This window comes from Anabaena sp. CCY 9613 (assembly GCF_963920895.1).
GTDB lineage: Bacteria > Cyanobacteriota > Cyanobacteriia > Cyanobacteriales > Nostocaceae > Cyanocohniella.
Window position 1 is genome coordinate 1 of sequence record NZ_CAWUDE010000016.1, and the last position, 57,671, is coordinate 57,671.

Consider the following 57,671-nt stretch of genomic DNA (forward strand, 5'->3'; position numbering starts at 1 on the left):
ACTGTCCATCCCCACCTTGCTTCGCTGAAAGTGGGGACTTCCGTGATTCCGTTAAGAATCTGTACCTCTTGTGAGTCAACGAAGGGATATCCAGTTGAACAGGTGAAGATATTCCCAGATATCTAGGATAATTTGCCACCACACCACAAATGTACACAGGTAAGCACCGATAACTTATCTGTATACATCTGTTAGTGTTTTTTTTAAATCGACTCATGACAATAGAATCAAGGAAATTCATTACACTGAAGTTAGTTGCCATGCTGGGATTGATTGTCCTGTAAAACCGATGACTGAACAAACTACGAGAATTTGTATCCTTGGGGGAGGCTTTGGTGGTCTCTACACTGCCTTGCGCTTAAGCCAATTACCGTGGGAGAATAACCAAAAACCCGAAATTGTCCTGGTTGATCAAAGCGATCGCTTTGTATTTTCTCCTTTACTCTACGAATTACTTACCGGAGAACTGCAAACCTGGGAAATTGCCCCACCCTTTGAAGAACTGCTACAAAACACAGGTGTGCGCTTTTATCAAGCCGTTGTCTCGGGAATTGATACCGACCAGAAACGAGTACATTTACAAGATGGCCCAGAAATCCCCTATGACCGCTTAGTACTAGCTTTAGGTGGGGAAACACCACTAGATATGGTACCTGGGGCGACCTCCTATGCCTACCCATTTCGCAACATTGCTGATGCTTATCGCTTGGAAGAACGTCTGCGAGTATTGGCAGAATCTGATGCTGATAAAATTCGCGTAGCCATTGTGGGTGCTGGTTATAGTGGCGTGGAATTAGCCTGTAAGCTAGCAGACAGACTCGGCGATAGAGGACGTTTCCGACTCATTGAAATCGCCGACCAAATTTTACGCACTTCCCCAGAATTTAACCGAGAAGCTGCCAAAAAAGCTTTAGAAGCAAGAGGTGTATTTCTGGACTTAGAAACCAAAGTCGAATCAATTAGTCAAGATGCCATCTCTTTAGATTATAAAAATCAGGTAGATACAATTCCCGTAGATTTAGTAATTTGGACTGTAGGCACAAGAGTTGCACCTGTAGTCCGTACCCTAGCTTTGAAGCAAAATCAACGTGGTCAAATTACCACTACACCAACGTTGCAAGTTCTTGACCATCCCGAAATATTTGCCTTGGGAGATTTAGCAGACTGTCTTGATGCTGAAGGACAGCAAGTTCCAGCCACAGCCCAAGCAGCTTTTCAACAAGCTGATTATACTGCTTGGAATATTTGGGCTTCTCTAACTCATCGCCCATTACTGCCTTTCCGTTACCAACAGTTAGGCGAAATGATGGCGTTGGGTAAAGACAATGCTACTCTCACTGGTTTAGGAGTCAAACTAGATGGTTCCTTAGCTTATCTCGCCCGTCGTTTTGCCTATTTATACCGGATGCCGACTTTAGACCATCAACTCAAGGTTGGCTTTAATTGGCTAGTCCGTCCTATTATAGAAACACTTTCTTCGTAGTACATACAGCAGAGAACAGGCTTGAAACTCTTTTGGTGTCCGGGTTTTATGATTAAATTGATGTCGTAAACTACCTGGCAACTGCTATAGTGCTACCTAACCACTGAAACTTTAACTAGCCCTGCGGGTGACGCCTCCGGCGCGCCTGGCGGCTAATGAAAATTACCTATGGTGAGGGGAAAACCTAATTGCCGATGGTGTTTGCTTTGCGCTGACGCCAGTGACCTGCTAAGGTAAACTCTGCCGTGGTACTGGAATCACTGCGCTGTCTCACCAAAATCTAAAATCCTATATTTATAATCATACAAAGTTTGATGGAACGACCGAAAGTTATCTTTTTAGATGCTGTGGGCACACTCTTCGGAGTCAAAGGCAGTGTGGGCGAAGTTTATAGTCAGATAGCCCGAGACTTTGAGGTGGAAGTTTCAGCCGAAATATTGAATACAACATTTCTAGAAAGCTTTAAAGCCGCACCACCACCGGTATTTTTAGATGCAGAACCACACGATATTCCCCAAAGGGAATTTGATTGGTGGCGGATAATTGCCCTTAATACTTTTAAAAGTGCGGGGGTTCTCAAAGAATTTTCTGATTTTCCTGGTTTTTTTAGTGAACTGTATATTCACTTCGGTACACCTGAACCGTGGTTTATTTATCCTGATGTCTTGGCATCTTTAGAAAATTGGCGACGATGGGGAATTGAACTAGGAATCCTGTCGAATTTCGATTCCCGAATTTACTCAGTATTGCAAGGTTTAGGACTGAGTAGTTATTTTTCTTCTGTAACTATTTCTACCCAGGTACGTGCAGCGAAACCTGATCCCCAAATATTTGCTGTTGCTTTAGAAAAACATAATTGCCCACCAGAAGCAGCTTGGCACATTGGTGACAGTATTCTAGAGGACTATCAAGGCGCAAAGTCCGCTGGTTTGCGGGGTATTTGGATTAATCGTCATAAAAAATCTTGATATTCAAATCTTGCATCTACACCCTTATAGGGTGTAGCTATACAAATAAAACCTGCCTGTGTATACTCAACAATAAATAAGAGATATGGTATTTTAAATGGCACTTCAAACAACAGATAAAAACTCGTTGATGCACTTAAAAATTCAATCAAAAACTTAAGCCATGATAGCCCGATCTGATTTCATTTTTCTCACTTCTGAAGCATACCTGCAACTAGAAGAAAAAAGCGAAATAAAGCACGAATATATTGATGGTCAAGTTTACGCAATGGCGGGAACAACTGACACCCATAACACCATTGGTCTAAATCTCGCTTTATTAATTCGCAATCATTTACGAGGTTCAGAGTGTCGAGTTTACTTTGCTGATGTTAAAGCCCGTATCGAAAAACGTAACCGCTTTTATTACCCCGATATTATCATCACCTGCGACCCTAAAGATCGAGAAACACCCACTTATAAATGCTTTCCTAAACTTATTATCGAAGTTCTATCCAATTCCACTGAAGCCTTTGATCGAGGTGACAAATTTAACGACTATCAAACCCTTGACAGCCTACAAGAATACATTTTAGTTAATAGCAAACATCAACGAGTTGAAACATTCCGCCGTAACGAACAAGGTCTATGGGTTCTACAAACTTATACTCCCAGTGACAAAACTTTTGAACTCCAAAGTATTAACCTAACTGCTTCTTTTATCGACCTTTACCAGGATGTAGAATTGGAAGCGATATCTACAACGGGTTATACCTAATAGGACTTACACAACTGGCATATTATTTTAAGTTTGTAGTAAGCGCAGCTATCTATGCCCGCAGGGCTTGACAAGATAAGGGCTAAAGCCCTTACTACAAGCAAAAAATTTTCCCGTCAAGAAATGATCATTAACGGGAAATAACTGATTTAGCTGTATATCACTACTAAATTAATAAAGGCCGCGCTAGTAAAAAGCTAGAAATTGTTTTAGCATCTACCAGCTCACCTTCAATAATTGCTTTCTCCAGTTCTTCGGGAGTCAATAAAACAGTTTCAATATCTTCATCTGCCTCTTTTTCTGGTGGGTTTTCCAGCTTTTCTAAATCTCTTGCCAGAAAAGCATAGATAATTTCGTCAGAATAACCTGGCGCTAGGAAAAATTCACCTAACTTGTCCCATTTTTGGGCACTGTAACCAGTTTCTTCTTGGATTTCTCTCTGTACTGTTTCTAGGGGATCTTCACTCGGTTCAACAGTACCTGCGGGAAACTCTAAGATGCGTCCTTGAATGGCAAAACGATACTGACGCACCAGTACAAGTTTCCCTTCGGCTGTCACAGGTACAGCTAGGGCCCCGCCTGGGTGACGAATGCATTCCCAATCTCCTTCTGCTTTATTAGGTAAACGCAAGCGATTGACTTCAAAATCAAACTTGCGACCTTTATAAAACAAGATTTGTTTCAGTAACTGTGGTAATTCTCTACCTAATGGCATAATAATATTCTGTTATATCTACCTACATATACAAACACTGTTCAGTTGGTAAAATCAGTGTTGTTTTGCATTGATGACTGGTAATTTTAATGACTCTTGAATAAGAGTACACCAGAACAGTCTACATCTTTTAGCAAATCTTTAATCACACATCCGGAAATTGGCTCTACCCATGCTGGGGCAATCTCCGCCAGAGGTATCAAAACAAAAGCCCGTTCTCGCATTCGCGGATGGGGAATTTGGAGATGTGGTGTATCCATGATTAAGTCATCATATAACAACAAATCTAAATCAAGCGATCGCGGCCCCCAGCGTTGCTGACGCACTCGCCCAAATTTTTGTTCTGTTGCTAATAAAGTCTCTAATAATAGCTGCGGCGGCATTTGTACGTGCAAAATAGCACAGCCGTTTAAGTAATCTGGTTGGGGTGGACCTACAGCTTTAGTTATATACCAACTAGATTGAGCTTGTAGTCGAATTCCTGGGGTTTGGGCCAATGTGGCGATCGCCGCTTCTAAGATGGCGTGGGAATCACCAATATTACTACCAAGTGCGATCGCAATAGCTTTTTCAGATACTATTAATGATCTGGATGCTGTGAACAATTATGTCAAAATACTGTATTAATGCTGACAAAAAAGAAATAACTAATTACGGAAAAATATTTTTATGTATTACTGAATTCAGTTAATTCTTTATGAGCTATTATACTAACACAACTGTGGTGCGCTAACCCCGAAAATTTTGTCTGGTGGTTAGGTTTCAGCTACTTTGAGCAAGGAACTGATGTGGGTAAGCTCACCTCCTAGTTCAAGCAACAATCAACCAATTTGAGTGATTCTGACACGGAGGAACCGCGATTGACTCCTGGTAATCATTACAAGAACGAGGAAGCCACTAATGAGAGCTTACCCCCCACAAAGCTGATGAAAACGAGGCAGATATTTAGTCAGATGAGTGGTATCTCATCTGGGATCATGACTAGATTGAGCAGCGGCGATAGACCTTTTTATCGTCGGATGTGGTTTTGGGCTGGTTTAGGTATAAGTAGTAGCATAGGTGGCAGTATTATTGCTTTAAACTATTTTATTGGCACCATAGATCAAAATTTACCTGCTCAGTCAGAACTAAAAGCTGCCACTCGCGAACAAACACTGACCATCAAAGCTGTGGATGGCAGCATATTGCAACAACAAGGTGAAGCCACCAGAGAACGACTCAACCTAGAGCAAATACCTGAGAAACTCCAACAAGCTTTCATCGCTTCAGAAGACAGAAGGTTTGCCACTCATCATGGTATAGATCCTAAAGGAATCATTAGAGCAAGTGTGAATAACTTGCGATCGCAGAGCGTGCTAGAAGGTGGTAGCACCATCACCCAACAGCTAGCGCGAATTCTCTTCCTCAAACAAGAGCAGACATTTTGGCGCAAATTCAAAGAAGTCCGTCTCGCGCAAAAGATGGAACAAGAGTTAACTAAAGACCAGATTCTAGAACGTTACCTGAATTTGGTGTATTTAGGATCTGGCGCTTACGGTGTAGCAGATGCCGCCTGGGTATACTTCAGTAAAACAGTAGATGAACTCTCCCTAGCAGAAGCGGCAATGCTGGCTGGATTAGCTCCCGCTCCCAGTTTGTACTCCCCAGCGCGAAATCCCACAGCTGCCACACAGCGACGCAATCTCGTATTGCAGCGGATGTATGAAGATGAATTAATTACAGCAGACCAAAGGCAAGCAGCTACTCAAGAACCCCTAACCCTCAAGAGTAATTTTCCGAGAAGATTACAGGTAGAATCTCCGTATTTTGCTAGTTATGTCCTCCAAGAATTACCCAAGTATGTTGCCCCCGATATCCTCACAAAAGGGGGATTAGTAATAGAAACTACTCTCAATCCCACTTGGCAGGAGGCAGCAGAAGCAGCAGTAGCCAAAACCTTGAAAAATCAAGGCCGCTGGCAAAATTTTACTCAAGGAGCTTTAGTAGCCATCGACCCCCGCAATGGTGAAATTCAGGCAATGGTTGGGGGCAAAGATTTTAGTAAAAATCAGTTTAATCGTGTTACCCAGGCACAGCGTCAGCCAGGATCAACATTTAAGGGATTTGTCTATGCCGCAGCCATAGCTACTGGTAAAAGTCCCAATGATAGCTACTTAGATGCACCCTTTATCGTCGATGACTACGAACCCAAAAACTACGGCAACACCTTCCGTGGCTCTATAACCATGCGCGATGCCCTCACCCGTTCTAGTAATGTAGTTGCAGTGAAAACATTGCTTGATGTGGGATTTGAGCCAATTATTAATGTTGCCCGTAATGCAGGAATTAAATCAGATCTTCTGCCTACCTATTCTTTAGCTCTTGGCTCAAACGAAGTAAATTTACTGGAATTAACCAACGCTTACGGTACCTTTGCTACCCAAGGATTGCACGTAGAATCTCATGGTATTCGCCGTATCCTCGACCGCCAAGGGCAGGTAATTTGGTCAGCTGATTTCCAACACCAACGAGTCCTTGACCCTACTAGTGCCGGGATTATGACCTGGATGCTACGCAATGTAGTCCAAGCTGGTACCGGAGGGCCTGCCCAATTACGCAATAGACCTGTTGCCGGCAAAACTGGCACCTCCGATGAAGCCCGTGATTTGTGGTTTGTGGGCTACATTCCTCAAGTGGTAACAGGAGTGTGGCTAGGTAACGATAATAACCGTCCCACTTCAGGAGGCAGTGGTAGTGCTGCTGTTACTTGGAGAGAATTTATGGAGAAAGCAGTAGAAGGGATGCCTGTAGAAAACTTTCCCGAAAGACCTAAATTACAAGGTCGGGTAGGTAGTATGAAAGCGCAGCCCATCAAGCCTAAATCAGTGCAGCATCCTGCTGCACCCACTGCTACCAATGCAGTAAATTCTAACTCTAGCCCTAACGTTAGCACCCCCGCCAGAACTCCCAGAAGAAGAACGTCTCAATCTGCTAGAAGTACGAGATCTACTAATCAAGCTCCCCCACCTAGACAACCCAGACAAGCACCAGCAAATCCCCCAACCCCTACTAGAACTCGCCGATCTTCACCCCCCACCAGTAGTTCAGGTACTTCAACAGCGCCACCATCGTGGAGGGATAGACTAAGACCTAGTGGATCTGGAGATTAAGGCTACCGTGTACACACATCTTTGTATTGATCCCCCTAAATCCACGCCACTTGCTACAAGTCGGCAAAGCCGCCCAAAGCAGTGGCTCCCCTTTAAAAGGGGGACTTTGATTCTTTTCCCCTATTATTTGAGTAAATTGGATAATTTATTCTTTGGAAGTCCCTTATCCCCAGAGGGGCCCCGAGTTCCCCAGTCCTAAAGCTTTATTTCCCCATTTTGGAGAACTTCCGTGGCTTTTTCAGCAGGAAGTGGTCTGTAGAAGAGGAAGCCTTGCACATCCTCACAGTAGATAGATTTTAAAAAATCTAATTCTTCTTGCTTTTCTACGCCTTCGGCAGTTAGTCTCAAGCCTAAACTTCTCGCCAAAGTGACGATCGCCTTCACAATATGAGCCACTTTGACATCCTTGGTCAATTCTTGGATAAAAGACTTATCGATTTTCAGATTGTGGAGTGGTAAAAGTTGGAGGCGTGACAGTGAAGAATGACCAGTACCAAAGTCATCAATGGAAAGATGAACGCCCATCTGCTCAAAATCCTGCAACACAGTTCTGGTAAACTCTAAATCTTCAATGGCGGTAGTTTCTGTAATTTCTAATTCTAAAAATTGAGCTTCCAACCCTGTTTGTTCTAAAATTTTAGCCACAGTCTCCACCAGCTGAGGTTGGCGAAACTGCTTAGGAGATAAATTAACTGCGATGGTTAGGGGGGGAAACCCTGCTGTTTGCCAGGCTTTATTCTGAATGCAAGCTGTGCGTAACACCCATTCACCAATAGAGATAATTAAGCCACTAGCCTCTGCTAAGGGAATGAAGACACTAGGGGCTACTAATCCCATGTCAGGATGTTGCCAACGCAATAACGCTTCCATGCCAATAATTTTGCCGCTGCTGATATTCACTCGAGGCTGGTAATACAGTGTTAATTCTTCTCTTTCTAGGGCATAGCGCAAGCTCTTTTCTAAGGTCAAAAGTTCAGGATTCTTGGTACTGAGAGTAGTGTTATAGAATTGGTAGTTATTTCTGCCCTCATCCTTGGCATAATACAAAGCAGTATCGGCGTGCTGAATTAAAGTTTCGGCATCAGGACTATGTTCATCTAGTAGGGCAATACCCAGGCTGGCACTGACATAAAGTTCATGTCCATCTAAATAAAAAACATCCTCTAAGGCTTGTAAAATTCTCTGTGCCACCTGGCATACTTCTTCTAGATATTTCACACGGGGTAATAGGATTGTAAATTCATCACCCCCCCAACGGGCAACAGTATCGCCACCTCTAAGGGAAGCTTTCAATCTTTCAGCTACCTGTTGTAACAATTTATCTCCTAATGTATGCCCCAGAGTATCATTAATCACTTTGAAACGATCTAAGTCTAGAAACATCACCGCTAGACTTTCGGCTTTGCGAACTGCGTTGGGTAGAGATGTGTTCAGCAGCTCATTAAATAACAGCCGATTGGGTAATCCAGTCAGCAAATCATGCAGCGCCTGAAAACGGATTCTGTCTTCTACCTGTTGACGTTGCCATGCACCACTGATACTGGCTGCCATTGTCAAAAGTGTAGATTCTTCATGCTTTGACCAATGGCGTTCTGTAGAACAGTCGGCTAAACCCAGACAACCCCAGAACTGTTCTTCTAAGCGTAGGGGCACTAGTAGCAGAGATTTGATGCCATCTCGAGAAAGTAATGCTTGCTCGGCTGCGGGAAATTCTCTGACTAATCCACTAATATACTGTCCTTGAGAAAGAACAGTGTACCAACGTGCTAATTCAGCAGACTCAAAAGGCTGATTCTGCCAGTGGTGGCGGCAAGGCTCAATATGAGTATTTGTCCATTCAAACTGAAGGCTAACGGTTATTTCTTCTGTGACTGAATGGAAATGGTTACTGAAAAGATAGGCGCGATCTACCTTGGCCGCTTCCCCTAGCACAGCTAGAGCTTTGTCAATACCTGTTGCGTAATTCATTTCTACAAGCAAATAATTGGCTGCTTCTGCCACTGCCTGTAACAAGCGATCGCGTTGGTTAAGTTCGGCTTCTGCTTGCTTTTGCTCTGTAATATCCCTAACAATAAAAGTTCTAATTAAATCACTTTCTGGGAGAAAATGTACGGATTGTTCAAAAATTTTTTGACCAACTTGCACCTCCCGCACAAAAGGATTTTCCTGATAATTTGCCACTGCACTGAGTAATCCTGTGAGGATGGGATGCTCTTGGCCAATTTTTTTGATTTTGGGAAACTCTAGAGATGCAGCTGGATTAAGATAAAGCACCCTCCCTTTTAAATCCATCTCGATAATGGGATTAGGAATTAATTCTGGGAAAGATGCTAAACGAGCTAGAGCAGTATCACTAGCTAGTTCAGATTCAGGATCAATAATTAAAGTTGCACCAGGATTAGCGTGGTTGATCTGTTCTGACAAGAAATCGGATAAGTCTTCAGCTACACAAGAGGCCAAAAATTCTGCTTCGCAAAGGTGAGAAACTGCATAATATTTGGCCTGAGCTTGATTATCGCCAAAAATAATGACATCTCCATGCTTGAGATTGTGAGAGAAGCATTTAGAGCCATTAACTAATAAGCCATTAGTACTACTCTTACCTGTGAAGTTACCATCAATAATCCGAAAGCCATATTGGTCAGTATCGGGAATAGTTACCCGCAATAAAATTGCATGTTGTCTAGAGACTGACGCCGAACGGAGGACAATGGAGTTATTACGATGCCGCCCCATCGAATAAGTTGCTTCCTGAAGGGGGATAGTTCGCTGTCCTTGCAAGTCTTGGACAACCAATAGGTGGCGTATTTGTTCCCACTCATTTTCTGGCATCGTGCATCCTCAAATTTTCCTACCCTAGAATTTGTATTGAAAAACATTGCCCAAATCATGCATCAACTTCAGCCCCCTGTTTTTTGAGAAGCACTGGGATTTTTGAGTAACTAATTTAGGTAATCTTTCAATAATTAATTACCTGTAAGGCGATAACCACTGGCTAACCAGTAGGCGTTTTAGCCTGTTTTTGAACTCAAAAATGAGGTTGTGTAATTTAAGTTCTTTTAGCTCAAGTCTTTTATGTTTATATGTGCTTAAATACCCAGAATAAAATCAAACACCTCAGATATTACATGGTAAATTTGCTGATTTTGTATTATGAGTTCAGAGTCATCATCAGTACATTCAACGCTTGATTATTCAGTGAATACAGATAGCATTAGCAAAATTGCTATAAGTAATGTTACTGATGTTAAATATTTTTTATCAAAAATATAGCTGAAAGGTCAAGTAAATTTAGTTAGGTAATGTTCGCTAAATGCTGGCATCGCGTTATCTTAAAAATGAACTTTCAGGTGTGCAAATATTTCATGAAAGGCAAGCAAGTCTTACTCACAGGCGGAACTGGCGGACTAGGTTTAGGTGTGACACCAGCGGTTCTAGCTCAAGGTGCAGATATAACCATTACTTATCGTAATCCCAAAGAAGTGGAACGCTTGAAGGAAAATCTTTTACCTGCTGATTTTGCCAGGCTTCACTTTATTCCCGCTAATCTAGAAGAAGAAGCTTCAGTAGACAATCTCATCAATCGCATCGGACGGATAGATGTGTTAATTCATCTGGTGGGTGGCTTTTCAATGGGGAAAACTCATGAATACAGTTTTTACAGTTGGAAACGCGAATTAGATTTAAATTTAAATACAACTTTCTTGACTTGCAAATATAGCCTGAAAAACATGCTGGAACATGGCTATGGTCGGATTGTTACGGTCGGTTCAAGAGCTGCTGTAGAACCTGCGGGGCAATTAGCAGCATATTCTGCGGCAAAAGCTGGTGTGGTAGCCTTGACGAAGGCGATCGCAGATGAAACTAAAGGTACGAATATTACCGCTAATGTCATCTTGCCTAGCGTAATTGATACCCCGAAAAATCGTGAAGCTATGGGGTCAGAAAATGCTGACAAGTGGGTAAAACCTGAATCTTTAGCCCAATTAATCTGTTTTTTGGGTTCGGAAGCTGCTCAAGATATCCGAGGTGCGGCAATTCCTATCTACGGTCATATTTAGGTACGTTTTTCTAAAATACGTTTTGTACCAGAATATTTTGGACATTTTGTTTTGATGAATAAATCTTCCATATGATGAGGTGGCTTCTTGACTATCATGCTTCTTTTGCTGCTGGTAGATTCCTTTTTCAGCTTACCTGCTTTACATACTAATTAGACAGCTAGAGAGTAAATCTTGCATGAATCTACACCCAGAAAGCTTGACAGTAGGGAGTACTTGAATCATAATATGACCAACTGGTCGTGTGACTAGCTGGTCATATATTGAACGAAATAAACTTATTTGCTATGCCGACTCAGACCTTTTTCAATCTACGCGAAGACAAAAGACAAAGCCTTGTAGCGATCGCAGTTGCAGAATTTGCCAGTCACGATTACGAAACTGCCTCAATTTCCAACATTGTGAAGCAGGCAAAGATTGCTAAAGGTAGTTTGTATCAATATTTTGAAGATAAAAAAGACCTTTATTTATATCTAATTGACTTAGCAAATCAACAGAAAATAGCCTTTTTACAAAATGCTCATGCTCCTCAACCACAGATGGGATTTTTCCCATACTTGCGTTGGCTGTTTAGTATTAGCGCTCGTTTCGATTTAACCCATCCTGATCTCAGTCAGATTGTTAATCGCGCCGTTTATGGCGACGTACCATTTCGAGACGAAGTGCTGCAACGAACTAAAAAAGGTTCGGTGGAGTATATTCAGCAACTAGTTAATCAAGGCATTGCTCAAGGAGATATCGACAGTGATATAGATCCACACTTAGCTACATTTATTATTTTAACTTTGGCTGAGGGCTTGAGAAACTTTATCCCCGAAAAAATTGGCATTGCTCCTCAACAGTTGGCTAATGAAGTCCCAATTGACTTAGATATGGAGGCAGTGGAGAAAATTTTTGATGACTTGATTCTGGTATTGGAACAGGGTATAGGCAGTAAATCAAGTGCATCAAATGGCAAAGAAACTCTACAAGTAAGAAATGGAGTTAGGCGTACAATAAATAATAGAAAATAACTAAATACAATCTTTCATTAACTCGTAATAAATTCTCTGCGTACCTTTGCGTGCCTTGGCGTTTAAATTTCAACCCTCAATTCGCCACGATTTTCGTAAAGCCGTACTAAGCTGGATCTATTTTTTATTAATAAAAAATAATCCCAAAAATGCCAATTTAAAAAATCAAATAAAGCTCGTATCCTGATATTTACAGGTATTCACACATGTCCCTTGAAAAAAACACATCTAGCTCATCTTATTTAGTAATAACAGATACAAAAGAAGTCGCTGAACATTACACCGATGATATTGTTTCATTCACAGATATACCCGAACAGTCCCAAGAAGAAAATTTAGAAGTAGAACAATCTCCCAAACCATCCGATCGCCAGAAAAAAAAGTTCAAAAAAATCTGGTTAATCTTACCACTATTAGGTGCAATTTTAGCCATCGGTGGTGTATTATTCATGCGCCAGGGAGATAATGCAGAGAAAACGCCTACCACCGCCGTAGAGTATTCGCCATTACCAGTACGAGTTACCACAGCCAAAACCGAATTGATTCGCGCTTGGGTTTCGACAGAGGGAACACTCCAGGCAAAACAGTTTAGGTATCTGGCCTTTGATGTCGCAGGAGATGTTACTAACATTGCCAAACGAGGCTCACGTTCCTTACGGGAAGGAGATAGAGTGATAAAAGGCGAACTACTTGCCCAAATTGACGATCGCGAAGAACTGGCAAACATCAGTAAAGCTGAAGCTGCGATCGCCGAAGCCCAAAAACGCAAAGCCGCAGCTGCTGCTGATGTAGCTTCCGCACAGTCACAGGTAGCACAGGCGCGATCGCAGGTGGAACAATTACAGGCACAGGTAGCAAAAGCCCAGTCTCAACGCAACTTGGCACAAACCCAACTTAAACGCTACCAATACCTATTTAACGAAGGGGCAGTTCCAGCCAGCGAGATCGACACTCGCATAAATGCGGTTCGGGATGCTGAGGCTGACATTCGCGCCACTTCTGCTCAAGTTGCATCTGCCAAATCTCAAATTCAATCGGCTCAATCTCAAGTTACAGCCGCCCAACAACAACTAGAAGCCACCGAATCGAGCATTACAACAGCCAAAGCCCAACTGACTCAAGCTAAAGTCGTCTTAGAAGGCACTAAACTTTATGCTCCTTTTAGTGGCATTATTGCCTATCTCAACATTAGAGAAGGACAATATTACACTCCTCAATCTGTCTCTTCCCAAATTGGGGGAGATTTGCAAGGAATTAATGAGAGGATACCCATTGTTGTCATTGATCCAACTCAGTTTGAGGTCGTTGTAGACCTCTCGGCTGAAAGTGGAGAGCGTGTACAGACTAATCAAACTGCGCTGATATCCTCAGAATCAGACATCAACGCTGGCAATAATCAAACGTTGATTGAAAGCGCCCGCGCCCGTGGTCAGGTGATTGCAGTTAACCCAGCCGTAAGTCCTGGAGGGCGGTCAATTCAAGCTACCATCCGGCTAAATTCCGGGACAGCAAAGCTACAACACGGCGAACGTGTCACTACTTGGATTGCGGTGGCTCAAAAGCAAAACGCCGTTGTTGCCCCCCTCAATGCCTTTGTTTTCCGCGACCAAAAGCCCTATGTTTTCGTTGTTAACCCCGAAAAGGGGGTTGTAGAACAGCGTCAAATTGAGTCGGGAATTGAAGGTATCACCCAGCGAGAGATTCTTAAGGGCGTGTCAGCAGGAGAAAAGCTAGTCACTGAGGGACAAAATCGGCTTGTGGATGGGACACCAGTTAAGGTAATCAATAACAAGGAGGTGAAATAATGAGCAACTTGCAAACACCTCCAGAAGAAAAAGACACCTTTGCCCAGAGAAACGGACATTCCCCATCTCCAAATCAGCAAGAGAAAGTCCCAAATGTCCGCAACGCTTCACCACTTTCTCGCTTCTTTTTCCTGCAACCAATTTTTGGGATTCTTTTAAGTTTGCTATTGGTAGTCGGCGGACTGTTGGGTTATATGTCAATGCCCAAAGAGTCCAATCCTGATATTGACATTGCTGTTGCCAGTGTAACTACGACTTGGGGCGGTGCTGATCCAGAAACCATTGAGCAGCAAGTCACGAATCAACTTGAAAAAGAGATTAAATCGGTAGAAAATTTAAAGCAGCTTAAAAGTGCTTCCTTCACTGGTTTTTCACTGATTAATGTAGAATTTAATTCCAACGCCGACCCCGATCAAGCAATTCAGAAGTTGCGCGATGCTGTTTCTCAAGCCGAACCAAATTTGCCTAGAGATGCTCAACAGCCAGTAGTAAAGGCGGTTTCAGTAAATGACGCGCCAATTTTGACTGTGGCCATATTTGGCAATTTGGATGCAACTGTTTTAAATCGAGCAGCCGAGAGATTACAAGACAGACTCGAAAGAGTTTCTGGTGTCACCGAAGTCAACCTTGGGGGTGCTAGGGAAGAAGTCGTGCAGGTGCAAATGAATCCCAGCCGCTTGGTAAAACTGGGAATTTCACCAGCTACAGTAGCTAACCAGATCCGAGCCGCCAACCTCGATACACCCTTGGATGAGGTGGAAAGCAACACAATTGGTACTCAAGTCCGCTTTTTTGGACGGTTTCGTAATTTGGAGACATTACGGAATTTACCCATCGCTCGTCTTGATGGGCGAGTTGTCCGCTTAAGTGAAATTGCTTCTGTGCGTCGGGAGTTGGAACAAGAAGAAACCCGTGCTTTCATTAGTTGGGAACGGGGAGAATTTCAACCTGTTGTCAGCGTTGGCGTAAAAAAGATACCTGGACAAGACTCGATTGAGGTAATTAGCAAAGTCATCGCCGAGATTGAAGCAGCGCAGAAAAACCCCGATGATTGGCCTTATGGGATGGAGTACCGGGTCATCGCTGATGATTCAGAAACCATTTGGGAGCAGTTGGGCAATTTGTTCAGTAATGCTTTGCAGTCGATGGTGGCTGTGTTTGTGATCTTATTTATTGCCCTTTCCTGGCGCGAGGCGTTGATTGCCGGCCTCTCAATTCCTTTAACCTTTTTAGGAGCTTTAGCAGTTCTGTGGCTGATGGGTCAAACCCTGAATAACATGGTGCTAATCGGCATGGTGTTGTCGCTGGGGTTGTTGGTGGATGTATTCATCCTGATGATGGAGGGGATGCATGAGGCAATTTTTGTTGAGAGACTCAGCTTTAACCAAGCAGCGCTAAAGACGGTTAAAACCTATGCTGTGCCGGCTTTTGCTGGTCAATTAACAACTATTTTGGCTATGGCTCCGTTAATGGCAATTAGCGGCACTTTGGGTAAGTTTATTCGCCTGCTGCCGATTACAGCAATTATTTGTCTTTTGCTGAGTTTTACGATCGCTATTCTCGTCGATATTCCCCTATCGCGTTTTCTGTTGGCTAATGTCAAAAGTCAAAAGAAATCACGCATTGATCGACTCAGTGAAGCTGCTTCCAAGCGATTTGCCCGATGGAGTTTGAATACAACTGTACGCAACAAAACTACAGCCCGTGCTTGGACATTAGGGACAGTTGCTTTATTTGTTTGTGCGATGTTTGCGTTCACACAAATCTCGATCATATTTTTTCCTGAAGGAGATTCGCGTAATTTTAGCGTTAACGTCGAAATGCCGCCTTCAACTACTATTGATGTCTCCCAACAAGTAGCAGATGACTTAGGGAAAATTTTGCGTGATAAAAAATATTTGAAAAGTGTGATTAAATATGTCGGTCAGCAAAGTAACCTCGTCAGTTCTGGTGAGTTGCAACCAAGTCAAGGTAGTTACTTGTTGGGCTTTTCTGCGGTATTTATTCCCGAAAAAGAGCGCGATCAAATATCCTATAAGTACTTAGACGGCTTGCGGCAAGAACTAACTCAAGCAATAGATGTCTATCCGGGAGCAAAACTAGTATTAAATGCCCAGCAAGCAGCAGGTAGTGGAGACCCAATTCAAGTAGAAATCGCTGGGACTGAACTCGATCAACTGCGGCAGATTTCCAGTGAGGTGCAGTTGGCGTTGCGACAAATTCCGGGAACAACCGATGTCCGCGATAACCTTGGTGTTTTGCAGCCGGACTTGAAACTGATTCCCAAACGCGAGGCACTAGATTTTTACGGAATTAGCGAAGATGAACTAGCGACTCAAGCCCGCTATTATATGACAACCAGCGATGTTGGTGATTTTGTCATCGGTGGTAATCAAGAAGATATCGAAATTCGTCTCAGTACAGCTTGGCGATCGCGCAATGGGGCAGTCGGTGGCCCCACACGTCGAGATGAACTGGCGACAATCCGCTTCTTTGGCTCAAATTCAGATCAAAAGGTGATTCCAGCAGGTGCAGTTGTGGAAACCCTACAAGGTCAAGCTCCCCTGTTGATTACTCATAGAGGTGGGCAACGAACTGTAACTGTTTTATCCAAGGTTGAAAGTCGAACTCCCGGTGAAATTACTGGCGATTTGCAACCGAAGCTGCAAAAAATGCAACAGTCCTGGCCTCAAGGCTACAGCTATAATCTGGGCGGTGAAACAGCAGATCAAGCAGAAACTTTTGGTTCAGCAGGTCAAGCCCTCGGTTTAGCTATCTTTATGGTCTTTGCCGTCCTGGTTCTGCAACTTGGCTCCTTCAGACAGCCGTTTATTATTCTACTGGCTATTCCCTTCGCTTTAATTGGCACTATCGGCGGTTTTCTCCTGCTGGGGATTGCTTTTTCTTTCACAGCCTTTATCGGCATCATTGCTCTGGTCGGTATCGTTGTCAATGACGCAATTGTCATGGTTGATACGATGAATAGCTATCAAAATGAAGGGATGAAGGTGCGAGAGGCTGCCGCCAAAGGAGTCGCCGACCGTCTGCGACCTGTGCTGACAACTAGTATCACTACAATTATCGGCTTAATTCCCCTTGCCCTCAGTGACCCAACTTGGATGCCCCTGTGTGTAGCAATTATTTCTGGTTTGCTTGCTGCCACAGTAATTGCGCTGATTGTCGTCCCTTGTTTGTATTTACAGCTAACGCCGAAAACTTAGGTCAGCGAGGCTGAAACAGTCTGAGTTACACCTTGTAAAAATTGACAGTCAGCTTGTTTTGGAACTATGATATGACTAGTCGGTCATATGACTAACTGGCCACATAAAAAAGGATTTAATAATTATGGCTACTATCAAACGCTTCATCAAAGCAATCAAAGACTACTACACATTAGGTCAAGCTGGAGACATCGCGTTTCTCAAATTTGAGATGTTTGGGATGAGTGCCAATCCTGATGTTGTGGCTCAAATGCAAGACCTCGCAGGCTACTATCCCAGCATTGATCTGGAAGAACTTCGTCAGCTTCCTGAAGGCACATTGGGCTATGAGTATGCTCAACATATGCTGAAAAACGGGATTCAACCGTTAGAAATCAGTGCCGATTTGCGGGAAGAAGCTAGTCTCAGTCCCTTCGGGCTGCGCTACACTCTCACCCACGATGTTTTTCATGTGTTGCTAGGCTTTGATACCAGTTATGCAGGTGAAATGGGTGTAGCAGCGTTCATGATCGCTCAAGACTACAGTAAGCTTCTAAATGTTTTTAATCCTGTAATGACATTCCTGTACCCGCTAATTTTTCGCTCTCAGGGTCAGCAGATGCGCTCCAATATTCGCAGAGGTAAAGCTCTTGGTGAGCAAGCAACCTGTCTTTTAGCTTATCGCTTTGAGGAAAATTGGGGGCGTGCGATCGCTGATATTCGTGCTGAATTAGGGCTGATTTTAGCAGACGAGCAGCTTGAAAGACAATCGAATCAAGCGATCGCTAAAGTTCTATCCAAAGAAGGCGTTGTCGCTTAACACCCTGAAATAGGCTGCGTACAAACCCTGTAACCACAACTTAACTAAAGGAGACACTTCATGATTGAGTACACAAACAACCCCAACAACAACATTGTCGAACTCACGGTTGAAGGTAAGATCACCGAAGCAGATTTTGATCGAGTCGTTGCTCAGATCAAGGCTGATATTGAGAAGCACGGCAAGCTGAGGCTGCTAGAAGAAATCCGCAGCTTTGAGGGCATAGATCCGATTACTCTCTGGAAAGATGCTCAGTTTGGGCTGAACCATGTAGGCGATTTCACTCACGCTGCGGTTGTCGCAGATGCGGAATGGGTACGAACTATCTCTGCGGCTGCGGATAATATTTTGTCTGCCAAGGTGAAAGCCTTTGAGCGATCGCAAATTGAGGAAGCCCGTGCATGGCTAATCAATAGCTAGCGCTACTAGCTCAAAACCCGATCTAGACAGCCTATGCCGTCTGTTACTAATCACCTATTTCAACTTATCTACCAACAAAAGGAAATAAACCATGACAACCACACAGACATTCAGCAACCTGCAAACGCCTCCTGACTTAACCTCAAAAGAGTTTGCCAGTAACAAGTATGAGTACTACAAGTGGATGCGTCAGGAAGCACCTGTGGCTTGCTGCAAGTATGTAACTGGAAAAGCTTACGTCATCTCTCGCTACGAGGACTGCGTTGCTTTGCTAAAAGACCCTAGAGTCATCCGGGACAATCGCACCATAGACACCAGCACCCCACTGCTGCCTTCCTTCATCCCACTGCCGAAATCGACTGAGCTGATACTGCACAGCATGATCGGCTCAGACGAACCCGACCATAAGCGTTTGCGTAGCCTAGTGCATCAAGCTTTTACAAGAAAGTCAATGTCCGAGTTGAGCGATCGCATTGAGCAGCTCACGAACAACCTGCTCGATCAAGCAGAAGCTAAAAGTAAAGCAGAAGGATCAGTCGATCTAAAAGAAGCTTACGCCCTGCCGATTCCCGTCACTGTTATTCAAGAAATGGTTGGCGTTGCTGATGAAGACATGCCCAGGTTCTACGAGGGCATCGAAGCTGTGGTTAAAGGGTTCTCAGGCCTACGAATTATTTTGACGATGCTTTGGGATGTGCCGCGTCTGTCTCATCTTGTGCGTGAGCTAATTAATCGAAAAAGAAAGAATCCGGGTAACGACATGCTCACTGGACTCATCCAAGCGGAAGAAGAAGGGCAGAAGTTAAGCGAAGATGAGATTGTCAGCATGGTCTTTTTAATAATCGCTGCGGGCTATCAAACCACGGTACATTTGATTACGAACGGCGTGATTGCGCTACTTCAGCACCCTGACCAGCTTGCAAAACTAAGGGCTAATCCAGATTTGATTGAACCCGCAGTCGAAGAGATTTTACGGTTCACTAGTCCCGTATTTGTCACAGAGCTAGCCTATGCAGGCGAAGACATGGTGATCCAAGGCGTTAGTATCCCCAAAGGGGAAGTTGTTGTCGCTTGCATTGGCGCGGCGAACCATGATTCAGAAGTGTTCGAGAATCCGGAGGTGTTTGATATTGAGCGATCGCCCAACAAGCATCTTGGCTTCGGCAGCGGTATTCACGCCTGTTTGGGCGCTCCTTTGGCTCGAATGGAAGCCAAAATTGCTCTCACTAACCTGATAGTGCGAAATCCTAATCTGCATCTAGCCGTTGCTCCCTCAGCGCTTGAGTTTGAGACGACACCCGGACTTCATTCTTACAAGCATTTGCCAGTTGTGTTGGGATAAAAGTATCCACTTCCCCGTACTTATTCATCAGGAGATAGAGGAAAATTGGACACGGGCGATCGCTGATATTCGCTCTGAACTGGGGCTGATTTTAAAAGACGACCAGCTTGAAAAACAACCAAATAAAGCGATCGCAAGTTGAGACAGCCCGGGCTTGGCTTGCCAATAGCTAAACTAGACCCTCAGTTTAACTCTTCGTTGGAGCCGTAAATGCCATTAGCTCGACGACGGGCAGGCAAGATGCCCACCCCACAAGAGATTTAAATCATTTCAGCCAATTAAATGGCTCCTAATTCTCCAAAGATAATGTGGAAAAATTTTGGCCCAAATTTCTTTATGGCTTATGTATGGGGAATCACTCTACCACAGGGGTAAGTGGCCACCTCCTGGGATGCCATCTCAGCTACAGCAGCGGGGACTTGATCTGATGGCTGTGCTAGAGCTGCTAAATAGTCTGTTTGCAATTTATTAAACATTGCTTCTCTTCTGTCGTATAACCTTTTTAGAGGCCGGGGCTGACATTGCTTGAGAACATATGCTGTGACTAACGGTAGAGCAATTGTGCTATCGGTGTAACAAACAATTGTGCTGGGTAGTTCTTCCGGGTCGATTTTACCCCAACTTACGGCTTCCGAAGGAGTTGCCCCTGACAAGCCACCTGTATCTGGTCGAGCATCGGTAAACTGGACAAAGTAATCGTGTCCTCGTTCTTCTAGTCCTAAGACCTCGTGAATCTGCGGTTGAGTTTGTAACAAAAAGTTTTTAGGACTACCACCGCCGAGAATTACAGCTGCACTTTTCCCTGCTGATTCTCGCGCACAATAGGCGATCGCAGCTGTTTCATTGACGTCAATTGAAGGGTCTAGAATTAACTTTGAACCTTCCAACGCCAACGCCGCTACGTTCATCCCTATAGAACTATCTCCTGGTGAAGATGTGTAAATAGGTACGCCGCATTCATAAGCTGTAGCTAACAAACAAGAATGTTGTATTCCTAATTGCTTTTCTACTTCTCGGACATACTTACCCAGGAGATGATGAAATTCAGCAGTTCCCATCCGTTTTTGAAATGGTTCTGCTTGCAAAATCTTGCGGATAAAAGCATCAGTTTCTAAAAGTACATCGTAGCCAAAGATAATGTCATAGATGCGAATGGTACCATCTTGGCGCAGTTTCACATCATCCAAAAATGGATTCCCTGCAAAAAGTTCAAAACCTAAACCATAGTGCATATCATGGTAAAGATTTGCACCAGTACTAATCATCCAGTCAATAAAACCGTTACGAATTAAAGGTGCTAATGCTGAAACCCCAAATCCGGCGGGTGTCATCGCCCCAGAAAGGCTCACTCCTACAGTGACACCATCAGTTAGCACCTCACGACTCAGTAGTTGACAAATTTCCCGTAACCGCGCTGAGTTGTAAGCAGTAAAGTAATTATCAATCAAATCCACCACACCAATATCAGCTGACATGGGTATGGGTGCAATTTTTTGACCCAGTTGTTTTGACATTTTGGCACTCCCGTATAGTAAACACGCCGAATCTCATGTTATCTAGATTTTTGCAACTTCTGTCATTACCTGTAGGAAATAATCCTAAATACATTACTCACAACTAACAAAAATCACCTATCCATAGAAATTATACTCATGTGATAGCTAAATAACTGGCACGTTTTATTAGACAATGGAAAAATTATCTATATCTAGTCGCACAAGTTTAAAAAGTTAATATATACAAACAAAATGAGCAATAAAAATATTGTCGGGACGTGGAAATTAGTGGCTTGGGAAACTAAAGCTGCCGATGGTCAGATTCATTATCCCTTTGGTGAAAATCCCATTGGTTATATTACATACACCGCAGATGGTTATATATCTGCAATAATTATGAAATCCCATCGTCTGCTAATTGAAATTCCTTCAGAAGAACTAATGCAGGCGAGAAAAGTCTTTTTAAGACCCTGGCTACTAGTAACTGGTTGGAAGTTTATCAAGGCCATTTTTAGGTATTTGCAAGCAGCTGCTAACTATGTTTCTTATAGCGGTAGATATGAAATACAGGGAGAAACTGTGATTCATCATGTGGAAGTTAGCCTCATACCTGATTGGACTGGTACAAAACTGGAACGCAATTTCCAATTTATCGGCGATAAGCTTGTATTGATTACACCTCCCATCGGTGGTTATCCTCAGTCTTTGACCTGGGAACGTGTCTAGTAACAAGTTGTGAGAGGACATCCGCTGCTAATATTTGTCAGCATTTTCTCAAATTTAAAATTTAAGAGCAGATAGAAAATAAAAAGCGAATACATTCAACTTTATTGAAAAATCAGGGCTGAAAATGTTAACAATTACTAATTTGTGCAAGTAATTAAACAAGTCATGAAATATTGATTTAACGCTATATATTTTGCAAACTAAAAGAGTCTCAAATCCCGATTTTTTAATGCATGGCATATATTTTTATTGGTAAACTTTTTAAAAATGCTGTAATTAATTGAAGAAAATAATTAATTGTTTTAAAATACTATATAACATAGTAATTTGAATTTATTTATATGTTTTTTCTTTCTCTAAAGTTTTATCCAAAAAAGTAACTTTCACAACTTCAGCAAAATTATTATTTTGCGAAAATCATATGTAAATTAAATAAAAACAAAGCAGTTTTAGCAAAATAAAAATGTTTATATGACTTTTTGTAGGAAAAATATTAATTATAATAAACCTAGTATTTAGCTAAGAAAGAGCAGTATTTTTTAGTTGTATTTAATGAGAATCAAGGAATTTTGTCGATAGCAGTAGTTATTTTTAGGCAAGGTTGATGAAAAGCGATACACCAGAAGAGTTAAACTCAGATAAAGAGATTGAACGCTTAATAGACGAAGTGATGTCCTCAACCCTACCTAACTTAACTGATGATCAGTACCGCACAAAGATGCAGCGGCGTAAAGAAGTGCAGGATCGCCGGATAGCTGAGGCTGTACCAGAAAAAGGGTTAATTATTGTCAATACTGGTAACGGTAAAGGTAAAACCACAGCGGCCTTGGGAATGGTGTTGCGATCGCTCGGTCATGGCTATAAAGTAGCGATCATCCAATTCATCAAAGGAGCCTGGGAACCATCAGAGAAAAGAGTTTTCAGCCTTTGGGAAGACCAGCTAGAATTTCATGCTATGGGCGAAGGCTTCACCTGGGAAACTCAAGACCGCGATCGCGACCTCGACAAAGCCAGCGCTGCTTGGGAAAAATCATTAGAATACATCCGCAACCCAGACTTTCAAGTGGTGCTTTTGGATGAAATAAATATTGCCCTGAAAATGGCTTATTTACAAGTAGACGAGGTTTTAGCAGGTTTAGCAGAGAAACCACCAAGCAAACACGTAATTCTTACAGGTAGAGGTGCGCCACCTGCATTAATCGAGCGAGCAGATTTGGTCACCGAAATGACTTTGATTAAACATCCTTTCCGGGATCAAGGTGTGAAGGCGCAAGCCGGGATTGAGTATTAAATGATCAAACTGGAAATATTCATCTTTATTTGACTAGCTTGTTGTCCACACCTGTGGCAAATTCATTACACATTTGCAAAATGCGTCTGTCATTATTACTAATGGACTTTAGTTGATGATAGTCTTGCAGTGCTACTGAGTGAGCATAAGTAATCATTTGATCATCACTAAAGTTAGGTACTTGTAGTTGGTTAGCTGTTGCTACTTGATTTGAGCCAACTTCCCCAGGGGAACCAGTCACAGTCATTGCCAATTCTCCTGATTGGCCGATTTTTCCTTGAAAGCAGCTAAACTCCGATTGGGGCATATATAAAGCACCTGTCACCCTACCCTGGCGCTGCTGAAATATGACATATCCTTGACCAAGTTGGTTGGCTCTTGGTGATTGACCATAGAGATAAATTCCATCTTTTGTGGGAAAATTAGCTCTAGGACTAGCTCCAGTTGTGTTTGCAGCCACTTGCTTATCAACTAATGCAGGAGCTTGAGGTGTGGTTTTGATGCTCTTTGATAAGTCCGCAGAAGATACTAGTTTGTAGCGTCCTTGAGAGCGAACAGATGATTGATTAATAGAAGTATTTGAGGTCGTAGTTTGTGGACTATTTTCTTGATGCTGAGTATCTACAGCAATTCTTCGCAGTAAACTTCTTTGTTCTCTAACTTGTCTAAGGCGAGGTAAAACAGAAGCTTGACTATGATTTGCAGCTAAGGCTGTAGATGCGTATGCTGTTTGTGTTTGGTTTCTCAGCAATGGTTTAGTCTGTACACCCACAACGCCAATTGTCAGTAGTAAGCCAAGAATGGGAAGTCTCAACTGGCGCGCGGGTAAAAATTTAGCAATGTTGTTAAGCACCCGATTTCTCCTGTAAAAAAATTAACTATTTCCTCTGCGACTTACTTAAACCATAGCCAATTATTGATTATTCAAGGCTCCATCAAAGGTTTGATATGTCTTAATATTTTTTAGATGTGAAAATTTCCAGAAAATGAATTTTTTATTTAATTTTTAGCTGTAATTGCACAGTACTCTCATTTACACAATTGCAGCTTCACCCAAAAGATTCATCCGATTGGAGGATGATGATAAAAATACTCGTATGCTGTTACTATTTTTTTGATTTTACATTTTTCCAAAAACATCAATCCGTTTGCTGTGAACATCAACAGCTACAACGGCAAGTATCTCTATTCCGAAAAAGTGTAAATATTTTTTAGTGAGAGGCTGGGGGTTAGAGGCTATGAGCAAACCCTACATAAAAAAATCGCCCCCTGAATCCAGGAGGCGCGTCAGCGAAAGCTATCTGCTTTTAGCTAGCAACGTACTCTTTGATATTGGCGCGACGACGGCGCAAATGAGCAAGAGCTTGATGTTCTAGCTGGCGGACGCGCTCACGACTGAGATTTAAGCGTTCACCGACTTTCGCTAACGACATTTCGTTACCATCTTCTAAACCGAAGCGCAGGGCTAAAACTTCTCGCTGTTGAGGGGTTAGTTCTGCCAGCATGTTATTTAAGTCTTGGCGCAAGAATTCTTGAGTGGTGTAATACTCTGGTGATGGGCCGTCATCTTCCAGCATTTCTTGCAACTCAGTATCTTGATTATCGCCAACTCTGACATCTAATGAGACTGGTTGACGAGCCATATTCAGATACTCACGAATCTGAGTTGGCTCTAACTCTAGTTCTTTGGCAATTTCCGCCGGATTAGGCGATCGCCCTAACTTCTGAGCTAGTTCTCGTTGGACTTTTTTGATTTTGTTGAGTTTCTCGGTAATGTGAATTGGTAAGCGAATAGTCCGGCCTTGTTGGGCGATCGCTCTGGTAATTGCTTGGCGAATCCACCAGTAAGCATAGGTTGAGAACTTATAACCCCTGGTGGGATCAAACTTCTCTACACCCCGCTCTAATCCTAGAGTTCCTTCTTGGATCAAATCCAAAAACTCCATATTGCGCTTCTGGTATTTCTTAGCAATGGCAACCACCAAGCGCAGATTCGCTTCAATCATTTTTTGTTTAGCTCGTTTACCTTGAGCTACAACCTGCTTGACCTCGGTTTCCGATTGGTCAACATGGGCAGCCCACTCTGGTAAACTAGGTTCATAATCTAGCTTCTTGGCCAACGCTTCTTTTGCGTCTAGAAGCGTCATCATTTGTTGTACCTGCTTACCAAAGATAATCTCTTCTTCACGAGTTAGCAGTGGCACACGACCGATTTCGCGCAGATAGGTTCGCACCATATCGGCCGTGAATTTTGTATTGAGGTTTTCAGTTTGGGTGTTAACAGTAGGCATTGGTGCGTTGTCCTCTACTCCGTAAACACAACGGATTTTGTATAACTAAATCGAGTCGGGAAAGGTAGTACACAGATCACGGAACATCGGGCGCTACCAAAACAAGCCAATTCATGCGTCATGTATGAAATATCAAGAAGATGTATCCCTGATATGAGTTCCTCTACCTTTCCTAAATCTTTGAATCTCTTAGAAGCACGCTGGTTTATTTGCGAGAATTCTTTTTTATCCTCAGTCGCTTGCTACAACTGTAAAATCTGAAGTCGGTATGAGTTCTACTTACCTTATATTAAAACAAATCTGGTAGATAGTAAAGTAACTTAGTCAAATCTTACAATTATAGTGCAAAACCGTTTTGTTAAAAAAAGAATTGTATTTCCTTAAGAGCAGTGAATATATCTATGGTGACGCTAAAAAGCCCTCCTCTGTTGCCTACAGGTAGCCGGATAACCGTACTTTGTTACCTGTGAACAGGGAGGGATGTTACGAAATTTTTAAATCTGGGATGTAATTCGTTGAAATTAAACTTTAAATATATTTATAGCTCTTAATGTGTGTTGCTAATCGAGTTTTTCAGGGCTAAAGCCCTGAATACAAGCTTTTACGGCACAATTAGCACTGGGCACGGGGAAAGATTAATTACACGTGTGGTGACGCTATCAGTTGCGCCCTCTTCGGTTAAACCTAAGCCTCGACAGCCCATAATAATTAAATCTGCCCCAATATCGTCAGCAACATCGCAAATGGTAAAAGCTGGTTTGCCTTGCTTTTCGATAATCTCGGCAGGAATTCCTTGCCCAGAAAATAAAGATCGGGCATTTTCCAGCAATTTGGCTACAACCTCTGACGACACCATAGGGTCTGCACTCGGTGTGTCTGGAGAAGGTTCTTCCACCACAGACAGCAGCACCAAGCGACTGCCGTACTTCTGGACAACATTGGTAACTACGTCAGCAGCTTCCCGCGCTTCCCGACTTTGATCTATTGGAAATAGTACTGTCTTAAACATCTCTCTCACCTAGGCCCCCCTGACTCCGGTAAAATCTGGATGGTTCTACTTTCAAAACAATAACAAAAAGGCAATCAGGAGGGTCTATCTGTGTCCAAAAAAACTTTAGCAAATTTATCTGCAAGTGATATTTCTGGGAAACGGGCTTTAGTACGGGTTGATTTTAATGTGCCTTTGGATGACCAAGGCAACATCACAGACGATACTCGGATTCGCGCCGCGTTACCTACCATCAAAGATTTGATGCAGAAGGGAGCTAAGGTAATTTTAGCAAGCCATTTTGGTCGTCCCAAGGGTGTGGATGACAAGTTGCGTTTGACCCCGGTTGCCAAGCGTCTCTCGGAATTGCTAGGTCAAGAAGTCGTGAAGACTGATGACTGTATCGGTGATGCTGTTGCTGCCAAAGTTGGGGAGTTACAAAATGGACAAGTTCTTTTACTAGAAAATGTCCGCTTTTACAAAGAAGAAGAAAAAAACGACCCAGAATTTGCGAAAAAACTGGCAGCTAATGCTGATTTTTATGTAAATGATGCTTTTGGGACTGCACACCGCGCCCATGCTTCCACTGAAGGTGTAACTCACTATTTGAGTCCCTCTGTAGGTGGATATTTGATCGAGAAGGAATTGCAATATTTGCAAAGTGCAATTGAAGATCCTCAACGTCCTTTGGCAGCGATTATTGGTGGTTCCAAAGTTTCCAGCAAAATTGGGGTCATTGAAACCCTGCTAGAAAAGTGCGACAAGCTGATCATCGGCGGGGGTATGATTTTTACCTTCTACAAAGCCCGTGGTTTGAGTGTTGGTAAGTCTCTAGTGGAAGAAGACAAGCTGGAATTAGCTAAGACTTTGGAAGCGAAAGCTAAAGAACGTGGTGTGGCTTTACTGTTACCCACAGATATCGTATCAGCAGATAAGTTTGCCCCCGATGCCAACGCTACAACTGTCAGCATTGAAAATATTCCAGCTGATGGGATGGGTTTGGATATTGGCCCCGATTCAATCAAAGTTTTCCAAGAAGCTTTGGCTGATTGCAAAACCGTTATTTGGAACGGGCCAATGGGTGTATTTGAGTTTGATAAATTTGCCGCAGGTACCGAAGCGATCGCGCATACTTTGGCAGAAATTAGCAAAACTGGTACAACCACTATTATCGGTGGTGGTGACTCAGTAGCGGCTGTGGAAAAAGTTGGTTTAGCTGATCAAATGAGCCACATTTCTACTGGCGGTGGCGCTAGCTTGGAGTTGCTTGAAGGTAAGACTTTGCCTGGAATTGCAGCTTTAGACGAAGCCTAAGCAGTTAATAGTTAACAGTGATTAGACGAAAATTTTAATAGCTAATCACTGTTAGCTTTCATATAAACTAGCATCAATGAAGCTAAATGAATTGCCAAAATAGCCAACATTAGAATTAAAATATTGAAGTTTTTAATTCCATTATTTAAATATAAAACGGTTGAGAATGAGGTACATATGACAATTATTGAAAATAGCACAGTTGAAAAAATTCGACTTGATCAAATTGATATCGGATTGTCTCAAGTTCGTACTAGCGATGTTGATGAAGGTATTCAGGAATTAGCAGCCAGCATTGAAAAAATAGGACTTCTTGAGCCAATTGTTGTTTTCATGAAAGCGGATGGTCGATATGAAGTAGTCACAGGTCAGAGGCGTTTTTTAGCCCATCAGTATTTAGAATGTGAAACTATACGTGCCACAATACTTTCTGAACAAGTAGAACCAGGTTTTGCAAAAGCGATTTCTCTAACTGAAAATATGGTTCGACAAAATTTGTCAACCCAAGACTATATTGATGCTTGCACAGAATTGTACAGAAAATATGGGTCTATCAAAAGGATTTCAGAAACATTAGGACTTCCATATTATAAGGTCAGCCAGTATGTAAAGTATGAGCAACTTATTGAACCACTAAAACAAAAAGTTGAAAGCGGTTTAAAGCTTGATGTTGCTCTTAGAGCGCAAAAAGCAGCTACAGATTCAAGTAGTAAAGAGGTGAACGAAGAAGCTGCTATTATTTATGCTGAAGAAATGCAAAACATGAGTGGTGTTCAACAACAACAAATCGAAAAAGTTGCGATTCAAGAACCAAGCATTCCTCCAAAAGAAGTTATCAAAATGAGTAGACGGCAGAAGCAAATAAATCTCAGAATAGTCGTTGGCGACAACCTATATAGTGCTATAAATAAATTTACACAAGATGAGGATATTGACCAAAACAATGCAGTGGTCACTCTCCTTGAAACAGCACTTTCTGAACGGGGTTATCTCTAAGTTAAAATATTTATGTTAGATTCACTTTCGTCTGATGAACGGCGAGATATAATTCTCTCTATTGGAACGCATAAGAAAAATCGCAGATTGTCTCCGATACAAGTTGCTCAATTATTAAATCGCTTGTATCAAATACAAGGAATTTCCCTCAATCAAATCGCCCAGGAACTGGAGTTAAAAGACTCCTCTATTTTGCGTAGGTTTCTTTCACTATTATTGCTCCCGCCTGAACTACAATCTCTCGTCAATTGGGGAACATCACCAGGTCATCTGTCTTTTTCCGTAGCGTCTGAAATTTCTAGAGCTAAAGAGCCAGAAAAAATTAAGCTTTTAGCTAAAGATGCGCTTGAAAATCAGAGGAGTAAAGAAGAAGTTCGTGCAATTCTTCAATGCAACTTACGGGGAGGAGGAAGCTTAACGCACTGTATAGAAACAATTGACTCAACTCGACCCAAGGTTATTCACCATTATGTTTTTTTGGGGCAACTTCCAACTTTAACTAATGAGAGCCAATGGGAAGAACAGTATAGTTGTGAGCTTCGAGCTATTTTATCTAAGCTAGTACGTGAGGAAAACGTTCTTTCTGCTGCTATCAAAGATGGACGTTTTAGCTTCACGTTAACGGAGTCAGCCATGAAAAATTCTACAGTTGCTCCCTATCTTAAACCCGAAAAACTCGAAGCTTTTGTCGCCAATTTACTGATGAAAAGGAGCAACAATGAATAATCTTCGAGGTGCGGCTACGGTTCGCAAGGATGGATGCATTCTTATTGGTCAGGCTGTGACTTGCGATGGATTTGCCCTAGAGCGTTCTATCCGCATACAGAGTAATATCAATCGTCTTAAGGATTTCAATACCAGTAAAGGAAAGCAAAGAAAAATTGTTTTAAGTCAAGAAACTTATGAAAAGTTGTTAGAAAAATCTCCAGATATAAAATTTAGACGCGAGCAATTTGTAGTTCTTCCAGCAGATGGAAGCTGTCATACAGTCGAGAATATTCAAATATGTCTGTTTCCATCGGGTTATATGCCCGGTTCAGTGATGCCAGTGGTTCGCACTGAAAATGGCATTAAAGTAATGTATTCATCGGATTTCTCTTGGAATCCGAATTTATCCCAGCTTTTATTCCCTGAAATAGATGTTTTAGTTGTAGATGTAAAATCAGGAAATTTTGACTCTAATAGTGCTGATGTGAACGAAGTAGTGTCACTAATACAAAAAGTACAGCCAGCTTTAGTTATCACTTACAGTTCGCAAGATGGAAATGCTAGTTTACTGGCTGAATATATAGAAAATAACTTAGGAATTAAAGCAAGTTTCGAGCAACAGCCTGTAGGACTTGCTTGGGGAGGGACAGACGGAACAAAAACAACCAGTCAATCTGCGACTAGAACTACTCCTGTTAGCTCAACTTCCTTAAAACGGCTCATCGTTGTTGTTCCCGCAGAAAATCAAAATTCTCAGAGTTGGGAGCCATTAGTTACAGAACTTCAGAGGGAAACTGCCCTAACTGAGAGTGAATGGCTGTTTTGGGATAACCATAAACTTCATGATTGGAGTTTTGAAAGAGGTATCAACTTATCCAGACAGCTAAAAGCCAAAATAGATGCGAAATGGCAAAAAGACAGACCTTTTGACGAAGTTATCCTCATCGGGCATGGTTTAGGTGGTATTTTTGTCCGGCAAGCTTATCTACTTGCCTCTGGGATGTACCCCAGTTTTGATAAAAGTCCCTGGTATGAATACGTTAGGCGCTTTGTTCTTTTCGCTTCACCTAATCGCGGTTTAAATCCTACTCAATCTCTAATTTGGCAAATAGCAAGAGCCTTTGAGAAGGCTACATCTTTTTCTTTACGGAGATTAATGCCATTACAAGACTTTGTTAGGGGTTCTGCATTTATCACTAATTTAAGAATTGACTGGATTAGACATTTCAACAAATCTTATTATCCACTAACTGTCGTTCAACTTTTGGGGTCAAAAGATGGAAACATAACTCGTGACGACAGTATTGATTTAGAGCAGTTTCCTGATGCTTTTCATATAGATGTTCCTGATGCTCAAAACACTAATATCCACCTCCTAGACTCTGAAGAAAACAAACAAGAAAGATATAAGCTAATTAAGGAAGCAATTCTGGGCGAAAGACCATTAGGTGAAAATCCGAATTTAGAGCCATCCATTGCTAAAAATAATATTATATTTATTCTTCATGGAATTCGAGCTAGCAATAGTGGCTGGGTTGGACAAGTAAAAGAGAAAATAGGTCTAGAAGATCCAGACACAGTAGTTATCACTCCTTCCTACGATTACTTCTCAGCGTTTAACTTTGTTTTTCCTGGTCTTCGCCAAATGAATGTTAACTGGTTTCAAGATGAATATAGCTACTATTTTGCTAAATATCCTGACACTAATTTCCATTTTATTGGACATAGTAATGGTACTTATATTCTAGGGGAAAGCTTAAAGAAATTATCTGGAATGAAGTTCCAGCGAGTTTATTTGGCTGGTAGTGTTTTACCACGAGACTATCCGTGGAAAGAGAGATTTGATAAGGAGCAAGTAGAAATACTATGCAACGCCCGTAGCTCTTCTGATTTGCCTGTGGGAATTCTGTGTAATGGTTTACGAGGAGTAGGAATGCTAGATATTGGAACTGGAGGATTTGATGGTTTTTTGATGGGAGATAATCGACTGCAAGAATTGTACTATTTTAATGGAGATCATGGAAAACCTCTAGAGGAAAGTAACCACAGCAATATTATTGAATATATTTTGACTGGCATAATTTCTAAACCAGAGGGATTAAAATCTGAAGCAGAAATATCTAAGATATTTAGAATTTTCTCAAGGCTTGCTCCTTTTGCTACTGCATTGATTGTCTTGCTTTTTCTTGTTATTATAATATTCAATTTTATCTGGATTATTTCTGATTTTTTAGTAATTAAATTGGGATTAAGTTTAATCATTTATTTAGTTATTTTTCTAATAATCCGAATTTCATTAAGTGTGATCTAATAACTCACATTCCGCAAGTTTCAAGTAAGCTAAAACTATTGCTTCCGGTCAAACTAAAGTGCAGTCGTGTTCCTGTGACCGAACATCAACACGCCCAGTTGTTTTTAACACAACCGGGGTATGGATTTCAGGCACTAAACCTTGATTTTTACAAACTTTTTACTGTGCGTTCGCTCATTTTGACCCAGCGAGGGGGAATTGTGTCTTACACAGCTTAAGTTCAAGTTCATAAAGGGATTCAGGGATTTTCATGGTAGAAAGAATCTGTTTCTGAAGCTGGTTGAGAGGTGTAATGAAGACCGTAGAATCAGGGAAGAAATAAAGAGTTATGTGACAAAAAACCTTAAGTATTTGTTCGGCAGAAGGACGATCCGTTTTTCGCTTGGGATTGCCATCATAAAGACCTTGCAAAGAATCTTGAGCTGGTTGAAGTACCTGTCTGACGATCCGTTCGGAGCTTATTTTTACTTCTGTCTCGCTCATTCATGCACCCCATCCCAACACCATCCTCACTTCACACTACCCTCAAATCCTCTCTCATAATACCTTTGCTTTAAAAATCGTCTTAACCCTTACCCACAAAGCAATTAATTCCTTTTGCTCCCTCAAAATCAGCGAACGCACAGTCTTCAGTTTGGTGTGGTTGTATTGGTTTAATTTCTATCATCGATGTTTCCAAATGAAACTTAGCTGGGTTCAGTTTCAGGAGGCGTAGGCGTGGGTTCTGGCGTAGGTGTGGGTGTCGGTTCTGGCGTCGGCGTAGGCGTGGGTGTCGGCGTAGGTGTGGGAGTGGGTTCTGGTGTCGGGGTGGGTGTGGGTGTCGGTTCTGGAGTGGGTGTTTCTGCTGAGATGCTGAGTTGATAATTGAGTGGTTCTGATGCTGTAGAAACCACAACAAACTCATAAAATCCTGATTCTGGTAATTTAGTGGATAAATTACGTTCTTTAGAATCTTCTAAAAATTTGACTTTACCAGAAGGAGAATAAACTGAAAGCAAAACTTGAGGACTTGCTTCGAGTTTTACTTGCATTAACTGATTTTGGGCTAGATCAGCAATGAAAACTTTACCCCCGGCTGGGTGAACAGCAGATTGTAAATTGCCACTGACTGTTCTGCTAGTAGCACCTTGATCAAATGTGATTTTTTGCAAAGCTGTCCCAGATAGGATCGCATTCAGCTTATCGCTCACAAAGCCGTGCCAAACTTGTCCTACAGGCTGATTAATAAAATCTCTGCCACGCTGTTCTGGAAATTCGTTGTAGAATGCCGCATCACCTAAATCATATAACGCAGTACTACTGACACGAACTCTGTTAACTTCCACTCGCCAGCGATCGCGTTCGGCTGCTGTGTAAGTACCCAACTGACGCCGGGCGCCACTACTCAATGGGGCAAGTTTTTCTAGCAATTGGGCGGCTGTTTGATCCCATTCTGCCCGCAAACCTTCATCTTGGGGTTCATCGCTGAGAGTGCGTCCCCGTAAATTGGGGTTGTTGTCCCAGAAGAATTGATTAACTAAGCTGACATAAAAGTTAGAACTAATCCCCAACTGTTGACGACGCGCACTCAATCTTTGTTTGCGTTGTCGTTCTTCTGGGGAAAATTTCGCTAAGGGATCAGTCGGTTGTTCAACTGTGGGGGTGGGTGTCGGCTCGACTTCGCCGCGATCGCTATCGCCACGACTGACTCCCCACCAAATTGCTCCCGCTGTACTAGCTAATAGCAGTACTGCTAGAAAGGCTTTGGCTGGTGTCCACCAGGGTTGAGGGGATGGGGGAGATGAGGGGGATGGGGAGACAGGGGGAGGAGGGGAAACTGCAACTGTCGCAGATGTGGCGGGTGGGATGTTGGGGTATTGAGCTGGGGGATAGCTGACTTGTGCCGGGTTGAGGGCTTGTAGGATGTGATTAGCTGATTGATAGCGATCGCCTGGCCTGGGTGCTAGCATTTTATCTAATACTTGTCCCAAAACAGGGCTGAGAGTTACCTCTCGTCGCCATTGCCAGGTAAGATTATAATTATCTATAAGTTCTTGCGGCTGTTTTCCTGTTAATAAAACTAGTGCTGTTACTGCTAAAGCATAAAAGTCGGTGTGAGTAGACACCAAACCTGTTTGCATTTGTTCTGGAGGGGCGAATCCCACTTTACCCAGCAAAGTTGGTGATGGGGAAGATGTGAATTTTTCGGGTTGATAATATTCGGAAGCGACTGTGGCGGCTACTTGTTTAACGCCACCAAAATCAATTAATACTGGTAATTGGTCAATTGAACGCAGAATTAAATTATCTGGTGAAATATCCCGGTGAATCACCCCTATCGAGTGAATATAATCCAACACTGGCAGAATTTGTTGCAATAACTGGCGAATTTCCAACTCCGTAAATCGTAAACCCTGCTGTAGACGAGCATTTAATAAGGAGTTGTAGGTTTGCCCTTCTACATAATCTTGCACTAAAAATAAATATTCCTTCCCTGCCAAATTGATTCGCAGCAGTTCCCGAAAGCGGGGAATTTGCGGATGTTGCAACTTGTAGAGAACACTTGCTTCTCGTTCAAACAGTTCTCCCGCCTTTTGCACAACATAGTCAGTTTGCACCTGAGGAGAAAATTCCTTTAAAACACAAAGTTCTCGGAAGCGGTTAACATCTTCAGCTAAATAAGTACGGCCAAAACCACCTTGACCAATTTGACGAACAATTACATAGCGATCGCTTAAAGTCAACCCCGGTTGAATACTATTATTATTTGTATACATATTTAATAATTAATTATTAGAAAAATCACTTCCCCTTGTCCTCTTCCACTTCATCGACGCGCCTGACTAACTTGATCCGCTGCGATCGCATACCATAGTTGACCAAAAGTTCGTTGATTGAGTTTCCCACGCGGTTGACCTGGAAACAAGCGGTCAAATTTCTCATTGGTATCTTTGTTAAGTTGGTTAATTGTATAGTTCCCTAACTCTCCTGATTGCGCTTGTCGTCGCCAGATGACTTCATCTTGTGAACTATAGCGTCCTAGTTTTTGACGAGCTGCTGTACTGAGGTTAGCTCGTTCTATTTGATTCAACAAGTTGCCCCCAATATTAGCCCATTCATCTCGTAAAGCGGCATCTTCTGAGCTAGAAGTGAGGCTGCGTCCCCTTAAGTTGGGGTTTTGAGCATAAAATAAATTATCTACGAACTGTGTAAAAAATACTTCTGGTATTTCTAGCTGTTGGCGGCGGCGGAGAACTTGGGTGATGTCATTAGTATTTCTGTCACTGACTGGCTGACCGATGGGGTTAGGTAAACTGGGGATTTGCGGTAACGAAATTGTGGGGACTGTAATAGAAGTTACAGTGCGAATTACGGAATTTACCACTGCCCAAGTACCTGCACCAGTTAAAACTACTAAAGCTGTTCCCCCAAGACTCACAGCAAAAGGGCGTAACCACACAGGCAAAGTATTAGTTGGATTAAGTGCTTGAGTTTTACTGTGGATTTTACTGACAAGAGCAAGGGCGTGTTTTCTGCCAGGAGCCACTACCATCGTTTTAATCTTACTAATATAGGTATTGGGCGGTTTGGTCGCGGTAGAATTTGGTAAATCTTGGAGAATCTGGTCTGCTCGTTCATAGCGATCGCTTGGTTTAAATGCCAGCATCTTTTTTAACACAGATTCTAGTTGACTGCTGACTTTAATTTCTTTGCCCCAGTACCAAAGTCCTTGATAGCTGTCGTATAGTTTTTGTGGTTCCTTGCCTGTGAGCAACACTAAAGCTGTGACGGCTAAAGAATATAAATCACTATTAATAAATACTTTTCCTTGCCGTAGCTGTTCCTCTGGGGCGTAGCCTTTTTTACCTAACAAGGTATGATTCATTGCCAACTTGGTGAACCAAAAACCTTGAGAAGCTGGTAATTGCTTCACACCACCAAAGTCAATTAATACTGGTAAATTATCAGAATGCCGCCAAATCAAATTATCGGGGGAGATATCGCGGTGAACTACGTCTTTTGTGTGAATATACGATAAAACGGGTAAAATTTGTTGCAGTAAAGTGATAACTTCTTCTTCGCTAAAAGCCATGCCTTGGCTTTGACGCTGTTCTAATAATTGGTCAAAATTATGACCTTCTATATAGTCTTGCACTAAAAAGAAAAAATCTTTACTACCTATTTGCACTTGCAATGAAGCGTGAAACCGGGGAATCTGTGGATGCTGGAGTGTTTTAAGGACACTGGCTTCGCGTTCAAATAATTCTTGAGCTTTTTGTAAATCTTGCTGTGCTTGGACTTGGGGTGCAAATTCCTTCAGCACGCAGGTTTGATTTGCTTTGTGGTTGTCTTCTGCCAAATACGTGCGGCCAAAACCACCCTGACCTAATTGTCGAATGATACGATAACGGTGATTTACAACCTGCCCCACAGCAAGAGGTAATGGTTCACCGCAGTGGATACAAAAACGGTTGTCACCACTGTTTGCGTGTTGTTTACTGCAATATACCTGCATGATGCTGAAGGATAATTAAGGTTTTATCGACTGACTACAACGAATGCAGTTCCCATTACGGATATTATGCTGACACTTGTTGATGTATTCCATTGGGAATGAAGAGGATGAGGCAATGGCTACAATACGGACAACATTATGAACTGCAAATCACAAGGACAACGAGCAATTAGAGCATTTGAAGACTTTGTATCTACCCCCTTAGAAACGCTACTGCAAAGACGTGATGCAGATTTTAGCCAATCCACAGCCTTAAATTTATTTTACGATGTGGCGGCTACTGTACCTGCATATCAAGCTTTTTTAGCAGAGCAAGGTATTAATCCCCAGGCTATTCAAAGCTTTGAGGACTTTCAACAACTACCTGCCATCGCCAAGGAAAATTATATAATGCGTTATCCTTTGGCTGACTTGTGCCGCGATGGTAAGTTATCAAGCTGCGATATGATAGCTGCTTCTTCTGGTTCCACAGGTAAACCCACATTTTGGCCCCGTTTTTTTACTGATGAGTTGCAAATTGCTACACGATTTGAACAAATTTTTCATGATAGTTTCTACGCAGATACTAGACGCACCTTAGCTGTGATTTGTTTCACCTTAGGTACTTGGGTAGGTGGTATGTTCACTACCAATTGCTGTCGCTATCTGGCGAGTAAAGGGTATCCTCTGACAGTAATTACCCCCGGTAACAATAAAGCAGAGATTCTCCGGGTAGTACAAGAATTAGGCGCAGCTTTTGAACAAGTGGTGTTGTTGGGGTATCCACCATTTCTCAAAGATGTCATTGATACTGGTATCGCCAGTGGTATGGATTGGCCGCAATATCAGATTAAGTTGGTGACAGCGGGAGAAGTCTTCAGTGAAGAATGGCGGAGTTTAGTAGGTGAAAGAGTGGGTTCACAAAATCCCTGCTATGACTTTGCATCACTCTATGGAACTGCGGATGCAGGTGTGTTGGGTAATGAAACACCTTTGAGTATTTGCATTCGCCGGTTTTTTGCAATACATCCAGATGCAGCTAAAGCTTTATTTGGTGAATATCGGTTACCGACATTGGTACAGTATGACCCCATGAGTCGCTTCTTTGAAGTGCAAGATGGCGCGTTGCTGTTTTCGGGAAACAATGGTGTTCCCTTGGTGCGCTATAACATCATGGATACTGGCGGGATTATTAGTTATGATGCCATGCTTGAGTTCTTGGCAGAGTGGGGATTTGATCCTGTAAGCCAGTTAAACCAAGAAATTACTGGAGATATTCGAGGTATACATCCATTACCTTTCGTTTACGTCTTCGGACGTTCTAATTTTACAGTTTCCTACTTTGGCGCCAATATCTATCCCGAAAATGTCACGGTGGGATTAGAACAACCAGGAATTACCGCCTGGGTGACAGGGAAATTTGTCTTGCAAGTTCAAGAAGATATTGACAAGAACCGCTTTTTATGTATTGTTGTGGAGTTAGCACCAGGTATAGAACCTAGTGAATCAAAACAGCAAGCGATCGCATCTTCTATTCTTTCACAACTGTTGCGTCTCAACAGCGAGTTTGCTAACTACGTTCCCCCAGAATATCAAACGCCCCAAGTTTCATTAGCCCCAATGGGTGATGCAGAATATTTTCCCGTTGGCGTGAAACATCGATATACGCGCAGGTAGGAAAATACAGAAATTACCTCAGTTAATGTTGCATTTCCGTAAATATCTGTTACATTAATTTACATGCCAGGCAATTTTGGCACATAAAAGCTAAGAGTACTAATTATGTCAGATATCAAGAAAACGACATCTTCAGTTTCGGAAGACCCTAATGCTCTACGTTTCGGATTCACTCCCCAAAGTGAAAACTGGAACGGTCGTTTTGCCATGATTGGATTTTTGTCTGCTATATTACTCGAAGTGTTCTCTGGTCAAGGTTTTCTCCATTTTTGGGGTATCCTCTAACTTTTCGATATTCTTCGTGACAAACTAGATGACAGATATGTAGAAATACCATGTTTCTACAAAAAAGTATTGTGTTTTCAAGGATTCTTTGTACAAAGAAAGCTCAAGCATTAATGCTTGAGCCTTTCCTAAATTTATAAAATCAGACTCATGTGCTAAAACAGCACTGATTATCTCTTATATAAATCTTATTTGCTTAATAGCGACTGCGGAAATTACCACCGCCACCACGGTTACCACCACCAAAGGAACCTCTATCTTCTCTGGGTTTAGCCTTATTTACTTTCAGGTCACGTCCCATCCATTCAGCACCATCAAGTGCATCAATAGCGGCTGTTTCTTCAGTTTCTGTACCCATTTCGACAAAAGCAAAACCGCGAACACGACCTGTTTCACGGTCAGTAGGTATTTGAACTCTTCTTACAGAACCGTATTCCGCAAAAACCGAAGTTAAAGCGTCTTGGGTAACTTCATAAGAGAGGTTGCCTACATAAATTGACATAGAATATCTCCAAAATCACAAGAGTGTAGAGACTTAGATTTCGGAGAGAAGTCTGTAAATACCACAAGGAAATAGCCTGTCAATACTAAAAACAAACGCTGTCGCCGAATTAATTCTCAACTACGATTGTGACACATATTCTTACTAACGGGTAGCAAGCTAGCAAAACTGTTATAAAAAGTTATGTTAAGCTCATCTGCGTTTCTTTCGCAGAATTACCCCTCTTGTGGTAGATGTTTTGGCTACTGTTCTATGATTTTAGGAGTAGGGAGTTGGGGGAAGAAAGAAAAATTTCATCTAAGCAAATTGGATCATTTATTTTCTGGAAATCCCTCAAAAAAACCGCCCAAATCATAGTCTGAGCGGCATTTTATCCTATCAATATCTTAATTTTTCGGTTCGTTAAAGATATTTTTGGCGAGAATTTACAAGTCAGGAGGTAAAATTACCTGGTCAATAGCATGGATCACACCATTGCTACCTTGGATATCTGCTTGAACTACATTGGCATCATTTACCATCACACCATTTGCAGGATCAACTTTGACTGTGATAGCGCCACCTTCAACGCTTTTTACTTCTCCAGATTTTAAATCACCCGATAACACTGTGCCACTAACAACATGGTAAGTTAATAGCTTCACCAAAATTTCTCTATTTTCAGGCTGCAACAAATCGTTTACAGCATCTTGTGGTAGCTTGGCAAAAGCCGCATCAGTCGGTGCAAAAACTGTTAATTTATCTTGGCCTTGTAATGCTTCTGACAATCCCGCAGCTTTTAAAGCCTTGGTTAAAGTTGTAAAAGAAGCGTTGGACTCAGCCAAAGCCAACAAAGTTTTATCTTGAGTTTCAGTAGTTCCTGCTTCCGGTTGAGTAGGAGTAGTAGGAGTAGGTGTTGGTGTTACCCCTGGAGTAGTCGGGGTTGTAGGTGCGGTTTGACTAGGTGTCGTTGTCCCACGATTATAGGGAGGCTCATTGAAAATACTAGGTCTAGGATTAAGTACCCCAGTGTCTGCTTGCGCTAGTAAAGTATTGATTGCCTCATTTGCCCCAGATGGTAAAGTAGTCAGAATGCTAACGCCAACTATTCCTACTGTGCCAGCCAATTTTGTTAACAATTTGCTGTAATCTGCCTTCATAAATTTTGTTTTTCTTGTATTTTGAACAGGTTACATAAAGATTTATAACACTTTGATCAGCACAATATCTAAAATAGGCACTAATATTTTTGGTTAAATTAACCATGTACTGATAATATTTATGTGCTTAGTAGCCTGAATATCAATATACTCTAATTTGCGGCAATTTACTCCAGAAGTTTTTTAGCGTATTGCATTCAAAGAGTTGGAACACCAAATTTTAGAGTAATAAATACTAAAACAACTAGTGTCAAGAAAGAAACAAATTTTACCAACAAAGTAATTTTCTAGATATGATTTTTTAATCACCCACAATAAAATATATCTGCATCATGTAAAATAATATACTTTTTTTTGGGAACCATGAACCGCGAATCATTCTCAAAAAGTGATCAACTCCCCTAACTTGAAAATAGGGAAGAGGTGAAGAGGTGTTTTCATGTGTTCTGGTGTCCGCAGATGATCATGATAAACAATTATTTGAGTAAATAAATATTTAATATTTTAATCAATGAGAAAATAAAATTTTTGCATAAATTTCTGAGTTGTCAAAAAACTAACTTATGTATTTATAACTTTGGAGATATATTATTAAATTGCCCAGGAAAATTACTTAAACTAAAGATACAATGAGAGCGTTGTCCAATTAGTCAGTTACCAGGAATAATATATGCTGGAATTATACCAATGGGAACTATCTCAATACTCGGAAAAAGTCAGGTTAATCCTGGATTATAAAGGACTAATTTATCGAAAAATAGAGGTTACACCTGGGATTGGGCAGGTAGATTTATTCCGTTTAACTGGACAAAGACAAGTGCCAGTGTTAAAAGACGGTAGTAAATATATTACTGACTCCACAGAAATCGCTAAGTATTTAGACTTAGAGTATCCTGAACGCCCACTAATACCAAAAGATCCCAAACAAAGGGGTTTATGCTTATTAATGGAAGAATGGGCAGATGAGTCAATAGGTAACAAAGGTAGAACAGCGTTATTTTCTGCAATTAGTCAAGACCAAAATTTTCGCAAGTCGTTATTACCCACTTCCACGCCTGATATATTTAAAAGTCTAGTGGGAGGAGTACCCAGGGATGTCTTAACTATTTTGGGTTTGGGAGTAGGTTATAGTCCAGATGTGATTAAATCAGCGATCGCGGACTTGAAACAAGACTTAGAAGCCTTAACATTATTATTGGCGGATAGTCCTTATTTAACAGGAGATGAGCCGACTTTAGCTGACTTAGCAGTAGCAGGGTTATCAATTTTGCTGAAGTTTCCTGAAGGGGCTTATCTAGATTTACCCGCAAGTATTCGCGGTAAAGGAGTACCAGGTTTAGCCGATAATCCTAATTATGAGCCATTCTTTGCTTGGCGCGATCGCCTGTATGCTCAATTCCGTAAACCATTAATCGACATATCGCCTACGGGAACCGCACCGACTTCTATTCAAATTGATTAGATGACAAGGGGATGGGGGAATCCAGTTTTTTGACTTCCCCAAAGGGGGGATGGGGAACTTAGCAAATTTTGTCCCATACAACTAAAATTCAACGTAAGATAGCGCGTTCACAATCATGTCACTGATCAAATGAATTTGGTACACCCATTAGGTTCGGTCATCCAAGGTTCTCTGACTGGGGGACTAGAGGTTAGGTTACACCCGGATATTTCTGTTGAAGATATGCGGGTAGGTAAATTTTTAGTTGTGCAAGGGCTGCGATCGCGCTTTTTCTGTATGCTGACAGATGTGGCTTTGGGAACTGCAAACGCGCGGATTATTGCTAATCCCCCCAATTGGGAAGATACTTTTTTACGAGAAGTTTTAGCTGGTAGTGGTACTTATGGAACTATCAACCTCGCACCGATGTTGATGTTCACTCCCGAATCTGATGAATCTTTGTCTTACAGTAATGGCAAATCTGCTGATTCTTTCGTACCATCCACAACTGGTTTAGCATCATTCCAACCCCAAACCAGCACCACAATGGAATTGTTACCAGTTAAAACTATTCCCAGCCACTTTAGCCAAGTTTACGACGCTAATGTAGACGATTTTCGCCGAGTCTTTGGTTGGGAAGATGATCCTCAAAGGCGCAATTTTTCCATCGGTAAACCCTTGGATATGGATGTGCCTATTTGTATCGATTTAAACCGCTTTGTGGAACGGAGTAATGGTGTCTTTGGTAAATCTGGTACTGGTAAATCCTTTCTCACACGCTTACTTTTAGCTGGGGTAATTCGCAAAAATGCAGCGGTAAATTTAATCTTTGATATGCACTCCGAGTATGGATGGGAAGCAGTTGCTGAAGGTAAAAATGTTAATACCGTCAAAGGTTTAAAGCAACTATTTCCTGGTAAAGTAGAAGTCTACACCCTTGATCCCGCATCCACAAAACGTCGAGGTGTACGTGATGCTCAAGAACTGTATTTGAGTTATGAGCAAATCCAAGTTGAAGACATTAAGTTATGTAGTCGAGAATTAGGACTTTCGGAAGCGGCTTTAGACAACGCCAGTATCTTGTGTAATGAGTTTGGTAAATCTTGGATTCCGCAATTGTTTAATATGACCAGCGAGGACATCAAACTTTTTTGCGAAGAGAAACCAGGACATCCAGGTTCCATTACCTCATTACAGCGGAAACTTTTGCGCTTGGATACGTTGAAATATATGCGGGGTGTGTGTCCGCAAAATTATATTGGTAACATTGTCCAAGCTTTGGAAGCAGGGAAGAATGTAGTTATTGAATTTGGTTCCCAATCAAATATGCTTTCTTATATGTTGGTGACGAACATGATTACTAGACGTATTCATGAACATTATGTACAGAAAGCCGATAAATTTCTTCAAAGTAAAAATCCCTGCGATCGCCCGATGCCATTAATGATTACCATTGAAGAGGCGCACCGTTTTCTTGACCCAGCCATCGTCCAAAGTACAATTTTTGGTACCATCGCCCGGGAACTACGCAAATATTTCGTCACGCTGCTAGTAGTAGACCAACGTCCATCGGGGATCGATAATGAAGTTATGTCCCAAATTGGTACCCGCATCACCGCCTTGCTGAATGATGAAAAAGATATCGATGCCATTTTTACGGGTGTATCTGGTGCTGGTGGTTTGCGGTCAGTGTTGTCCAAATTAGACTCTAAACAACAAGCCTTAATTTTAGGTCATGCCGTTCCCATGCCGGTTGTTGTCAAGACGCGACCTTATGACGCAACTTTCTATGCAGAAATCGGTGACCCTGCTTGGGAGGAAAAACCCGATGCAGAAGTATTCGCTGCTGCGGAATTAGCTAAAGCAGACTTGGGTTTTTAGCTGTAGGTGAAAGCCAATGATGAACAAAGCTAGCTATGAAAATGATTTTTATGCTTGGACACAACAGCAAGCACATCTGTTGAAAACAGGACAAATACATCAAATAGATTGGCAGAATATTGCCGAAGAAATAGCCGACATGGGAAGGTCTGAAAAACGACAATTAGCCAGTAGGTTGGAAATATTAATCATGCACTTACTTAAATGGCAATTCCAGCCTAATCTACGTTCCCGAAGTTGGCAATTAACCATTAAAGAACAACGTCTACGTTTAGACCAACTACTACAAGAAAATCCCAGTTTGCAATCTATCCTGACTGAAGTTATAGATAAAGTTTATCCTCTAGCTACCATTAGCGCAGAACGAGAAACAGGTGTATATTTATTTCCAGAAACTTGTCCTTACGAGTTAAAAGAAGTTTTATCAGCCGAATTTTTTCCAGAATAAATTGATTAAAAACTATATGGAACCCATTCGTATTTTATACTTTTCTGATGTGCTTTGCATTTGGGCTTATATTGCTCAAATTCGTCTGGATGAGTTGAAAGCAACCTTTCAGGACAAGATTACCATTGAACCCCACTTTGTCCCTGTTTTTGGTACTGCTAGGGAAAAACTGGAGAACCGATGGCGAGATAGGGGGCGATTGCAAGGATACGCTGATCATATTCAGGAAGTTGCGAAAAAGTTTGATCACATCAACGTTCATCCTGATATTTGGACTAAAGTTACACCACCTTCTTCCACATCTTGTCATTTGTTTCTCCATGCTATTCAATTAGTAGCAGTCAAGGGTTTGGTAGAGCGAGATACTTTAGAAAAAGCCATCTGGGCATTTCGAGAAGCGTTTTTCACCCAACTAGCAAACGTTTCTGAGCGTAAAGTACAATTTGAAATTGCCGAGGAATTAAAACTTCCCATTGCCGCTATCCAAACTCAGATAGATAGTGGTGAAGCATACGCACAACTATCCAAAGATTTTGAATTAGTAAAAGAACATACAGTTACAGTCAGCCCCACCCTAATTTTTAATGAAGGACGGCAGAAACTCAACGGTAATGTAGGGTATCGGGTGATTGAAGCTAATATTCGTGAGTTACTGCACAATCCTCCGGGTGAACAATCTTGGTGTTAAAGATATTGGATATGGGGCGATCAGCTTATTTGCAGGTCGCAGGCGATCGCCTCTGGCGCTGCACTCCGCGCAATCGCCTTTCAATATAATTGCAAAAAATAATTTTCCTCAGACTTTCACAGATATATATTCTTCTCTACTATATGTATTAGTTAGGCAAACTATGTTTTCCATAAATGCTTACCATTAATAAAAACTGATATATCAAATCAATATACCTGGTTTTAGCTTTAACTATAAATTTTTACTTATATATCCAATCTAATATTTATTTAATATTTGCCTGTTCAAAATCACCACTTTGATAATAAAACCTGTAAACTAAATTCAAATACAACGAAGACATCCAAGATAAGCTCAAGTAACACTAAAGCTTTCCAGATATTTTTATTTACTTAGTAGTCAACCCTACTATTTCGGCAACGAAATAATGAGAGTTGGCTTACTTAGTATACTTAAAATTTTTTACTTGATTATTTATCTTGTTGCAAAAATTTTAAATTCAACCCAAGAGGCTACTATGACAGAGTTTTTTAATCAAATTTCTCGGCGTAAATTTATCTTCACAGCAGGAGCATCGGCAAGTACTGTGTTGCTTAAAGGTTGCTTGGGAAATCCACCAGAAACGACTGGAGGTACACAGTCTGCAATAACTGCTGAACCGGTGGCTAATGTCAATTCAGGGCAAGCACCAGAAGTCACCGCAGTTAAGTTGGGATATATTCCCATTGTGGAAGCTGCACCTTTAATTATTGCGAAGGAAAAAGGCTTTTTTGCTAAGTATGGACTGACCGATGTAGAGCTTTCTAAACAAGCTTCTTGGGGTTCTGCAAGAGATAACGTAGAAATTGGTTCGGCTGGTGGTGGAATTGATGGCGGTCAATGGCAAATGCCTATGCCACATTTAATTACTGAAGGTTTAATTACTAAAGGCAATGTCAAGATTCCTATGTATGTGTTATGTCAATTAATTACACATGGTAATGGAATTGCCATCGCCAACAAACATCAAGGTAGCGGTATGGGCGTAAACTTAGCTGGCGCGAAGTCTTTATTCTCCAAACTCAAAGCCTCCCCCACGCCCTTCACAGCCGCCCAAACATTCCCCGCCGTTAACCAAGATTTCTGGATTCGTTACTGGTTAGCAGCCGGTGGTATTGACCCCGATACAGACGTGAAATTGCTCACAGTCCCATCAGCGCAAACCGTCGCCAACATGAAAACAGGGACGATGGATGCCTTTAGCACTGGTGATCCTTGGCCTTTCCGCATCGTCAAAGACAAAGTGGGTTTCATGGCTGCATTAACGGCAGAAATTTGGAAGAATCACCCCGAAGAATATTTAGCCATGAGGGCTGACTGGGTTGACCAACATCCCAAAGCGACCAAAGCACTGTTAAAAGGGATTATGGAAGCTCAACAGTGGTGCGACAACTTTGATAACCGTACAGAAATGGCTAACATTTTGGCACAAAGAGCTTATTTTAATGTGCCAGTTGATGTTTTAATCGACCCATTTATGGGTAAATACGACATGGGAGAAGGTCGCCAAATTGATGATAGGTCAATGGCAGCTTTGTATTGGAAAGATGAAAAAGGTAGCGTTTCTTACCCTTACAAGAGCCATGATTTGTGGTTCATCACCGAAAGTGTGCGCTGGGGATTCTTGCCTAAAGATTACATTACGAATAATGCTGCTAAAGCAAGAGCATTAATCGATAAAGTTAACCGCGAAGATATTTGGAAAGAAGCAGCGAAAGAAGCCGGAATTGCTGCGGCTGATATTCCTACAAGCACATCTCGTGGTGTAGAAGAATTTTTTGATGGCGTAAAATTTGACCCAGAGAACCCAGAAGCGTATCTCAAAAGTCTGCAAATTAAGAAAGTTAGTGTTTAGAGAAGTTACATACAACGTCTGTACAAGTTATTAGGAAAACCAAGTTTATGACAGTCGCTCAACGCCGGACAGCAACCCCTAAATTAGACAACAGTTTTATATCTCGATTGCAAAAACAGTTTCCTGATATTATCCCGCCAGTGATTGCGATCGCCATCTTTCTCGGTTTATGGCAACTGTTTTCTTGGACTCCTGGCGCGACATTACCAGGGCCTATTAAGGTTGTACAAGATACTTGGATTTTGATTTTATATCCCTTTTATGACAAAGGCGGCATTGATAAAGGATTATTTTGGCAAATCTTGGCTAGTCTGCAACGGGTAGCTATTGGTTATTCTTTGGCTGCTGTGGTTGGTATTGGTTTAGGCATTGTGATTGGTGTGAATAAAACCATGTCTAAAGCTTTAGATCCTTTATTTCAATTATTGCGAACCGTACCGCCCTTAGCTTGGGTTCCCATCTCCTTAGCAGCTTTAAGACAAAACGAACCCGCCGCCTTGTTTGTCATCTTTATCACCGCAATTTGGCCGATTTTAATTAACACAGCTGTAGGTGTCAAAGAAATTCCCCAAGACTATAACAACGTTGCCAAAGTTCTCCAACTTTCCAAGAAAGACTACTTCTTGAATATCCTCATTCCTGCTGCATTACCCTATATTTTTACAGGTTTGAGAATTGCCATCGGTTTAGCTTGGTTGGCGATTATCGCCGCAGAAATCGTGATGTCAGGCATTGTCGGTATTGGTTTCTTTATCTGGGATGCTTACCAAAACAACTACATCAGCGAAATTATCTTGGCACTAGTCTACATCGGTGGTGTGGGTTTGATACTAGACAAATTGATGGTTTGGATTCAAAACCTGATTTTACCAACAGAACAGAAGTAGAGACTGGTAATTTGAGATTTCAGATTTTGGATTTGATAAAACCCAATCCAAAATTAAATTGCCCAACGCCCAAAACTTAATTTTGAATTTGGAATTGATTATGTCTGTATTCGTTGCTGTTGACCAAATTGACAAAGTATTTAATCTCACCGGTGGTGGGCAATATATCGCCCTGAAAGGAATTGATCTGCAAATTAAAAAAGGTGAATTTGTTTCTCTAATTGGTCACTCTGGTTGCGGTAAATCCACTTTATTAAATATGATTGCGGGTTTAGATTTACCAAGTGAAGGTATTGTGACTTTGGAAGGACAAAAAATCACCAAGCCAGGGCCAGACAGGATGGTGGTATTCCAAAATTATTCCTTGTTGCCTTGGCGGACGGTACGAGAAAATATTACTCTAGCTGTGGATTCAGTCATGCGGGGAATGCCCGCAGCTGAACGGAAGGCAATTGTCGAAAAACATATAGATATGGTGGGGTTGCGTCCCCATGCGGATAAACAACCCGGTATGTTATCTGGAGGACAAAAACAACGGGTAGCGATCGCCCGCGCTCTGGCAATTCGTCCTAAACTACTACTATTAGATGAACCCTTCGGCGCACTCGATGCCCTTACACGGGGTAACTTACAAGAACAGTTAATGCAAATCTGCGAAGAAAATGAAGTTACCGCCGTCATGGTGACTCATGACGTAGATGAAGCAGTGCTGTTATCTGACAGAATTGTCATGCTCACCAATGGCCCCGAATCAAAAATTGGTGACATTCTCGAAGTTGATATCCCCAGACCCCGCAAACGCATGGAAGTAGTAGAACACCCCAGCTACTACAGCTTGCGGAGTGAGATGATTTACTTCCTCAACCAACAAAAACGAGTTAAGAAACTCCGCGCCCGCAAAACCGCAGATGTTTCTCGTCATGGGTTAGAAAAAGTTAACTTAGAAATTGGCTTCTTACCCTTGACAGCTTCCGCCCCCTTAGCCGTTGCTAAAGAAAAAGGTTTCTTCACCAAGCATGGTTTAGATGAAGTCAATCTCGTGCGGGAAACTAGCTGGCGGGGTATCGTCGATGGTATCAAAGGCGGTTATTTAGATGCCGCCCAAATGCCTTCAGGGATGCCGATGTGGTTAACACTGGGAGGATATAACAACCAACCCCTGCCTGTCGTCACAGCCCTCACCATGACCCGCAACGGTAACGCCATCACCTTGGCAAAACGCTTTTATGATCAAGGTGTTCGCAGCTTACCAGACTTTAAAAATTACCTACTGCGTACCCGCGAACAACGCCACATCATGGGAGTAGTCCATCCCGCATCCATGCACAACTTGCTGCTGCGTTACTGGTTAGCAGCAGGTGGTATTGACCCCGATTTAGATGTGGATATGAGGACAATTCCCCCAGCGCAGATGGTAGCCGATTTGCAAAATAAAAGTATTGACGGTTATTGCGTGGGTGAACCTTGGAACTACCGCGCCGCCGTTGAAGGTGTAGGCTTTACTATCGCTACCGACTTGGAAGTTTGGTTAGGACATCCCGCTAAAGTTCTCGGTGTGCGGGAAGAATGGGCAGAAAAGTATCCTAACAGCCATATTGCCTTGACTAAAGCTTTGCTGGAAGCTTGCGAATATTGTTCTCAGCCAGAAAATGCCGAAGAAGTCAGAAGAATGGTCGCAGGTAGGGATTATGTCAGCACTGATTTGGAGTACATCCAACTGCAAGACCCCAATAACCTTGGAAGTCCCTTAGACCATTCATTAAGGGACTACGCCCACCACCAGTTTTTTGCCCAGTCAGCCATCAACCGCCCCAGCCGTACCGAACAAATCTGGATTATGAGTCAGTTAGCGCGTTGGGGTGACACGCCTTTCCCCAGAAACTGGGTAGAAGTTGTAGAACGGGTCTGCTGTGTACGGGTCTTTAGTACCGCCGCCAGGGAATTAGGTCTGGATATTAGCTATACTCGCCAACCCATCCAGCTTTTTGATGGCACTCCTTTTAACGGCGACGACCCCATAGCCTATCTCAACAGTTTGCAGATTAAACGTGATTTCTCCATTGCGGAAGTCGTCTTAGACCGACCGACGAGAAGAGCTGCTTGAATTAAGAAAAAACGAACCGCATTGGCGCTAGCCTCTCCCTTTGGGATAAGGACGCAAAGGACACGAAGGAAAGAGGGTTTCAAAGAGTCAGGACTTACGCAAAAATTGCCCAAAATCTTGATTTATTGAACCGCCAAGCCGCCAAGAACGCCAAGAAAACGTAGAGTCTGCGTAAGTCCTAAGAGTTTTTGCACAAGTTATGCAAGGTTTTTAGCTCTAACTGAACTGTATTGATATAGACCGAATCCTCGTAGGAGAGAGGTTTGGAAGCGAGGTCAAAAATTTCCTTTCCCCACTCCCCATTCTCGACAAACTTAAATACCACTGTCACCACCATGCAAAACCGCAGATTGAGTTCTACCGAAACCACCAGCAATAGACAGCAACGAGCATCAGCAAGTGCAATTAACAGCAGACCTTTTTTAGAAATTAAAGATGTTAGCAAGGTCTATCCCACCAAGAAAGGCCCCTTCACCGTCCTTGATGGCGTTAATTTAAATGTAGAACAGGGTGAATTTCTCTGCGTTATCGGTCACTCTGGATGTGGTAAATCGACACTGCTAAATATGGTATCGGGTTTTAACTTTCCTACCTCCGGGCAAGTTTTACTGGAAGGTCAACCAATCTCCCAACCAGGGCCAGATAGAATGGTGGTGTTTCAAAACTATGCCCTACTTCCGTGGCGGACTGCATTTGAAAATATTTACCTAGCTGTGAACGCCGTTTATCCCAACAAGCCAGAAGCAGAGAAAAGGGCAATTGTCCGGGAAAATTTGACAATGGTGGGACTAGCTGACGCTATGGAGAAAAAACCCCTGCAAATGTCCGGCGGTATGAGACAACGGGTTTCCATTGCCCGTGCTTTGGCAATTCGTCCCAAGGTGCTGATTTTAGATGAACCTTTTGGGGCGCTGGATGCAATTACCAAAGAAGAATTACAAGAAGAATTGTTAAAAATTTGGAATGATAATCGCTGCACTGTATTGATGATTACCCACGACATCGATGAGGCGCTATTTTTAGCCGATAAATTGGTGATGATGACCAACGGCCCCCACGCCAAAATCGGTGAAGTCATGGAAATACCATTTTCTCGCCCACGCGATCGCGCCCGGATTATGGAAGATCCCCAATACTATCAACTGCGTAACTATGCTCTAGATTTTCTCTTCAACAGGTTTGCCCATGATGATGTAGGGTAATGCTCTAGTTGCGATAGCGTTCGCGGAGCGTGTGCTTTGCACTCAGCGCCGCTGCAAAGCAGATCGCTCTTGCCAATTCTTTCGCGCCAGAGGTTTTGGCAGAGCTTCACTTTTATGATAATTTCTCAAATAACTCAGCCAACACTACATTAGAAAATAAAAATCCTTGGGGATCAGACAATTGCAACCTTTCCTCGGTAACGTTCACCCACCCCTGATCTAAATAAGGCTGTAAATATCTATAAATTTCTTCTACCTTTGCTTCCCCAAATTTGTTTGATAAATCAGCTAAACTCAAACCTTCAGCCAAACGCAACCCCAACATCAAAGTTTCTAACAATACTTCCTCTGGTGGAGTCACTTCACAATCAATCACACCCCCTGCTTTCACCCACTGGTAATATTCTTGAGTCTTACGCGGACGAGTAAAGCGCTTACCCTCTACATAACTCGCCGCACCCATACCGAAACCATAATAAGGGCGGTTTTCCCAATACACCCGATTATGCCGACATTGATGTCCAAAAAGAGCATAATTAGAAATTTCATAATGTTCATAACCTGCGCCAGTCAAAACTTGTTGCGCCATTTCGTACATTTTGACTGTGCTGACATCCGTTGGTAATGGCTGATCTCCAGGTTTGTAGTAACGACCGAAAGCCGTACCTGGTTCTATGGTAAGGTCATAGATAGATATGTGAGTGGGCATCATTGCCACTGCTTTGTGCAGCGAATCCTGCCATTGATCCAAAGACTGATGCGGTAGCCCGGAAATCAAGTCTAAGCTAAATTCGGAAATTTCGACTTGGTGAATTAAATCTACAGATGTAAGAATATCTACAACCGAGTGCGATCGCCCAGCAACTTGCAACAATTCTGATTGAAATGCTTGTACCCCCAAACTTACCCGGTTGACACCAACGCTACGGTAGCCAAATATATGTGCTAAATCAAATGTCCCTGGGTCTATTTCCATAGAAATTTCTACTTCCCCAGCAATACCCAAATGTGTCTTTAGTGTGGCTAATATCCGTTGTAATTGTTCTATTGATAGTAATGAAGGAGTCCCACCCCCAAAGAAAATTGTCTTTAATGGTTCACCATAATTTGGTGACATGGCAATTTCTTGGCATAGCACCTCTACATATTGGGAGATAGTACCAGATGTTTCACCTCGCAGGCGATCGCCCACTACAGATACAGGAAAATCACAATAAAAGCACCGCCTTCTGCAAAAAGGAATATGTACATAAGCAGAACTTGGTATGCCAAAAAAATTCAATTTTTGATTCATTATGCGCCAGAATTAATCAACCCAACTAAAAATTACCAACAGCGGAAATAAATATTTTTTTAGAGATTCTTATTGTTTTACAACAAAATAATGAAAAATATTAAGAGAAAACACTTTGGTTATAATATTTGCAGATATTCCCTGCTTAAAACCCTAGTGTAAGTCAATATTGATCAATCTCTTTTACCGACGAAATGAAAAATACTTGACTTTATTGGGTCACACAATCGCAGGAAAACAACACAACCATGCTTGATGCAATTATTATTATCTCATTTATCCTGGCAGCCGCAGGAATAGGGTTCTACAGCATGGAACTACTACCTGATGGCGCGCTAGATGGGGTGACAAACTTAGAAGCTTTACGCTTAGTTGTCGCCGTCTTTGCTTCCATTATTGGTGGTGCAGTCGGATTGAGTTTCCAAACGTCATATCGGCGCCTAGAAGCACAAGTCCGAGAAATGCCCCTGGAGATGATCTTAACTCGCGCCATTGGCTTAGTCATTGGGTTACTACTTGCTAACTTAATGCTAGCCCCATTATTTTTGCTCCCCATCCCCGCAGACTTTGGCTTTATTAAGCCCTTAGTAGCCGTTGTTGGCAGTATTTTACTGGCCGTGACAGGAATGAATTTAGCAGATACCCACGGGCGGGGTTTATTGCGGTTCATTAATCCCAACACCGTAGAAACAATGGTAGTAGAAGGTACACTAAAACCTGCCCACACCAAAGTTTTAGACACCAGTTGCATTATTGATGGCCGGATTGAAGCCCTACTAGAAACCGGATTTTTGGAAGGACAAATCATCGTCCCCCAATTTGTCTTACAGGAATTGCAACAAGTAGCCGATGCTAGCAAAGACCAAAAACGGGTACGGGGAAGGCGCGGATTAGAGATTCTCACCCGCGTTAAAAAAGATTACCCTGATCGCATCTTGATTAACCCTGTTGACTACGAAGATATTGCTACAGTCGATGCCAAATTGGTGCGCTTTGCCCAAGAAATCAACGGGACACTGTTAACTAATGACTACAACTTGTCTAAAGTCGCTAGTGTGCAAAAAGTGCCTGTTTTAAATGTCAATGACTTAGTAAATGCTGTGCGTTCTACTTACTTACCTGGTGATAATCTTGACCTAAAGATTCTCAAAGAAGGCAAAGAACCCAGTCAAGGAGTAGGTTACCTTGATGACGGCACAATGGTTGTTGTCGAAGAAGGTCGTAGTTATGTAGGTGGTGAACTCAGAGTGGTCGTCACCAGTGCTTTGCAAACCTCCGCCGGACGCATGATTTTTGCCAAACCCCAAGCTTCAGCATTGGCGTGAGGGAAATGTCAGGTGCAATTAGAATCAAATTTTGCCATCGGTGTAGTCAACCTGCACCGATTTTATATAGGGTAAAGTTTGAAGAACAAGGCGACTGGATTTTTGTTTGTCCTAAATGTTGGCCTAGTGTCAATGAAAATAACCCATTTTATGTTTACGGTGGAACGTGGAAAGCTCGAAAAAAAAGTAAATAGTTAAGTATGACAGACCCTGGTTCTCACAATCTTTCTGAATTACTCTCCATAACTCAAACTGCCCAGTTACTTGGTGTAACTCGTCAGCGAGTACATGACTTAATCAAAAACCGTCAAATCATAGCTTGCAAACTTGGGCGCTATTACTACATAGAAGTTGCTGAAGTTGAGAGATATAGAAATCAGCCTACTGGAAAACCTTATCAACCTCGTAGTACAACTTCTGATCCAAACTCTATTGACAATTGTTAACAGAGTTTATAAACTCAAGCAATAAAGCACTAAAGGTTAAATTAATGCTCCCTTTTCAGTTGATTGCAACTGATGTTGCAACTCAAAAAGATTTACATCCAGTGTATGAGAGTGAATATGGAATTCTCTATCAGGGAGATTGTCTGCAAGTTCTATCAGCATTGCCTAACGAGTCTGTAGATGTCATATTTGCTGACCCACCTTTTAATCTTGGTAAAGAATATGGTACGGGTGTAAGCGATCGCATGAAGGCGGATCAATATTTAATATGGTCGCAACAGTGGCTGACTGAGAGTATCCGAGTGCTTAAATCTGGGGGCAGTTTATTTATATTCAATTTGCCCAAATGGTGCATAGAGTATGGTGCATTCCTCAATCAGAACGGCATGTGTTTTCGGCATTGGATTGCTTGTAGAATGCCTAAGGCTTTTCCCAGAGGTAAAAAGATGTCTCCGGCTCACTACGGACTACTCTATTACACCAAAGGGGAACCAGCCGTATTCAACAAAGTTTACACACCGATTCAAGTTTGTCGCCATTGCGGTGGAGAAATTCGTGACTATGGCGGACATCGCCAAAAACTCAACGAAAAAGGTATTAACTTAATGGATGTTTGGGATGCACCAGAAGATGTTTGGGAAGATGCTTCTGATGCTGACTTTACTGAAGATTTATGGACATTAACAGAAGAAATCTGGACTGACATTCCACCAGTTCGGCATCGCCAGCACAAAAAACGAGTTCCCAACGAACTTGCTCCCATTATGCTAGAGCGAATTATTGCAATGGCATCTCATCCTGGTCAAATTGTGGTTGACCCATTTGGAGGCTCTGGTACTACATTTTATGCCGCCGAAAAGCTACAACGTTACTGGATTGGTTCAGAAATTGGGGATACAGATCCAGCAGTAGAACGATTGACCGACCTGGCTAACGGAATTATAGAACGATGGGAATCAGCAAGGGGACGCAAAAAAATGAAGCAGCGCCAAATAAATGTATCACAACTACCAATTCCTTTCTCAACATAGCTACGCCAGCAGGAAACCTCAGATCAACGCCCGGCCATCTGTGCCTTTAGTTAGGGTCGGTACATTGCTATCCAACTGATCATGTTCAATTACAAAGATTGCTAAAAAACCCTCTGTAATCTGAACTGCCCGCCAAACATCAAAGTATGGCTCTAACTCTTCGTAATTGCCTATTCTATCCGTTAAGTAAGGGTAAATTTTTCTGCTTGGAAGTACTAAAGCAGCACCTAAAAAAACTCCACGTAGTAATCCGAGAACCATTTTATTGACTGCTCGATGACTTGAAGAAATATTGCCTGTTTCCCACTCAAGAGCGAAAAGATAATTGTCAATCACCTTTGTTGCATCAACTTTTCCTGGTGATTTGGTTGCATATTTGATGGGAGTTTCCAGCCTCCAGCCAAATCTATCTCTCAATGCAATCATACAAGCTTCCTTAATTGGCTTGACACCATTACCATGCCTTATGGGGTTAATTTTAAAATTGGATGTACCAGGCGGATGCACAATTAGAGAGATAGCATCACGGATTTCAGCGCGAATGATAGACCAATCATTTGATTCTTCAAAGTTACCAACACTAATTAAAGATATTTCTTGAACAATTTTCATCAAAAATAGGAAATTTTAAAGCGTTCACATAAAAATTTGTTTGCACATTTGTAGTCATAAAAAATAATAACTAGATGGAAGAAAGTTTCATAATTATTTTTTATTTTGGGGTCAGGAAAAACACCTAACCCATACCCTATCAATCTTGTAAAACTGTCTTTGATACCATCCTCGTTTTTTTGAGGTCTGCTTCCGAAAGTTCTTCCCCAGCTTGTAGACGAGTAGCAGAACTTTGCAACACTGTGGCTGCACCTTGATCTCCAATTTGTAAGGCAGTATTCGCAGCCGTTTGTAACATTGTTGCGGCACCAGTGCGATCGCCTTGATTTAATTTCGCTTCGGCTAACTGAGTTTGTCGATATTTAGCTAATGCCAAAATCGATTTTTGCACTAGGGGATTGGGGGCAGGTTGATATGCCCGTACTACATCTGCATAGATGGGCACCATAGGAGAAACCAAGTCTTGCTGATTTGCCACTGGGTCATCATAGCGGATTTGCACATGTCCAATCACCTGTTGGCCTTCTGGTAATTGTCCTAGATAAATATTCGCCAGAACAACCCGTTCCATATCCTGCATCAAATCTCCCAAGCGCACAGTAAAGCCACCATGAGGTTCTGTCTGTACTACTAACTCAATGGTATCTGGGGCGACTTGGGCAATGGGTTTAAGTTCTGCTAGGCGGACATGAGGAACCAAAGAAAGCAGCAAGTGGGCATTTGTTACCCTCACAGACTGAATGCGCTGCAACAAATGGCGAAACTGGTCTAGTGCTTGTTCTGGACGCTCAATATAGCCTAAAGTACCACCACCAGCATCAACAATTTTTTCTAACAGATTTTGGTTCCAGTCATTACCAAAACCAAGAGCATTGATAGTCAGGTTGATTTTAGTAGCCTTGGAGGCAAGTTCCAGACAACGCTTATTGTCATCTGAGCCAATTTCTAACTTCCAAATCCGCAAACTACTTTCACCATGACCATCGGTGAGTAAAAAAGCTTGGGACACAGCACCTTTTGTCCCCTTCATCAATTCTGTGATTCCCAGTTGTAAACCCTCGGCAATGGAGGTACCGCCACCAGCTTTCAATTTTTTTTTGATTTGGGCTTTAATACCTTCGAGGTCTTGGACTGGTTGGCTAGGAATAATGACTTCAGCCGCACCAGCAAAGGCTACAACCGAAATCAAATCGCCTGGCTGTAGCCGATCTAGTAATTGCTCTACTGCCTGAATTACAGTGTTCATGGGTTTACCATGCATGGAACCACTCTTATCCAGAATCAAACATAAGTTGAGTGGTAAATGCTGGTCACATTCACCAGCCATGGCCGAAATCGAAATTGCTAGTTGACGTTGATTACTCAATTGAGCCGCATCAACATTGGTATCATTTAGCGCACAGAGCAATTGAACTTTCATTGGGGAGGGTTATCTTGCAACACGGTTTTAGAGACAATTCTGGTTTTCTTGCGATCGCTATCAGATAATTCTCCACCAGATTGAAGTTGGGTGGCAGAAGTTTGTAACACTGTCGCTGCACCTGTATCTCCCATTTGTAGGGCCGTTTTCGCAGCAGTTTGCAGCATCGTCGCCGCACCCATGCGATCGCCCTGTTGCAATTTCGCCTCAGCTAACTGAGTTTGTCGATACTTGGCTAAAGCCAAAATAGACTGTTGCACACGGGGATCTATCTCCGGTTGGTAAACCCCAGTTACATTAGCATACACTGGGATATTGGCTGTAAATAGCCCCATCTGATTTTGCGCCGGGTCATCGTAGCGGACTTGGACATTGGCGATCGCCTGTTCACCTTCGGGCAACTGTCCCAGATAAATATTAGCCAAAATTATCCGCTCTGCATCTTTCATTAAATCTCCCAAGCGCACAGCAAACCGTCCATCTGCTTCTTGCTGTATGGGTAACTCAATGGTGTCTGGGGAAACTTGGGCAATGGGTTTGAGTTCCGCCAACCGGATATTGGGCATCAGGGACAACAATAAATAAGCATTGGTCAATCCCACCGTTTGAATCCGATTGAACAAGCGATTAAATTCATCCACCGCCTGATCCGGTCGTTGAATATAAGACAAAGTACCTAAACCAGCATCAGCGATTTTTTCTAAAATATCCTGATTCCATTTGTCACCAAATCCCAAGGTATTCAAAGTCAAATTATAGCCAGTAGCCAATTGAGCAAACTTTAAACAGCGTTGATTATCACCATGTTCATTTTCACCATCGGTTAACAGAAAAGCTTGGGAAACAGTTTCTTTTTTGCCCTTAGCTAACTCCTCAATTCCCAACCGCAAACCTTCGTCAATAGCCGTACCACCATCAGAGGCTAGGCGGTTAATTTGCTTTTTGATCTGTTCGGGGTCGGCAATCATTTGATTGGGTACCAAGACCTTAGCACGGTGATCGAAGGCGACAACACTCAAGCGATCGCCTGGTTTGAGTTTATCAACTAAATTATTCGCTGCTTG

Annotated in this window: 47 protein-coding genes (1 of these 47 running past the window's edge); 31 read left to right on the forward strand and 16 right to left on the reverse strand. The window is 42.2% G+C overall.

Annotation, left to right across the window (positions count from 1 at the left end; genetic code table 11):
* The first annotated feature begins 289 nt into the window (after positions 1-289).
* The 3 genes from ACM0OT_RS17865 to ACM0OT_RS17875 all read left to right on the forward strand — a co-directional run bounded on the left by ACM0OT_RS17865 (position 290) and on the right by ACM0OT_RS17875 (position 3,208).
* Positions 290-1,483, forward strand: coding sequence for an NAD(P)/FAD-dependent oxidoreductase (locus tag ACM0OT_RS17865; RefSeq protein ID WP_414565768.1), 1,194 nt, complete (start codon positions 290-292; stop codon positions 1,481-1,483).
* Between the two features lie 314 nt (positions 1,484-1,797).
* On the forward strand, positions 1,798-2,451 hold the full coding sequence (locus ACM0OT_RS17870) for an HAD-IA family hydrolase (RefSeq protein ID WP_414565769.1): 654 nt from the start codon (positions 1,798-1,800) through the stop codon (positions 2,449-2,451).
* A gap of 163 nt (positions 2,452-2,614) precedes the next feature.
* A complete protein-coding gene (locus ACM0OT_RS17875; RefSeq protein WP_414565770.1) occupies positions 2,615-3,208 on the forward strand; it encodes a Uma2 family endonuclease in 594 nt (197 codons plus the stop codon).
* Positions 3,209-3,374: 166 nt separating this feature from the next.
* Here ACM0OT_RS17875 and ACM0OT_RS17880 read toward each other — a convergent pair whose 3' ends face one another.
* Positions 3,375-3,923, reverse strand: a complete 549-nt coding sequence (locus ACM0OT_RS17880) for an NUDIX hydrolase (RefSeq protein WP_414565771.1) — start codon at positions 3,921-3,923, stop codon at positions 3,375-3,377.
* An 86-nt stretch (positions 3,924-4,009) separates the two neighbouring features.
* A complete protein-coding gene (gene folK / locus ACM0OT_RS17885; protein ID WP_414565772.1) occupies positions 4,010-4,528 on the reverse strand; it encodes a 2-amino-4-hydroxy-6-hydroxymethyldihydropteridine diphosphokinase in 519 nt (172 codons plus the stop codon).
* A gap of 321 nt (positions 4,529-4,849) precedes the next feature.
* Between folK and ACM0OT_RS17890 the strand changes: the two genes are divergently transcribed.
* Entirely contained in the window at positions 4,850-7,072 is a 2,223-nt protein-coding gene (locus ACM0OT_RS17890) for a transglycosylase domain-containing protein (RefSeq protein ID WP_414565868.1), read from the forward strand.
* Positions 7,073-7,267: 195 nt separating this feature from the next.
* On the opposite strand, the gene ACM0OT_RS17895 is transcribed toward ACM0OT_RS17890, so the two are convergent.
* On the reverse strand, positions 7,268-9,904 hold the full coding sequence (locus ACM0OT_RS17895) for an EAL domain-containing protein (RefSeq protein WP_414565773.1): 2,637 nt from the start codon (positions 9,902-9,904) through the stop codon (positions 7,268-7,270).
* Positions 9,905-10,437: 533 nt separating this feature from the next.
* On the opposite strand from ACM0OT_RS17895, the gene fabG reads away from it, so the two are divergent.
* The 8 genes from fabG (at position 10,438) to ACM0OT_RS17935 (ending at position 19,875) form a co-directional block, all read left to right on the forward strand.
* Positions 10,438-11,133: a 3-oxoacyl-ACP reductase FabG gene (fabG, locus tag ACM0OT_RS17900; protein ID WP_414565774.1), complete on the forward strand. Its 696-nt coding sequence runs from the start codon at positions 10,438-10,440 to the stop codon at positions 11,131-11,133.
* A gap of 287 nt (positions 11,134-11,420) precedes the next feature.
* Positions 11,421-12,146 carry a TetR/AcrR family transcriptional regulator gene (locus tag ACM0OT_RS17905; RefSeq protein ID WP_414565775.1) on the forward strand — a complete coding sequence of 242 codons (726 nt, stop codon included), beginning with the start codon at positions 11,421-11,423 and terminating at the stop codon, positions 12,144-12,146.
* 206 nt (positions 12,147-12,352) lie between these two features.
* Positions 12,353-13,951, forward strand: coding sequence for an efflux transporter periplasmic adaptor subunit (locus tag ACM0OT_RS17910; protein ID WP_414565776.1), 1,599 nt, complete (start codon positions 12,353-12,355; stop codon positions 13,949-13,951).
* Positions 13,951-17,172, forward strand: a complete 3,222-nt coding sequence (locus ACM0OT_RS17915) for an efflux RND transporter permease subunit (RefSeq protein WP_414565777.1) — start codon at positions 13,951-13,953, stop codon at positions 17,170-17,172. Before ACM0OT_RS17910 ends, ACM0OT_RS17915 begins: the two co-directional genes overlap by 1 nt.
* A gap of 124 nt (positions 17,173-17,296) precedes the next feature.
* A complete protein-coding gene (locus tag ACM0OT_RS17920) occupies positions 17,297-17,971 on the forward strand; it encodes a Coq4 family protein (protein ID WP_414565778.1) in 675 nt (224 codons plus the stop codon).
* A 60-nt stretch (positions 17,972-18,031) separates the two neighbouring features.
* Positions 18,032-18,391 (forward strand): STAS/SEC14 domain-containing protein, encoded by a 360-nt coding sequence (locus ACM0OT_RS17925; protein WP_414565779.1) that lies wholly within the window; start codon positions 18,032-18,034, stop codon positions 18,389-18,391.
* A gap of 91 nt (positions 18,392-18,482) precedes the next feature.
* Positions 18,483-19,733 carry a cytochrome P450 family protein gene (locus ACM0OT_RS17930; RefSeq protein ID WP_414565780.1) on the forward strand — a complete coding sequence of 417 codons (1,251 nt, stop codon included), beginning with the start codon at positions 18,483-18,485 and terminating at the stop codon, positions 19,731-19,733.
* On the forward strand, positions 19,720-19,875 hold the full coding sequence (locus ACM0OT_RS17935) for a hypothetical protein (protein WP_414565781.1): 156 nt from the start codon (positions 19,720-19,722) through the stop codon (positions 19,873-19,875). Before ACM0OT_RS17930 ends, ACM0OT_RS17935 begins: the two co-directional genes overlap by 14 nt.
* Positions 19,876-20,074: 199 nt before the next feature.
* On the opposite strand, the gene ACM0OT_RS17940 is transcribed toward ACM0OT_RS17935, so the two are convergent.
* Positions 20,075-21,247, reverse strand: a complete 1,173-nt coding sequence (locus ACM0OT_RS17940; RefSeq protein ID WP_414565782.1) for a homospermidine biosynthesis protein — start codon at positions 21,245-21,247, stop codon at positions 20,075-20,077.
* 234 nt (positions 21,248-21,481) lie between these two features.
* On the opposite strand from ACM0OT_RS17940, the gene ACM0OT_RS17945 reads away from it, so the two are divergent.
* Both ACM0OT_RS17945 and cobO read left to right on the forward strand, forming a co-directional pair.
* Positions 21,482-21,955 carry a lipocalin-like domain-containing protein gene (locus ACM0OT_RS17945; protein ID WP_414565783.1) on the forward strand — a complete coding sequence of 158 codons (474 nt, stop codon included), beginning with the start codon at positions 21,482-21,484 and terminating at the stop codon, positions 21,953-21,955.
* Between the two features lie 604 nt (positions 21,956-22,559).
* Positions 22,560-23,246 carry a cob(I)yrinic acid a,c-diamide adenosyltransferase gene (gene cobO / locus ACM0OT_RS17950; protein ID WP_414565784.1) on the forward strand — a complete coding sequence of 229 codons (687 nt, stop codon included), beginning with the start codon at positions 22,560-22,562 and terminating at the stop codon, positions 23,244-23,246.
* Between the two features lie 25 nt (positions 23,247-23,271).
* On the opposite strand, the gene ACM0OT_RS17955 is transcribed toward cobO, so the two are convergent.
* The 3 genes from ACM0OT_RS17955 to ACM0OT_RS17965 all read right to left on the reverse strand — a co-directional run bounded on the left by ACM0OT_RS17955 (position 23,272) and on the right by ACM0OT_RS17965 (position 26,546).
* The gene (locus ACM0OT_RS17955; RefSeq protein WP_414565785.1) at positions 23,272-24,099 is read right to left on the reverse strand and encodes a hypothetical protein; all 828 of its coding nucleotides are present in this window, start codon (positions 24,097-24,099) and stop codon (positions 23,272-23,274) included.
* A gap of 454 nt (positions 24,100-24,553) precedes the next feature.
* Positions 24,554-25,537 carry an RNA polymerase sigma factor, RpoD/SigA family gene (locus ACM0OT_RS17960; protein ID WP_414565786.1) on the reverse strand — a complete coding sequence of 328 codons (984 nt, stop codon included), beginning with the start codon at positions 25,535-25,537 and terminating at the stop codon, positions 24,554-24,556.
* A 601-nt stretch (positions 25,538-26,138) separates the two neighbouring features.
* Positions 26,139-26,546, reverse strand: a complete 408-nt coding sequence (locus ACM0OT_RS17965; RefSeq protein ID WP_414565787.1) for a universal stress protein — start codon at positions 26,544-26,546, stop codon at positions 26,139-26,141.
* Positions 26,547-26,636: 90 nt separating this feature from the next.
* Between ACM0OT_RS17965 and ACM0OT_RS17970 the strand changes: the two genes are divergently transcribed.
* From ACM0OT_RS17970 to ACM0OT_RS17985, 4 genes are all read left to right on the forward strand, one after another.
* Positions 26,637-27,839: a phosphoglycerate kinase gene (locus ACM0OT_RS17970; protein WP_414546174.1), complete on the forward strand. Its 1,203-nt coding sequence runs from the start codon at positions 26,637-26,639 to the stop codon at positions 27,837-27,839.
* A gap of 177 nt (positions 27,840-28,016) precedes the next feature.
* Entirely contained in the window at positions 28,017-28,835 is an 819-nt protein-coding gene (locus ACM0OT_RS17975) for a ParB/RepB/Spo0J family partition protein (RefSeq protein WP_414565788.1), read from the forward strand.
* A gap of 12 nt (positions 28,836-28,847) precedes the next feature.
* Positions 28,848-29,561, forward strand: a complete 714-nt coding sequence (locus tag ACM0OT_RS17980; protein ID WP_414565789.1) for a hypothetical protein — start codon at positions 28,848-28,850, stop codon at positions 29,559-29,561.
* Entirely contained in the window at positions 29,554-31,854 is a 2,301-nt protein-coding gene (locus tag ACM0OT_RS17985; RefSeq protein WP_414565790.1) for a hypothetical protein, read from the forward strand. The genes ACM0OT_RS17980 and ACM0OT_RS17985 overlap by 8 nt, the downstream gene beginning before the upstream one ends.
* A 174-nt stretch (positions 31,855-32,028) precedes the next feature.
* On the opposite strand, the gene ACM0OT_RS17990 is transcribed toward ACM0OT_RS17985, so the two are convergent.
* The 3 genes from ACM0OT_RS17990 to ACM0OT_RS18000 all read right to left on the reverse strand — a co-directional run bounded on the left by ACM0OT_RS17990 (position 32,029) and on the right by ACM0OT_RS18000 (position 36,349).
* The gene (locus ACM0OT_RS17990; RefSeq protein WP_414565791.1) at positions 32,029-32,337 is read right to left on the reverse strand and encodes a hypothetical protein; all 309 of its coding nucleotides are present in this window, start codon (positions 32,335-32,337) and stop codon (positions 32,029-32,031) included.
* Positions 32,338-32,540: 203 nt separating this feature from the next.
* Entirely contained in the window at positions 32,541-34,610 is a 2,070-nt protein-coding gene (locus tag ACM0OT_RS17995) for a protein kinase domain-containing protein (protein ID WP_414565792.1), read from the reverse strand.
* A gap of 50 nt (positions 34,611-34,660) precedes the next feature.
* On the reverse strand, positions 34,661-36,349 hold the full coding sequence (locus ACM0OT_RS18000; protein WP_414565793.1) for a protein kinase domain-containing protein: 1,689 nt from the start codon (positions 36,347-36,349) through the stop codon (positions 34,661-34,663).
* Positions 36,350-36,487: 138 nt separating this feature from the next.
* Here ACM0OT_RS18000 and ACM0OT_RS18005 point away from each other — a divergent pair, with 138 nt between their 5' ends.
* Together ACM0OT_RS18005 and ACM0OT_RS18010 are read left to right on the forward strand one after the other, a co-directional pair.
* Positions 36,488-38,005: a phenylacetate--CoA ligase family protein gene (locus ACM0OT_RS18005; protein WP_414565794.1), complete on the forward strand. Its 1,518-nt coding sequence runs from the start codon at positions 36,488-36,490 to the stop codon at positions 38,003-38,005.
* Positions 38,006-38,110: 105 nt separating this feature from the next.
* Entirely contained in the window at positions 38,111-38,290 is a 180-nt protein-coding gene (locus ACM0OT_RS18010; protein ID WP_414545164.1) for a high light inducible protein, read from the forward strand.
* 196 nt (positions 38,291-38,486) lie between these two features.
* Here the strand turns inward: ACM0OT_RS18010 and ACM0OT_RS18015 are convergent, their stop codons facing one another.
* Positions 38,487-38,792, reverse strand: coding sequence for an RNA recognition motif domain-containing protein (locus tag ACM0OT_RS18015; protein ID WP_414545163.1), 306 nt, complete (start codon positions 38,790-38,792; stop codon positions 38,487-38,489).
* A gap of 425 nt (positions 38,793-39,217) precedes the next feature.
* Positions 39,218-39,931: a fasciclin domain-containing protein gene (locus ACM0OT_RS18020; protein WP_414565795.1), complete on the reverse strand. Its 714-nt coding sequence runs from the start codon at positions 39,929-39,931 to the stop codon at positions 39,218-39,220.
* A 670-nt stretch (positions 39,932-40,601) separates the two neighbouring features.
* Between ACM0OT_RS18020 and ACM0OT_RS18025 the strand changes: the two genes are divergently transcribed.
* The 8 genes from ACM0OT_RS18025 to ACM0OT_RS18060 all read left to right on the forward strand — a co-directional run bounded on the left by ACM0OT_RS18025 (position 40,602) and on the right by ACM0OT_RS18060 (position 50,479).
* Positions 40,602-41,393, forward strand: coding sequence for a glutathione S-transferase family protein (locus tag ACM0OT_RS18025; RefSeq protein WP_414565796.1), 792 nt, complete (start codon positions 40,602-40,604; stop codon positions 41,391-41,393).
* A gap of 129 nt (positions 41,394-41,522) precedes the next feature.
* On the forward strand, positions 41,523-43,253 hold the full coding sequence (locus ACM0OT_RS18030; protein ID WP_414565797.1) for a helicase HerA domain-containing protein: 1,731 nt from the start codon (positions 41,523-41,525) through the stop codon (positions 43,251-43,253).
* A 19-nt stretch (positions 43,254-43,272) separates the two neighbouring features.
* Positions 43,273-43,701 carry a DUF29 domain-containing protein gene (locus tag ACM0OT_RS18035; RefSeq protein ID WP_414565869.1) on the forward strand — a complete coding sequence of 143 codons (429 nt, stop codon included), beginning with the start codon at positions 43,273-43,275 and terminating at the stop codon, positions 43,699-43,701.
* Positions 43,702-43,717: 16 nt separating this feature from the next.
* Positions 43,718-44,389 carry a DsbA family oxidoreductase gene (locus tag ACM0OT_RS18040; protein ID WP_414565798.1) on the forward strand — a complete coding sequence of 224 codons (672 nt, stop codon included), beginning with the start codon at positions 43,718-43,720 and terminating at the stop codon, positions 44,387-44,389.
* Positions 44,390-44,909: 520 nt separating this feature from the next.
* Positions 44,910-46,286, forward strand: coding sequence for a CmpA/NrtA family ABC transporter substrate-binding protein (locus ACM0OT_RS18045; protein WP_414565799.1), 1,377 nt, complete (start codon positions 44,910-44,912; stop codon positions 46,284-46,286).
* A 47-nt stretch (positions 46,287-46,333) separates the two neighbouring features.
* On the forward strand, positions 46,334-47,173 hold the full coding sequence (gene ntrB / locus ACM0OT_RS18050; protein ID WP_414565800.1) for a nitrate ABC transporter permease: 840 nt from the start codon (positions 46,334-46,336) through the stop codon (positions 47,171-47,173).
* Positions 47,174-47,273: 100 nt separating this feature from the next.
* Positions 47,274-49,277 carry a nitrate ABC transporter ATP-binding protein gene (locus ACM0OT_RS18055; protein ID WP_414565801.1) on the forward strand — a complete coding sequence of 668 codons (2,004 nt, stop codon included), beginning with the start codon at positions 47,274-47,276 and terminating at the stop codon, positions 49,275-49,277.
* A gap of 335 nt (positions 49,278-49,612) precedes the next feature.
* The gene (locus tag ACM0OT_RS18060) at positions 49,613-50,479 is read left to right on the forward strand and encodes a nitrate ABC transporter ATP-binding protein (RefSeq protein WP_414565802.1); all 867 of its coding nucleotides are present in this window, start codon (positions 49,613-49,615) and stop codon (positions 50,477-50,479) included.
* A 112-nt stretch (positions 50,480-50,591) separates the two neighbouring features.
* On the opposite strand, the gene hemW is transcribed toward ACM0OT_RS18060, so the two are convergent.
* Positions 50,592-51,773: a radical SAM family heme chaperone HemW gene (hemW, locus tag ACM0OT_RS18065; RefSeq protein WP_414565803.1), complete on the reverse strand. Its 1,182-nt coding sequence runs from the start codon at positions 51,771-51,773 to the stop codon at positions 50,592-50,594.
* 248 nt (positions 51,774-52,021) lie between these two features.
* Between hemW and ACM0OT_RS18070 the strand changes: the two genes are divergently transcribed.
* From ACM0OT_RS18070 to ACM0OT_RS18080, 3 genes are all read left to right on the forward strand, one after another.
* Complete coding sequence (locus ACM0OT_RS18070) at positions 52,022-53,098, forward strand: PIN/TRAM domain-containing protein (RefSeq protein WP_414565804.1); 1,077 nt, start codon at positions 52,022-52,024, stop codon at positions 53,096-53,098.
* A gap of 200 nt (positions 53,099-53,298) precedes the next feature.
* A complete protein-coding gene (locus ACM0OT_RS18075; protein WP_414565805.1) occupies positions 53,299-53,544 on the forward strand; it encodes a helix-turn-helix domain-containing protein in 246 nt (81 codons plus the stop codon).
* Positions 53,545-53,588: 44 nt separating this feature from the next.
* A complete protein-coding gene (locus tag ACM0OT_RS18080) occupies positions 53,589-54,575 on the forward strand; it encodes a DNA-methyltransferase (protein ID WP_414565806.1) in 987 nt (328 codons plus the stop codon).
* A gap of 18 nt (positions 54,576-54,593) precedes the next feature.
* Here ACM0OT_RS18080 and ACM0OT_RS18085 read toward each other — a convergent pair whose 3' ends face one another.
* The 3 genes from ACM0OT_RS18085 to ACM0OT_RS18095 all read right to left on the reverse strand — a co-directional run.
* Positions 54,594-55,187, reverse strand: coding sequence for a restriction endonuclease (locus ACM0OT_RS18085; protein ID WP_414565807.1), 594 nt, complete (start codon positions 55,185-55,187; stop codon positions 54,594-54,596).
* Positions 55,188-55,326: 139 nt separating this feature from the next.
* Complete coding sequence (locus ACM0OT_RS18090; RefSeq protein ID WP_414565808.1) at positions 55,327-56,607, reverse strand: vWA domain-containing protein; 1,281 nt, start codon at positions 56,605-56,607, stop codon at positions 55,327-55,329.
* Positions 56,604-57,671, reverse strand: partial view of a vWA domain-containing protein gene (locus ACM0OT_RS18095; RefSeq protein WP_414565809.1) — the 3' portion only. Its footprint extends 189 nt past the window's final position; only the last 1,068 of its 1,257 coding nucleotides appear in the window; its start codon lies beyond the right edge, outside the window; it ends in the stop codon at positions 56,604-56,606. Before ACM0OT_RS18095 ends, ACM0OT_RS18090 begins: the two co-directional genes overlap by 4 nt.

Bases quoted from the DNA above. Each gene is read 5' to 3' on its own strand.
- ACM0OT_RS17865 (WP_414565768.1), top strand. From the start codon at position 290: ATGACTGAACAAACTACGAGAATTTGTATCCTTGGGGGAGGCTTTGGT.
- ACM0OT_RS17870 (WP_414565769.1), top strand. From the start codon at position 1,798: ATGGAACGACCGAAAGTTATCTTTTTAGATGCTGTGGGCACACTCTTC.
- ACM0OT_RS17875 (WP_414565770.1), top strand. From the start codon at position 2,615: ATGATAGCCCGATCTGATTTCATTTTTCTCACTTCTGAAGCATACCTG.
- ACM0OT_RS17880 (WP_414565771.1), bottom strand. From the start codon at position 3,923: ATGCCATTAGGTAGAGAATTACCACAGTTACTGAAACAAATCTTGTTT.
- ACM0OT_RS17890 (WP_414565868.1), top strand. From the start codon at position 4,850: ATGAAAACGAGGCAGATATTTAGTCAGATGAGTGGTATCTCATCTGGG.
- ACM0OT_RS17895 (WP_414565773.1), bottom strand. From the start codon at position 9,904: ATGCCAGAAAATGAGTGGGAACAAATACGCCACCTATTGGTTGTCCAA.
- fabG (WP_414565774.1), top strand. From the start codon at position 10,438: ATGAAAGGCAAGCAAGTCTTACTCACAGGCGGAACTGGCGGACTAGGT.
- ACM0OT_RS17905 (WP_414565775.1), top strand. From the start codon at position 11,421: ATGCCGACTCAGACCTTTTTCAATCTACGCGAAGACAAAAGACAAAGC.
- ACM0OT_RS17910 (WP_414565776.1), top strand. From the start codon at position 12,353: ATGTCCCTTGAAAAAAACACATCTAGCTCATCTTATTTAGTAATAACA.
- ACM0OT_RS17915 (WP_414565777.1), top strand. From the start codon at position 13,951: ATGAGCAACTTGCAAACACCTCCAGAAGAAAAAGACACCTTTGCCCAG.
- ACM0OT_RS17920 (WP_414565778.1), top strand. From the start codon at position 17,297: ATGGCTACTATCAAACGCTTCATCAAAGCAATCAAAGACTACTACACA.
- ACM0OT_RS17925 (WP_414565779.1), top strand. From the start codon at position 18,032: ATGATTGAGTACACAAACAACCCCAACAACAACATTGTCGAACTCACG.
- ACM0OT_RS17930 (WP_414565780.1), top strand. From the start codon at position 18,483: ATGACAACCACACAGACATTCAGCAACCTGCAAACGCCTCCTGACTTA.
- ACM0OT_RS17940 (WP_414565782.1), bottom strand. From the start codon at position 21,247: ATGTCAAAACAACTGGGTCAAAAAATTGCACCCATACCCATGTCAGCT.
- ACM0OT_RS17945 (WP_414565783.1), top strand. From the start codon at position 21,482: ATGAGCAATAAAAATATTGTCGGGACGTGGAAATTAGTGGCTTGGGAA.
- cobO (WP_414565784.1), top strand. From the start codon at position 22,560: ATGAAAAGCGATACACCAGAAGAGTTAAACTCAGATAAAGAGATTGAA.
- ACM0OT_RS17960 (WP_414565786.1), bottom strand. From the start codon at position 25,537: ATGCCTACTGTTAACACCCAAACTGAAAACCTCAATACAAAATTCACG.
- ACM0OT_RS17965 (WP_414565787.1), bottom strand. From the start codon at position 26,546: ATGTTTAAGACAGTACTATTTCCAATAGATCAAAGTCGGGAAGCGCGG.
- ACM0OT_RS17975 (WP_414565788.1), top strand. From the start codon at position 28,017: ATGACAATTATTGAAAATAGCACAGTTGAAAAAATTCGACTTGATCAA.
- ACM0OT_RS17980 (WP_414565789.1), top strand. From the start codon at position 28,848: ATGTTAGATTCACTTTCGTCTGATGAACGGCGAGATATAATTCTCTCT.
- ACM0OT_RS17985 (WP_414565790.1), top strand. From the start codon at position 29,554: ATGAATAATCTTCGAGGTGCGGCTACGGTTCGCAAGGATGGATGCATT.
- ACM0OT_RS17990 (WP_414565791.1), bottom strand. From the start codon at position 32,337: ATGAGCGAGACAGAAGTAAAAATAAGCTCCGAACGGATCGTCAGACAG.
- ACM0OT_RS17995 (WP_414565792.1), bottom strand. From the start codon at position 34,610: ATGTATACAAATAATAATAGTATTCAACCGGGGTTGACTTTAAGCGAT.
- ACM0OT_RS18000 (WP_414565793.1), bottom strand. From the start codon at position 36,349: ATGCAGGTATATTGCAGTAAACAACACGCAAACAGTGGTGACAACCGT.
- ACM0OT_RS18005 (WP_414565794.1), top strand. From the start codon at position 36,488: ATGAACTGCAAATCACAAGGACAACGAGCAATTAGAGCATTTGAAGAC.
- ACM0OT_RS18010 (WP_414545164.1), top strand. From the start codon at position 38,111: ATGTCAGATATCAAGAAAACGACATCTTCAGTTTCGGAAGACCCTAAT.
- ACM0OT_RS18015 (WP_414545163.1), bottom strand. From the start codon at position 38,792: ATGTCAATTTATGTAGGCAACCTCTCTTATGAAGTTACCCAAGACGCT.
- ACM0OT_RS18020 (WP_414565795.1), bottom strand. From the start codon at position 39,931: ATGAAGGCAGATTACAGCAAATTGTTAACAAAATTGGCTGGCACAGTA.
- ACM0OT_RS18025 (WP_414565796.1), top strand. From the start codon at position 40,602: ATGCTGGAATTATACCAATGGGAACTATCTCAATACTCGGAAAAAGTC.
- ACM0OT_RS18030 (WP_414565797.1), top strand. From the start codon at position 41,523: ATGAATTTGGTACACCCATTAGGTTCGGTCATCCAAGGTTCTCTGACT.
- ACM0OT_RS18035 (WP_414565869.1), top strand. From the start codon at position 43,273: ATGAACAAAGCTAGCTATGAAAATGATTTTTATGCTTGGACACAACAG.
- ACM0OT_RS18040 (WP_414565798.1), top strand. From the start codon at position 43,718: ATGGAACCCATTCGTATTTTATACTTTTCTGATGTGCTTTGCATTTGG.
- ACM0OT_RS18045 (WP_414565799.1), top strand. From the start codon at position 44,910: ATGACAGAGTTTTTTAATCAAATTTCTCGGCGTAAATTTATCTTCACA.
- ntrB (WP_414565800.1), top strand. From the start codon at position 46,334: ATGACAGTCGCTCAACGCCGGACAGCAACCCCTAAATTAGACAACAGT.
- ACM0OT_RS18055 (WP_414565801.1), top strand. From the start codon at position 47,274: ATGTCTGTATTCGTTGCTGTTGACCAAATTGACAAAGTATTTAATCTC.
- ACM0OT_RS18060 (WP_414565802.1), top strand. From the start codon at position 49,613: ATGCAAAACCGCAGATTGAGTTCTACCGAAACCACCAGCAATAGACAG.
- hemW (WP_414565803.1), bottom strand. From the start codon at position 51,773: ATGAATCAAAAATTGAATTTTTTTGGCATACCAAGTTCTGCTTATGTA.
- ACM0OT_RS18070 (WP_414565804.1), top strand. From the start codon at position 52,022: ATGCTTGATGCAATTATTATTATCTCATTTATCCTGGCAGCCGCAGGA.
- ACM0OT_RS18075 (WP_414565805.1), top strand. From the start codon at position 53,299: ATGACAGACCCTGGTTCTCACAATCTTTCTGAATTACTCTCCATAACT.
- ACM0OT_RS18080 (WP_414565806.1), top strand. From the start codon at position 53,589: ATGCTCCCTTTTCAGTTGATTGCAACTGATGTTGCAACTCAAAAAGAT.
- ACM0OT_RS18085 (WP_414565807.1), bottom strand. From the start codon at position 55,187: ATGAAAATTGTTCAAGAAATATCTTTAATTAGTGTTGGTAACTTTGAA.
- ACM0OT_RS18090 (WP_414565808.1), bottom strand. From the start codon at position 56,607: ATGAAAGTTCAATTGCTCTGTGCGCTAAATGATACCAATGTTGATGCG.